The sequence below is a fragment of the Gordonibacter sp. RACS_AR68 genome (assembly GCF_030418485.1).
Taxonomy (GTDB): Bacteria; Actinomycetota; Coriobacteriia; order Coriobacteriales; family Eggerthellaceae; genus Gordonibacter; species Gordonibacter urolithinfaciens.
On record NZ_JAIPUP010000001.1, the window covers coordinates 1,031,140 to 1,083,967 of the forward strand.

Sequence of the window (52,828 nt, forward strand, 5' to 3'; positions counted from 1 at the left end):
AAGAGCTTGCGCGACGGCTCGCCGCATTGCCCACCCATCCGTTCGACAGTGCCTCGACCATGCGCGTGTCGTTGGGCGGGTACCAAGAAAAGCTCTGCGTCGTTGCATCTGAAGACCCCGAGGTTGTCGACGGTCGGATCGAGCGCCTGGAAGTAGCACTTCCTTTGCGGGGCGCTCCGACGACGCACATCCTCAAGCCCCAACCGCGCGACCGTCTTGAAGGCTTATGCGAGGGCGAGGCGTGGGCGATGGCTGCCGCTCGTTGCGCGACGGCGACGGCCGAGTCGGCGCTGTACTATGCAAGCGACGGTACGCCGGTCCTGATGGTGCGGCGCTACGACCGGGAACGCGTCGACGGCAAGATCGTCCGCATTCATCAGGAAGACGGGGCGCAAGCGCTGGGATTGGGGCCCGAGCAGAAGTACGCGGCCGAGCGCGCCCCGCAGAAAAGCGATCCAACGTTTCAAGGTTTGGCCTCCTTGCTGGCGACATATGCGCTGGATCCGCACGGTCAGATGCTGGTTCTCCTTCGCCAGTTGACGGTGAATCTCGTGCTGGGAAACACCGACGCCCATGCGAAGAACTACTCCCTGTTGCACGATGCTACGGGAGCCGTGTCGCTCAGCCCACTGTACGACGTGGTTCCCGCGCGCGAGATCACGCCGCAGGTGCTGACGCTGGGCATGCGCGTGCATGGGCGTATAAGGTTCGATCGGGTCGCTCGCCAACAGGTGGTGGGCGAAGCGATGTCTTGGGGGCTTTCGGCGCGAGCGGTCGAACGGGAGCTCGACGAAGCTTTGGACGACCTTGAGCGCGGCGTAGAAGCTGCTTCTGCGTTGTATCCCGCAGCGGGAAGCAGGCATGCTGCTGCGGCCCTTGCGCGACTTGCCGAGCTGCGCGAGAGTTGTTAGGCACCGGCACCGGGATCGGCGTCGGGCTCGTCCTCGGCGTAGCGCCGCGCAACGGCTTGCGCCTGCTCGCGCAGCCAGGCGCGCACATCAGCGGGTTCGAGCACTTCGAGCAGCTCGCCGAATGACAGCAGGTAGTAGCGCGTGCGCTCCCCGATGTCGCAGACGAGCGTCACCAGCCAGCTGCCGTCTGCCTCGCGCTCGATCGTCTCCGGAGCGAACTCCTCGCGCACCCGTGCTTCCGCTTCGGGGGCGAAGCGCATGACCAGCCGGTCGCTTCCCCTCATGTGGCCGCCCTCGTCGAACGCGGGCATCGGGCGCGCCTCGAACGTGTCGGGCGTGACGCTGATCGTCTCCCAATCGATGCGGAACAGCTTGAACGTGCGCCATGCCTCGCGTTCGCGGCACCAGGCGCGCAGGTACCACGACGATTCCTTGAACACGAGCTGCGCGGGCTCCACCGTGCGCTCGGTGCGGTTGCCGGCGGCGTCGAAGTACGCAAAAGACAGCGGGTGCCGGCCGATGGTGGCGCTGCGGATGGCATCGAACGCGGCGCGGTAGTTCGGCGGCGCGCCCCAGAACGAGAAGTCCATGTCGAGCCAGTCGACGTTCTCGCGCTGGAACAGCCGTCCGAGGCGCGCAGCCGTCTCGTCGCTCGCCTCGTCTGCCGCGCCGGTGCGGTTGAGCGCCGAGAGCGCCGCCATGATGTCGCTCTGCTCGCGCTCGCTCAGCACCGAGCGGTCCAGCACGTAGCCGTCCATGAGGTGCACGCCGCCGCCCTTGCCGCGCGTCATGTACACGGGCACGCCCGCCGCCGACAGCGCGTCCACGTCGCGACGCACCGTGCGTTCGGACACTTCCAGCTTGGCCGCCAGCTCCGCCGTGGTGGAGGTGCCGCGGTCCATCAGCAGGTAGACGATCTCGAACAGGCGCTGGGGCTGCATGGCGGTTTCCTAAGCGCGCTGACGCTGCGCGGCCGCGGCGTTCGCGCGGGCCAGCACGTCGTCCACGACGGCAGCGTCGCGGCACAGCAGGGCGGGGAAGGGGACGGGCGCCTCCGGTGCGGGGTCGAAGGCCGCCAGGGGCAGGAAGAGCCATGCCACGTCGCGCCAGGCGCCGCAGGTGTAGCCGGCGTTGCGCTGGATGCCCATGAGCTGGAAGCCGAACGCCTCGTGCAGGCGCTCGCTGGCCGCGTTCGGCAACGTGACGCGCGCGTAGGCGCATTTCATGCCCTGCAGGCGCACGAGCTCGATCAGGGCTCCGTAAAGCGCGCTTCCCTGCCCGGCGCCTTGGGCGCCGTGGGCCAGGTACACCGACAGCTCGGCGTTCCAGGCGTAGGCCGCCCGCTCGGCCTGGGCGTGCGCATAGGCAAAGCCCACCACGCGTCCGTCCTGTTCGGACACAAGGTACGGGTAGCCGGCGAGCACGCCTGCGACCCGCTTGCGGAACGCTTCGGCCGAGGGCGCCTCTTCCTCGAACGTGACGGGTGTGTCCAGGAAGGGCGCGTACACGGCGAGGATGGCGTCCGCGTCGTCGGCGGTCGCGAGGCGTATGCGGGTGGGAGCGGGTCTCACGTGACGTCTTTCCGGTCGGGGAGGGGCATTGTCCCGCCCATACTACCACGGAGCCGTCGCCGTCGCCCATGGCAGGGCGGTGCAGGCGTCGGCCAAGAGGGGCGCTCGCTCTCGGAAAACACCGTCCCCGAGGAACGAAAGCGCTGGTGATAACAAGCGTTCAATCCCCTTTCCCCCGCGGGGGGACCATGCGAACAGACCGTGGCGCTGTTGTGTTGTTCGGTTGCGTCGTCTTGTCGTTGCCCGGCTGTTACGGAATACTCGGTGGGGAAAAGGGCAGAACAGCCGCCCCGGAAAGCGCGGCGCGTTAGAAGCACGGCGCAGGGTTGCGGCAGGAAGGAAGCGAAACGGCGAAACCATGGGGAAGGGTTCGGGCATACGGCGGCTGCGCCGACGGATAAGGCACCTGCCGACGTGGTCGAAGGCGGCCGCGCTTGCGCTCGTGGGCGTCGTGGCCTTCTTCGGCGTGGCGATCGGGGCGGGGGCTGCCGCCGAGCGCCCCGAGGAGCCGGCCGTGTCGCTGGGTGCGGCCGACGCCGCTCCGGATATCCCTGTCGCCGTGGCGGACGAAGCGGTCATGCCGCCCGACACGGCGACGGCATCGGCACCCGCGGCGAGCGACGTGGAGCCGACGGTGCTCGACGCGGCATCTGGCACGGCCGACGTCAACCTCTTCGACGCCTCGGGGGCCCAGCGTCCCGTCGACCCGTCCGAGGTCCCCGACGTGGCTACGGCGCTCGAAGCGTTCCGCAGCGCTGGTTGCGACGCCGGCTTCGTCGTATACGATTTCGCCTCCCAGCGCGGCCTTGGCTGCAACGCCGATGCGGCCTTCTCCTCGGCGAGCACCATCAAGGCACCGTTCGTCACGTACGTGGCCCAGGCCCTGGTCGACGAGGGAAGGGCGGCGCTCGACGACGTGGTCTTCGAGGACACGGTCATGGAGGGCACGGGCATCATGGCCTCCGACGGCCAGAGCACCTACGACCTGGCCACGGTGCTCACGGACACCATCGTCTACTCCGACAACACCGGTTACGCGCTGCTCCGCAACCGCTACGGCGAAGGCTTCGAGGCGTGGACGGCGGCGGCCGGCGTGGACGCTGCGGCCTGGGGTGGCGAGTGGTACCCCTCCTACACGCCGCGCGACTTGGCGAAGCTCTGGCTTGGCGTGGGCGGGTACCTCGGGGGCGGGGGCGGCTTGGCCTCCTTCTGCGAAGGGCTGTTCGCGCAGACCGGCACCTCGTTCATCCGCGAGGTGCTCGGATCCGACCATCAGGTGCTCTCGAAGGCCGGCTACGAGATCGACACGCCCCTGTACGACATGGGCGCGCTCAACGACGCCGGCATCGTCGAGTCCGTCGCAGGCGACTACCTGGTGGCCGTCATGTCGGATGCCGACTACGATGACGCGTACTTCACCGACAACGAGCCGCTCATCCTTAACCTGATCGCCGCGCTCGACGAAGCGCACGACCGGCTGCTCGCAGCCTAAGGACTTCTTATGAACCCGAACGCGTACCCGGCCACGAACGTCCCGTCCGCCGAACCCGCCGGTCCGCAGCGCCGGCGCCCCGTTACTCCGTTTGCCGCACGCGCAGTGCTGGGCTGCCTGCTGGCGGCGCTTCTGGCCTGCGGGCTCGTTCCCTTCGCGCCGCGGGCGGCTGGGGCCGACGAGGTTGACGAGGCCGCCGTGGCCGAGGCCGAGCGCTCCGTGGAGGAGGCCCAGAGCGCGCTCGACGGCGCCGAGTCGAGCCGGCAGGGCATCGCCGCCGACCACGAGGCGCTCGTCCAGGAGGTCGCCGAGCTGCAGAAGCGCATCGACGAGACTACGGCCCAGGCTCTGGAGGCCCAGCAGGAGGTCATCGACGGGCGCGCAGCCCTGGCCAAGGCGGCGGTCTACGAGTACCGCGGGGGCTCGGCCCAGTCGCTCGTCATGCTGCTGCTGGAGGCGCAGAGCTTCGACGAGCTCGTGCGCAACCTGGTCTACCTCTCGAGTGTGGTGCAGTACCAGGTGGATGAGGTCGAGGCGCAGAAGGAGCGCTCGGCCCGCTTCGACGCGCTCATGGAAGATCTGAACGCGCAGAAGGACGAGCAGGAAGGGAAGCTGGCCGAGCTCGAGGAGAAGAAGGTTCAGGCCGAGCAGACGGTGTCCGACGCCTCGACGAGGCTGCAGGGGGCGCAGAGCGAATACTCCTCCATGTTGGAGGAGCTGCAGCGCAAGATCGAGGAGGCGGAGGCCCAGGGCTCCGCGCCTACCGAGCCGGTGGCCGTCGACGAGTCGAACACGAACACGTCGCGCCCGGGCGACCAGATGACGGACGTCGCGCCCGACCCGTCGCCCTCTCCGGCACCCGACGGCGGCTCGGGGTCCGATCCGGCGCCGGAACCCGCGCCCGATCCCGGCGTCGGCTGGTCCACGGGAGTCGCCTCGGCGTACGGCGGTTCCACCGACCCCTACACGCCCAATCCCGGCACCACGGCCACGGGCGCCGTCTGCGACGACTGGTCCATGGGCGTGGCCGTGCCGATGGCGTGGCCACGGTACTGGCAGTACTACGGGCGCACCGTCGAGATCTCCTACGGCGGCATGACGGTGCTCGCCACCGTGAACGACTGCGGCTACATGGGCGGCGGCAGCCGCTCCCTCGACCTGCAGCCCGGCGTGTGGAAGGCGTTCGGCTTCTCGTCGTGCAACGACTGGGGCCTGCGCACCGTGAGCTACCGCTTCCTGTAGGGGCGTGGCAAAAGCCCGGGGATGATTTCGCACGGAGACGATGTCGTGTTAGGGGGGGGGCGACGCCATGCTCCCCGACGCCAGGGTTCTGCGAGATTGCCGAGAATGCGACATCGTCTCCGGGGATGACGCAGCAGGATGACGCAGGACGGGGATAATGTCGTCAAATCCGATACCTCGGATTTGACGACATTATCCCCGTCCCCCTGTCTCGTTTGTGCTAAACTGCAACGTTACATGCGATGACGAAGACAGCGCCGTGCGGCGCGGTTGCCATCAGAGACGGGTGCCACCGGCTGAGAGCACCCGGGCGGCCAGTGCGGCGATTCCCTTCCGAGCAGCGCGTTTGAATGCGGATGCGGCCCGGCGGCAGCGGGGCGGCAAGACGTGCAGTAGGACGCGACGGGTGCTCCCGTTACCGAGCGCAAGAGCGGGCGGCTTTAAGCCGCACCCCGTGTCGCCGTAGGGCGGGCGGGTGTGCAGCGAAGGCACGCCAACCGAGGTGGTACCGCGAGAGCCTTCTCTCGTCCTTGGACCGGGGCCGTGCCCCACACGACAAGGACGAGAGAAGGCTCTTTTTCATTGCGCCGGCTGCGGCGGGCGCGGGGAGAGACGGAAAGGAAGCACGAGGACATGGGTATCGTGGACGAAGTGGCGGCGCTGCGCGAGCAGACGCTCGCCCGCATCGCGGAGGCGGCCGACACCGCCGCGCTCGAGCAGGTGCGCATCGGCGTGCTCGGCAAGGCCGGCACGCTGACGGGCTATCTGCGCAGCATGGGACAGGTGCCGAAAGAGGAGCGCGCGGCCGTCGGCAAGACGGTGAACGAGGTGCGCGAGGCGGTGGAGGAGGCGCTGGCCGCACGCAAGGCGGCCCTCGATGCCGCCGAGCTGGCCGCGGCCATCGACGCGGCGGCCGTGGACGTGACGCTGCCGGGCCGCGCCCAGCAGATGGGCACGCGCCACCTCATCAACCGCATCACCGACGAGATCTCCGAGATATTCCTCGGTCTGGGCTACACGGTGGCCGAGGGCCCCGAGGTGGAGACCGACTACTACAACTTCGAGGCGCTCAACGCCCCGGCCGACCATCCCAGCCGCAGCCTGGCCGACACGTTCTACGTGGTGGACCGCTCCGGCGACGAGGCCGCCGTGCGCGGTGAGTCCGACGTGCTGCTGCGCACGCAGACCTCGGGCGTGCAGGTGCACGCGATGGAGGACAACGAGCTGCCCATCTTCGTCATCGCGCCCGGCAAGGTGTACCGTCGCGATGTGGCCGACCCGTCCCACCTGCCCCAGTTCACGCAGATCGAGGGCTTGGTGGTGGACGAGGGCATCACGTTCGGCGACCTCAAGGGCACGCTCGACTACCTGTGCAAGCAGCTGTTCGGCGAAGAGCGCAGGACGCGGTTCCGCGCCCACTACTTCCCGTTCACGGAACCGTCGGCCGAGGTGGACGTGAGCTGCGGTATCTGCCACGGCGAAGGCTGCCGCTTCTGTAAGGGCACCGGCTGGCTGGAGATCCTCGGCTGCGGCATGGTGGATCCGAACGTGCTGTCCATGTCCGGCATCGACCCCGAGAAGTACTCCGGCTTCGCCTTCGGCATGGGGGTGGAGCGCATCGCCTGCCTGAAGTACAACGTGCCGGATCTGCGCATGCTGGTGGAAGGCGACATGCGCTTCCTTCGGCAGTTCTAGGGTTTCTGGCGGCGACGGCGGGGCGGCGCCCAGTCGCTCGAACAGTCCTCGCTGCGCTGCGGAACTCGCTTGGTGGGCGCCGCCCCGCCGTCGCCTTCACATGGTTGACGTTGTTGCGGCTCGCCTGATGACCGGTGTTCGGACTCGGGCCGAAGGGGGTCAGGCAGGCGTGGGCATGGTGAGAGGGGTTGACCTGCGCGTTTTGCTTTCTTGGGAGGCGCGAGGGGCGGGAGTGGTTCGGAATAGTATGCGCGACGCGCATAGACGATAGGAAGAACGATATGAAAGTATCTTTGAAGTGGCTGAGCGAATATGTGGACGTGCCTTCGGACACGAAGGCGTTCTGCGATCGGCTCGATCTGACGGGCACGGGCGTGGAGGCGGTGGAGAGGACCGGCGCGGCGCTCGACGGGGTGGTCGTGGGGCACGTGCTCACCTGCGAGCTGCACCCGGACAGCGACCACCTGCACGTCGTGACGGTTGACGTGGGCGCAGGCGAACCCGTGCAGATCGTGTGCGGCGCGCCGAACATCGCGGCGGGCATCAAGGTGCCGGTGGCCACCGTGGGCGCGGTGCTGCCGGGCGACCTCAAGATCAAGAAATCGAAGCTGCGCGGCGTTCCCAGCTGCGGCATGTGCTGCTCGCAGCGCGAGCTGGGGATGGGCGGCGATCATGCGGGCATCTGGATCCTGCCCGAGGACGCGCCCGTAGGCATGCCCATCGCCGATTTCGCGCAGCTCTCCGACACGGTGCTCGACCTGGAGATCACGCCGAACCGTCCCGACTGCCTTTCCATGGTGGGCATGGCGCGCGAGGTGGGCGCCATGTACCGCACCGACTACGAGAGCCCGCTCGGGCGCATGGCGGGCAAGCTCGTGCTGGACGCCTCCTCGGCGCCCGTCGACGAGACGGTGAGGATCACCATCGAGGACGCGGTGCGCTGCCCGCGTTACACCGCGCGCGTCATCCGCGGGGTCAAGGTCGGGCCGAGCCCCGACTGGATGGTCGAGCGCCTGGCGGCTATCGGCCAGCGCTCCATCAACAACATCGTGGACGTGACGAACTATATCCTGTTCCTGTTCGGCCAGCCGCTGCACGCCTTCGACCTGGACAAGCTCAAGAATGCGGACGGCGTGGCGCATATCGTGGTGCGCGCGGCCGCCGAAGGCGAGCGCCTGACTACGCTCGACGGCGAGGATCGCGCGCTCACGTCCGATATGACGGTCATCTCCACGCCGGAGCTCGGTGCCGTGGCGCTCGCGGGCGTCATGGGCGGCCTGGACACCGAGGTCACGGACGGGACGGTGGACATCCTGCTGGAGGCCGCCACGTTCGAGCCGGGCCGCACGAGCCGCACGAGCCGCAACCTGGGCCTGTTCAGCGAGAGTTCCATGCGCTACGAGCGCGGCGTGGACGACCACGGCATCGAGGAGCGTTCGGCCGCGGCCGCCGCGCTCATGGTGGAGGTGGCCGGGGGCTCGGTGAGCGCCGCCGTCCGCAACGGCGAGGGCATCGTGGACGAGTGGCCGGCGCCCTCGACGGCGCCCGATTTGCGCTTCCGCATCCCGCGCTTCTGCGCCATGATGGGGGCTGACATCCCGCGCGCCGACATCGAGGACATCCTGCGCCGTCTCGGCTGCGCGGTGGCCGACGATCCGGCGGGCAATGCCGACGTTCTGGCCGTGACGGCGCCCACGTTCCGCCCGGACCTCGAGCGCGAGATCGACCTGTACGAGGAGGTGCTGCGCCTGTGGGGCATGGACCGCATCCCTGCCACGCTGCCTGGCGGCCCCGGCCGCGTGGGCACGCGCTCGCAGATGGAGCACGTCATGGACACGGTGAACGCCGTCATGCGCGCGAGCGGCCTCAACGAGACGATGACCTACTCGTTCGCCGAGCCGGGCGACCTCGACCGCCTGCGCATGCCGCACGAGGGCCTGGGCGAGCCGGTCGAGCTCATCAACCCCCTGAACGCCGACCAGTCCGTCATGCGCCAGAGCATCGTGCCGGGCCTTCTGCGCAGCGTGGCCTACAACCAGAGCCGCGGCGTGAAGAACGTCCAGCTTTACGAGGCGGGCGCCGTGTTCTTCGCGGCCGAGGGGCGCAAGCAGCCCAAGGAGCGCCGACGCCTGGCGGGCGTGCTGGCGGGGGCCATGGGCGATACGGGCTGGAACGCCGCGCCGGCCCCGTTCGACTTCTTCGACGGCAAGGGCGTCGTCGAGAGCCTGGCGCGCGAGCTGGCGCTGCCGAAGCTGCGCTTCAAGCCGCTTTCCGCCGAGGAGGCCCCGCACCTGCAGCCCGGGCGGGCCGCCGCGGTGCTGTCGGGCGGAGCCGAACTCGGTTGGGTGGGCGAGCTGCACCCGCTGGCCGTGGAAGCCTTCGAGGCGGACGCGCCGGTGGTGGCGTTCGAGCTGGACGTGGAGGCGCTCGCGAAGGCGTCGCGCCCCGCGCGCGACTACCGCGACGTGCCCACGTTCCCTGCCGTGTCCATGGATGTGGCGTTCGTCGTGGACGAGAGCGTCGCGCACGAGAAGCTCGTGCAGTGCATGACCTCGGCGGGCGGCAAGCTGCTGGAGGACGCGCGCCTGTTCGATGTGTACCGCGATGAGGAGCGTTTGGGCGCGGGCAGGAAGTCGATGGCCTACGCGCTCACGTACCGCGCGGCCGACCGCACGCTCACGAGCGACGAGGTGGACAAGGCTCATGAGCGCTTGGTGAAGAAGGTGTGCACGGCCACCGGTGCCGAGGTGCGCGGCTAGCCGATCGGCCATAATGGTAGGGTAAGCAAGAAGGACGGGATTCGGGGCCGTCTGCATCGGGCGGCGGGGGAATCCCGTCGCCTGCTGTCTGGGAGGGCAACAGGTGGAAAAGAGCATCGCAGTCGCGACGGACACGAACAGCGGCATCATGCAGGAAGAAGCCGAGCAGCTGGGCGTGCACGTGGTACCCATGCCCTTCGTCGTGGACGGGGAGGAGTGCTTCGAAGGCGTGAACCTGGACGCCGAGCGCTTCTATGCGCGCCAGACCGCAGGCGCGGACATCGTCACGTCGCAACCGTCCATCGTCGATCTGGGCAAGCGCTGGGCCGAGCTGCTCGAAGCGTATGACGAAGTCATCTACATCCCCATGTCCAGCGGCCTGTCCGGCTCGTGCGAGACGGCGTGCCAGGTGGCCCGGCACTGCAACGGGCGCGTGCACGTGGTGGACAACCAGCGCATCTCGGTCACGCAGCGCGAGGCGGTGCTCGACGCGCTGCGTTGGATCGGCGAAGGTCGCACGGCGGCCGAGACGTGCGCGCTGCTGGAGCGCACGAAGCTCGACGCCAGCATCTACCTCATGGTGGATACGATGGCCTACCTGCAGAAGAGCGGGCGTATCACGCCGGCTGCCGCGGCCATCGGCTCCGTGCTCAAGATCAAGCCGGTGCTGCAGATCCAAGGCGAGAAGCTCGACGCCTTCTCGGTTGCCAAGTCTTCCAAGGCCGCGAAGCGCACCATGGTCAAGGCGCTCTCGCGCGACGTGCAGGATCGCTTCGGCGGCGCGGGCGGCGTGCACCTCTACGTGGCGCACACGAACCGCGACGAGGACGCCCAGGCGTTCGCCGACGAGGTGCGCGCCCACTTCGGCACGGACGACGTCTACGTCGACCGCCTCCCCCTGAGCATCGCCTGTCACGTGGGCCCCGGCGCCCTGGGCATCGGCTGCGCCAAGAAGCAGTTCGCGTAGGGCTGCAGGTTGCCGAGCTGCCCATCCTAGCGATTTTTCGGCATCGGCGCAGACGAGGATTCCTTTTCTACGGCCTGTCAGCTCGGTGAAGTGTCCATTTTGTCGAAGATGCCGATGGCTTCCAGCAGGCTCTGGTCCTAGGAGGCCAGCACGCCCTCGCGCGTGTAGACGGTGAGCGTGTAGGAGGTGAAGCTGTACGCGGCCGATTCCCCTTGCAATTGCTGGCTCGACACGCTCATGCGCCACAAGACGCCGGCGCTCCCTGCCGGGCAGCTCCCGATGCGGGTGACGGTGCGCCGGTCGAAGCGGTGATTCTCTTCCACGGTGCGGGAAAGCTCGTCTCCGAGGCCGGCCGCCTCCAACAGCGATGCGCATACGGCCTCCGCCTCATCCTCGCCGGCGAGCGGTGCCATGATGCCCATGCCCACGGCCTGCGGGCGCCTTCCCTCCAGCATGAGCTCGGGTGATGTCTCGCCCCCTCCGACGGCGAAGAAAAGGCGCGTCCTGGAGCCCGCGGGCGAGCACGGCGTTTCGGCGGAAATGCTTTCCCAGGCGCCTGTGGGGGCTCCCGTCTCGTATTCGAACCCGAGTCCCTCCAGCGTGGCAGGGATCCGGGCCGGGTTGAGCAAGAGGATAGCTTCAAGATCGTAGGCCGAGCAGACTGGGGCGGAGTTGGGAGAGGGCGCCGCCGCCGGTCCTCCGTCGCAGGCGTCCCCTGATGCGGGGAGGCCTTCTCCAGCATCGGGCTCCTGGTCGCGCGCTTCTTTGCCGAATGCATCGGCTGCGAATGGAACGCTCTCGTCGACGGGCCTTTGCGCAGGGGCGGCGCATCCGGCGATGGCTGCGCAGGCGAGAGCTATCGCCGCGCACCGGGCGATGGTGGTCGGGCGACGCTGGTTCGGCATGGGGCGTCCTTTCCGTTCGGCCTTTCGGCGCGCCATCGGGCGGATGGACGCCTACCCTCTATACACGATCCAGGCGGTCGAATTGTCGGGACTTTCCTTCCGCCCGCTGCCGCTCGCGGCGTTGCGCGGTACAATAGCCCGCGAGCGAAAGGAAACCGCATGTATGACGGAGTGGAGCAGCCCGGTCGCAACGACGTATGCTGGTGCGGCAGCGGGCGCAAGTACAAGAAATGCCACCTGGCCTTCGACGAACGTCTCGAGCAGCTGTACGAGCAGGGGTGCGAGCTGCCTGGGCGCGAGCTGCTGAAGTCGGCGGACGACCTCGAGGGCATCAAGCGCAGCGCGGCCATCAACGTCGGCGTGCTCGACTACGTGGCCGAGCGTATCGACGTGGGCACCACGACGGGCGAGATCGACCGTTGGGTGCACGACTACACGGTTGAGCATGGCGGCATCCCGGCCGATCTGGGCTTCGAGGGGTATCCGAAGAGCGTCTGCACGTCCGTGAACGACGAGGTCTGCCACGGTATCCCCTCCGACGACGTCGTGCTGCGCGAGGGCGACATCGTGAACGTGGACTGCTCGACCATACTGGACGGATACTACTCCGACTCATCGCGCATGTTCTGCCTAGGCGAGGTGTCCAAGGACCGTCGGCGCCTGGTGGAAGAGACGAAGAAGGCGCTGGAGGCGGGCCTGGACGCCGTGAGGCCGTGGGGCTTCCTGGGCGACGTGGGCGCAGCCGTGAACGCTCATGCGCAGTCGTGCGGCTTCTCGGTGGTGCGCGAGTTCGGCGGCCACGGTATCGGCCTCGATTTCCATGAGGATCCGTTCGTGAGCCATGTGGCCGAGGCAGGTACGGGCATGGTGCTGGTTCCGGGACTCGTGTTCACCATCGAGCCCATGGTGAACGCCGGCGGACCCGATATCGACATGGGCGATCCGAACGGCTGGACCGTGCGCACGGCCGATGGTTCCGACACGGCCCAGTGGGAGGTCCAGGTGGCCGTGACCGAGGACGGGTACGAAGTGCTGTCCTGGTAGGAACGGCAAGGGCTGCGTGCGGAATCGTTTTCCGTCCGTTGACGGGCGGCGACCTTTCGCGCTTTCCCGGGGCGCACAATCTGCCCCATGGAAAAGAACACTCCCAAGGACGCGGGACGACGGCGCATAGGGCGCGTTGTCGTAATCGCCGTGATCGCGCTGGCGGCGGCGTCCATCGCCTGGTGGCTGCTCGTGTACGGGCGCGACGTGCTCGCGCTGCTCACCGACGGGCGCCGGGTGCAGGAGCAGGCCGCGCGCCTCGGGCCGCTGGCCCCGGTGGCCCTGGCGGGGCTTGTGGCGGTGCAGCAGCTATCGGCCGTGCTGCCGGCCGAGCCGCTCGAGCTGGCCGCCGGGTACGCCTTCGGCTTCTGGAAGGGCGCGCTCGTCTGCTTCGCGGGCAGCCTCGTGGGCGCCGTAGCCATCATCGTGCTCGTACGCCTCGTGGGCGACCGGGCCCTCGCGCTCTTCCTCTCGCGCAAGCGGCTGGACGACCTGGAGCGCTTCGCGGCCTCGCCGCGCTTCGAGCTCATCCTGTTCGTGTACTTCCTCGTGCCCGGACTGCCTAAGGACCTCATGACGTACGCGGCCGCGCTTGCCCGCGTGAAGCCCCTGTGCATCCTTCTCATCACTTCGGTCGGCCGCGTGCCGTCCATCGCGGCGTCGGTGCTGGCCTCGTCGTTGGCCGCCGACGGGGATTGGCGAGCCGCAGGAGTCGTGCTGGCCGGCATCGTCGTCCTTGTGCTTGCGGGTGCAGCCGTGTATGCACGCGTCAGGATGCGCCATCGCTCCCGTTCGCAAAGTTCCTAGCATTTAAAACAAATGTTCGTAAAAATGTGCTATACTGCTAGCGAAACGAAGGAGCCAGTGCAAGCGCTGTTTCGTCCGCCACGGCAGAAGGCGGGCGCAGCCCATAGATGGCGGCGGTGTTCCGCGCCGCCCGTACCACGCTTGCAAGATCCTCCCAGCCCAGGAACCGAAGGGAAGCGAGGTGTCTTGCCATGTTCGCATGCGCGTCTACGGCAGGGTGCGCGAAGGCGGCCGCGAAAGCCCGCCATGATGACCATCCCTCGAAAGCGGGGCCGCATGTTGCCGTGACTGCATGTTTCGAGGGCAATGCTGGGCCGCGCCGTAGCGAGGGGAGGCTGCCATGAGCGGCGGGAGCCTGTGGGAGCGTGAGCACCTGCGTCCACGCGACCTGCCCAGCCTCCAGGAGGTGCTCGGCGCATGCGACCGGCCCCTTCTGCGGCGCGTGATCATTGAGGATTTCGCCGAAGTCCATGCCTACGCTGACAAGGCTCGTCGCAATGCGATGGCGCAGCGGCTCGATGGCTCGCTCGATGCCATGGCCTCCCTCGAGGTGCGGCGCGGGCCGACGAGAGGCTGGGTGCTGGCCCCGCGGGAGTCGTACGTGCTCGATGCCCGAGGCGGCACGCTGACATGGCGGCTCCACGCCGCGCTCGTCCCGTTGCTCGATGTGGCAGCAGCCGAGCGCCTCGTCCGCGTCGCCCAAATGCCCGCGACGACGTATGCCCAGGCGAGGAAAGTCGACAAGCGCCTGCGGTCCCTTGCGGTGCGCGCGGCGGACGAGAAGGGCGGCGCGGGCGACGTGGACGACTGGGGCGAGCGCTGCTACGCGCTCGCCCCCTGGGAGGAAACGCTCGGATGCAAGGTGTGGCTCGGCGGGGATTGGTGCTGCCGTGAGCGCTACCGCGTGCTCGCAAGCGCGTTCTGGGAACTCACGTTCTACGGATTCGAGTACGACATGGTTCGTGCGCGCACCGCCCGCGAGAAGGCTGCGCGGTTGACGGGCGGGTCCGATCCGGCAGGCGAGGAGGCCGGTGCTCGCATTACGGCGTCCTCCGGAGGCTTGGCGGCCGCTTGCGGCCTGCAGCCGCTCGACCGCTTTACCGGCGAGGCGCTCGGCCGCCTCGCCCAGCGCGTCGCCGTGCTGAACCACCGGGCCCACTGCGCTTTCTTCGAGCAGATGCTCGATTTGGCGCGCCGCATGGAGAGGGGGTGAGTAGCATGGACGTCCTGCAGCTGTCGCACACGGGGAGCGTGCGGACCCTCTGCCGGCTGATCCAGGGGATGGATCGGCCGGTCGTGGTCGCAGACGGGGCCGATGAGGTCATGGTCGTGTTGTCCCCGTCTGCTTTCGAGGGCGTGCTGCTGCGAAGCGGGCAGGGAGGACGGAGAGGCCGCACGTTTGGCGCCGGCTGCGACTTGGAGGGCCGCGAAGAGGACGCCTGCGGATGCGGAGCATGCCGTCTTGCAGAATGACGGGAGGCGCCCTCGGGCGCCTCCCGTGGTCGTTGCCATGTTGGAGGGCAGCGTTAGCCGGCGACCTCCACCAGCGTGATCTCGAAGTTCAGGTCCTTGCCCGCCAGCTCGTGGTTCATGTCGAACGTGACGATGCCGTCCTCGATGGCCTCCACGAACACGGGGAACGACTGGCCGGCCGGGCCGCGCATGTACACGGTCTGGCCCACGGGAAGCTGGTCGCCGTTGGGAATCTGGCTCACGGGCACCTTCTGCACCATTTCCTCACGGCGCTCGCCGTACGCCTCGGCGGCAGGGATGTGCACGGTCTTGGTCTCGCCCTGCTCCATGTCCTTCACCGCTGCGTCGAAGCCGGGGATCATCTGGCCGGCGGCGCAGGTGAACTCGATGGGCTCGCCGCGATCGACCGACGAGTCGAACTTCGTGCCGTCGTCCAGCGTGCCCGTGTAGTGGACCTTGACCTTCTTGCCTTCGTTGCTCATGAACGAGCTCCTCTCGATTTGAAACAAAGTAGACCCAGTCTACCCCACTGCAGAACGCGGCCCCTCCGCTGGACGCAAACCCTCTCCAAGTTGCCATAAGTCCGTAGAGCTTCCTGCTCCCCGGCCGTGATGACAGCGTGGCGCGCCCCGTGACTCCTTTTCGGAGATGCGGCGCAGGCAGCCTCAGCGGCTCGGAAGCTCGGCCACATCTAGCAGCGTCATCTCGAAGTTGAGCGCCTTCGCAATGGCCTCGTGGTTCAGGTCGAACACGGCCTTCTCGTCCGTGAGCTCCACGAGCCTGGCTGGGTAGGTCTGGCCCGTGGGGTCCTCCAGGTTCACCATCTCGCCCACCACGAGCTTCACCGAGGCGGGTATCTTCGCGCGCTCCACCTCCATCACGCGTTCTTCGGTGCGCTCCTCGTAGGCCTCGTTCGCGCCCACGTGCACCCGCCGCGTCTCGCCCACGGCCATGCCCCGCACGGTGTCGATGAACGCCGGCGGCATCCATCCGTCCAGGCAGGGGAACTCGATGGGCTGCTCCGTCTGGTCGATGAACACGGAGCCGTCGTCGAAGAACCCCTTGTACGCCACCTTCACCATCTTGCCCGTGTTGTCCACGTCGGGCCTCCTCTCCTCGTGTATTCCGCTCGCATGCTGGAAGGTCGTCCCTCCATCGCGCTGCTGCGGCTGTTGCGGCTTCGAGATGCGGACGCCGGTTTAACCCTTGCGCTCGGCCAGGTCGGCCAGCGTGACGCGCTGCGCTGCCAGCTGCGCGAGCGGCTCGAGGAAGCCCTGCTCGTCCGCCGCGAGGCCCCGCCGCGCCAGCGTCATCACCTTATCGACCAGCTCGGCCACGGGCCGACCGTACGCCTCGGCCTCGTAGCCCCTGGCCATAAGCGCATCCTTGGCCGCCTCCACGGCCGTGCCGTTCACGCCTTCGAACAACGCGTCGAGCGCGTCGAGGTTCTCCGCATGGTAGAACAGCCCTTTGATCAGCGCCGCGTACGCCACCACGTAGGGCACGGGCATCGCGTCGGCCGGCCTGATCTCGATATAGGTCTTCAGACGCACGTCGTTGAAGAACATGGACACGGCGTGCTCCACCTCGGCGCGCGTCATGGTGCGCTCGGCGTATATCTCGCCGAAGGTGCGCTCGGAGTAGCACCACTGCTCCTTACGGCACGGTATGAGGATAGCAGGCGTGTCCAAAAGGTACTCGGCATAGCGGCGCAGGTCGAAACCCGGGTCCATCACGCCGGGCACCAGGCCGCAGCGGTCGGGGTCGCAGAACCGCCAGATCTCGGTCCGCACCAGCTCGTGGGCGCGCGGCGCGCCCTCGAACACCGGCGAGTTGTCGCAGACGAGCGAGAACAGCGGCACGAGCGCGAACGCCAGCCGCAGCTTCCGCAGGCAGTCCGCCGTCGACCAGTAGTCTATCGACACCTGGGTCGACGCGCTGCCCCGCATCATGCGCGGCCCGAACGGCCCCTTCTCGCCCAGGTACAGGTTCATGAACTTGTAGCGCCGCTTGGGGATGAGCTCCAGGTCGAGCGCCTTGGCGGAGGGGTGGTAGCCCACCGTGAGCGCGCGCTCGCCGTGCGGCGCCAGCGCGTCGTCCAGCGTGCGCTCGAACCGCTCGAACGTCGCCCGCGCGTCCTCGAGGCTCGCGAACGGGCCCGCCGAGAGCTCAACCTGCGCCGCCGGCTCGATGGTCACGGCCTCGCCGGGCCGCGCCACGCCCAAGAGGTCGCCCTCCGGGTCGCGCGTCGTGCGGGGGAACTCGGCTTCCAGCTGGCCCAGCAGCCATTCCACGCCGTAGGGCCCGCTGTACGGCACGGGGCTCATGTCGTCGTGCACGAGGGTGTGCTCCAGCTCGATGCCCAGCTCGCCGGCTGCCCCGGCCGGCGTGATGCCGCTCTCGAAATAGGCTACGATGGCGTCGATGTTGCTTGTGCGTGCAGGCTGGTCGCTGGGGGTTTCCGGTTCCCCGGGGGCTGCGATGGCTGTGCCGGGAACGGCTGTTTTATTCATGTAGCAGGCTCCTGTAAAGCATTGGTCCGTGCAAGGTTACGTTACTTTGTATACAATACCCTTTTGGTTGCCGCGCTTGTCGGCAAAATGGCATCAATTCGCTTTTCCACTCGGGGACGAGGCTGCGCTTGGACGCTCATATCACAAAAAGAACAGCGGTCCTGCTGCTGCTCGACATCGTTGCGACGTACGCCGCCTACTGGCTCGCATCCTTGCTCACCGCCGTCGAGGACGAGGTCTTCGTAAACAACGAGATCTACTTCATGCTGGGCATCCTGGCGCTCATCAACGTGGCGGTGCTCGGCCTGTTCCGCCTCTACAACAACCTGTGGGAGTACGCGAGCGTCGACGAGGCCATCCAGATCATGCTCGCGGTGGTGCTGTCCACGCTCATCGGCGCCGTGTTCCTATGGATCATCGACGTGCGCCTGCCCATACGCGTGTTCTTCGTCTCGTGCTTTCTGCTCATATTCTTCATGGGGGGCATACGCTTGGTATTCCGCGTCATGCGTCAGAAGAAGCGCGTGCTGGGGTCGGCACAGCGCGCCTGTGACCGGCCGCGCACGCTCATCGTGGGCGCGGGGGAGACGGGCTCGCTCGCCATCGGCCGCATGGCCTCGAAGGATCCGCTCATGCCCGGCGTGGCCATCGTGGCCACCGACGACGACGTTTCGAAGCGCGGCAGCCGCATTCACGGCGTGAAGGTGGCCGGCACCACGGACGACATTGTGGAGCTGGTGGACCGCTACGACATCGAGCAGATCGTCGTGGCCATTCCCTCGGCCTCGCTCGAGGAGCGCAAGCGCATCTACGGCGAGTGCACGAAGACCGAATGCAAGCTGCGCACGCTGCCCAACATTCGCGAGCTGTCGCTCGACGAGATAGGCGACGTGCGGCTGCGCGATGTGGACGTGGCCGACCTTCTGGGGCGCGAGGAGATCATCCTGAACACCCGCGCCGTGTCCGGATACATCGCCGGCGAGTGCGTGCTGGTCACGGGCGGCGGCGGCTCCATCGGCAGCGAGCTCTGCCGGCAGCTGTGCCGCGTGGCGCCCGCGCGCATCGTCATCTTCGACATCTACGAGAACGACGCCTACATGCTGCGCAACGAGCTGCTGTCCGAGTACGACGACATCGAGATCGTCATCGAGATCGGCAGCGTGTGCGACGAGGCCCGCGTGGCCGAGGTGTTCGCGAAGTACCGTCCTGGCGCCGTGTTCCATGCCGCGGCGCATAAGCACGTGCCGCTCATGGAGGCGTGCCCGCGCGAGGCGCTGCACAACAACGTGTTCGGCACGCTCAACGTGGTGAAGGCGGCCGACGCGTTCGGCGCCGCGCGCTTCATCTTCATCTCCACCGACAAGGCCGTGAACCCCACGAGCGTCATGGGCGCCACGAAGCGCATGGGCGAGATGGTGATGCAGCTGTACGCGCGCACGTCCAAGACCGTGTTCTCCGCCGTGCGCTTCGGCAACGTGCTGGGCTCGAACGGCAGCGTCATCCCTGTGTTCCAGCGCCAGATTGCCGCCGGCGGCCCCGTCACGGTCACGCACCCCGAGATCGAGCGCTTCTTCATGACCATCCCCGAGGCATCGCGCCTGGTCATCCAGGCAGGCGGCATGGCGCATGGCGGCGAGATATTCATTCTCGACATGGGCGAGCCCGTGAAGATCGTCGAGCTGGCGAAGGGTCTCATCCAGCTGCAGGGCCTCGTGCCCGACGTGGACGTGAAGATCACGTTCACGGGCCTGCGCGACGGCGAGAAGATGTACGAGGAGCTGCTCATGGACGAGGAGAGCACGCTTCCCACCGACAACAAGTCCATCATGATATCCACCGGCCAGGAGATCAGCTACGACGAGGTGGCCGCCAAGCTCGGCGAGCTGGAAGCCGCCATCGGCAAATCGGACGAGGAAGCCGTCCACATCCTGGAATCCGCCGTCCCCACCTACCACCACACGAAGAACTGCGCGTAGGCCGCGCCGCCCGCGAAGCGGTGCGCCCAGTCGCAATAAAAGTGTAGCGCGGCTTCGCCGCTTCTTAAGCTTCCTAATAAAGAAGAACGAGAAAGGCGAGCTCCCAACTTTTCCGATGGCTAGGTCCCGCTTCGAACTCCCCGTCGATCGTTCGCTCCTTCTCAATATCAGCCGGCCGAGACTATGCGCGCAGAAAGAGCCATCCGGCGCACTCGGAAACACCCGAGGTTAATCGAGAGCTCCTCGAACTGTTCCCGCCCCCAGCCCCTCTCGCCTTTAGAAACCTGACCACCCGACTCTCCAATGTTGTCGCTGCGGATTCCCTTGCCGACCCTGCCCTCGGAACGGCCCGGACGGCTTCCGTTCGCGATAATTGCCCCATGCCGACCGGCCGTGCGCCTGCCGGCATCTCTTTTGGCGGCCGATGGCAAAGCGGCCCGGAGGGGGCTCGCTTTGACGGGAACGATGGGGTGAGCGATGGAGCGAGAAGGAATCGTGTACGGGTATGCGCGCGTGTCGGCGAAGGACCAGAAGCTCAGGCGGCAGATCGACGCCCTCACGGGCTTTCCCGTGGCGGAAGAGCGTATCTACGCCGACAAGGCGAGTAGCAAGGACTTCGAGCGGCCGGAGTACCGCAAGCTGGTCAAGCGCCTTCGGCCCGGCGACGTAATGGTGGTGAAGAGCATCGACCGGCTGGGGCGGAACTACGACGAGATCCTCGAGCAGTGGCGCATCCTCACGAAGGTGAAGCGGGCGTTCGTCGTGGTGCTCGACATGCCGCTTCTCGACACGCGCAACGACCAGCACGGCATCACCGGCGTGTTCCTGGCCGACGTGGTGCTGCAGCTGCTCAGCTATGTTGCGCAACTTGAGCGCGAGAACATTCGGCAGCGCCAGGCGGAGGGGATCGCGGCGGCTCGGGCGCGTGGCGTGAGGTTCGGCCGGCCGGCCATCGAGGTGCCGAGCGCTTATCGGCCGATCAAGGCCGCATACCTATCGGGCCAGATCACGCGCAAGGAAGCGGCGGAGCACCTCGGTGTTTGCCCCCGGACGTTCGACCGGTGGCTGAAGAGGGACGCCGAGGGGGAAGTTGCTTAGCGTTTATGGCGACCGGGGTGTTGAATAACCCGCTCGGCATGGTTTTCGTTGCCAAAACGTAGACTTTTTGTCTCACGTAAAACTTGCCCGCCCTCATGCAAGGGCGCCCATCCGATCTGCTGTTTCTCTTTCGAATGAGATTATCGGGCATCTCCGCCAAAAAGTCTACGTTCTTGCGGCCGTCGGTGCGGCAGCAACGTGCACCGACGGCCGCAGCATCCGATTATGCGAGCGAGCGTAGGAGAGGGCGTAATGGCAACGGAGGCACGGCAGCGCGAGGGTTTGCCGACGGGTTTCCTGTCCGAAGGGCCGTCGCGCGACGGCGACCTGCGCTGGTACGCCATTCATGTGCCCGAGGGTCGCGAGGACGCGGTGGCGGGCAAGTGCCGCCAGCTCCTCGGCTCCGACCTCGTGGAAGACTGCTTCGTTCCCAAGTACGAGCGGTACATGAAGCGCGAGGGCGCCTGGCGCATCGTCGTGCACCCCATGTTCAGCGAGTACGTGTTCGTTTCCACGCGCGACGTGCGCGCGCTTGCCAAGGCGCTCGGGCAGCTGTCGTTCCCGGCACCGCTCGTGGGCCGGAGGGGCCGCACCTACGCGCCGCTCTCGCCGAGCGTGCAGGCGTGGCTCGAGTCGGTCCTCGACGAGGCGCACGTGCTGCGTGCGAGCGAGGGCCGCATCGAGGGCGGCGTCCTGCAGGTGGAGCGGGGCCCGCTGCGCGGCTGCGAGGGCCGCGTGCGCAAGATCAACCGCCACAAGCGGATGGCCTACCTCCGCTTCGACGAAGGGGGCGAGGGCGACTGCGTGCTGCAGGCCGCCCTGAACGTCCCGGTGAAGAACTAGCACGACCCCGGTTTCCCGCCGGGAGCCCAAGGCGCAAGGCGTTGGGCTCCCGGCGGGAAACCGCGACGAACATATCCTGAGCAAGCGCAGGCGGTGCCATCGGCGGGCCAAGCGGAACCAGGGGAATGAATACTCTCGATGCCGCGGGCCGGAGGCCCGAATGGCGAAGCTATGTCCGCCTGAGCGAGGAGGCCCTCCATGTGGTATGTGATTCAGGTTCTTTCCGGGCAGGAGGACAAGGCGTGCGAGCTCATCAACCTGCATGCGGCGGGGCAGCGCTCGAAGGACGGCAGACCCGTTCTCAAAGAGTGCTTCGTGCCGCGCTACCAGGTGGAGCGCAAGTTCCACGGCCAGTACCGCACCCTCACGCGCAATCTGTTCCCCGGCTACGTGATAGCCGTCACCAATCGTGTGGACGAGCTGAACGACCGTCTGGTCAGGATCCCAACGTTCACCCGCATGCTCGGCAGCGAGAAATCATTCATCCCCCTCGATCGGTCCGAGAAGGCGTTCATCAACGCCTTCACTACCGAGAAGCACCGCACCATCAGCCTGTCGAAGGCCGTGTACGAAGGTGACAAGGTGGTGGTAACCGAAGGCCCCATGATCAATCGCGAAGGCTGGATCACCGAGGTCAACCGCCGCAAAGGAACCGCCCGCATCGAAGTGGACATGTTCGGAAGAACCATCAACGTAGAGATAGGACTAGCGATTGTCGGCCGCAGGCCTAAAAAGAAATAGCATCTCCCTGCTGCATTGCGGCAGGGATTCGTCGTTGCTTCCCCTGTCGAGCTAGACGAAGTAGCCGTGCTTTGCATGCACGAAACAGTCCGCCAAGCAAAGGCGGCCGCGTGACCATCGAAGAAAGTGCGATGGCGGTCGACGGGGAAGGAGCCCTCGAGGCGTCCGACGTGGCGTTCCTCGCGCCGGAGCTCGTTATCGAGGCCGAGGGGCCCGTGCTAGCCGCCCCGCGCGATGAGGGCCGGCTCGCGTACCGCTTCCTGAAGCGGGCGTTCGATATCGCGTTCTCCCTCTGCGTGATAGTCGTGCTGCTGGTCCCGTCGCTTCTGCTGTGTCTGGCCATTCGCATCGAGAGCCCCGGCAACCCCATCTACTCCCAGAAGCGCGTGGGCCGCATCGGCAAAAGCGGCGAGGTGGAGACGTTCGACATGTACAAGTTCAGGAGCATGCACAAGGACGCCGACGAGCGTCTGGCCGACCTCGAGGACCTGAACGAGGCCGACGGCCCGCTGTTCAAGATTAAGGACGACCCGCGCGTGACGCGAATAGGCAGGTTCATCCGCAGGCACTCCATCGACGAGCTCCCTCAGTTCCTGAACTGCCTGTTCGGCCAGCTCTCCTGCGTCGGGCCTCGCCCACCGCTCCCGAATGAGGTCGCCCAGTACGACGAGCGCGCGATGCGCCGCCTATCCGTCAAGCCCGGCCTCACAGGCTACTGGCAGGTGAGTGGCCGCAGCGACACGACCTTCGACGACATGGTCGACCTCGACCTCAAGTACATCGAGGAGTGCGGCGTTGCGACCGACCTCAAGGTGATCGCCCGCACCGTGGTTGTGATGTTCACTGGCAAGGGGGCGTGCTAGATGCCCTCCATGAAAGCTCGCTACGAGGCGCCGGAGCGCTACCCGATCCTCAACGCGTTCGTGAACGCGCTCTCCCTCGAGGAGACCGTCTCGGAGGTGGAGAAGATCGTCGCCGCAGGGGTCCCCACCCAGCACGTTGTGCTGAACGCCTCCAAAATCAACCTCATGCGCGAGGATCCGAGGCTAGCCGAGATCGTGAACGCCTGCCCCCTCGTCAACGCTGACGGAGCCTCCATCGTGTGGGCTGCGCGGCAGCTGAATGTCCCTTTGAAGGAGCGCGTCGCGGGGATAGACCTGTTTCTGCGCCTCGTCGAGGTTGCGGCTGAGAAGGGCTACGGAATCTATCTCTTGGGGGCGAAGGAGGAGTCGGTGCTCGGCGTGCGGGACGAGCTCAAGAGGAGGCATCCGGGGCTCGGCATCGTGGGCTACCGCAACGGCTACTTCGACGAATCGGACGTGCCCGGCATCGTTGCCGACATTGCGGCTTCGGGAGCGGACATGCTCTTTCTGGGCTTTTCGTCTCCGAAGAAGGAGTACTGGGCGCACGAGCACCTTGAGGCGCTGGGCGTCCCCTTCGTCATGGGCGTTGGCGGGAGCTTCGACGTCGTGGCCGGGGTGACCTCCCGGGCTCCCAAGTGGATGCAGGATCGCGGCCTTGAATGGCTCTACCGCTTCGTCCAGGAGCCCGGCCGCCTTTGGCGCAGGTACGTCGTGGGGAACGTCTCGTTCGTCCGATACGTATGCAAATGCAAGAATAAAAGCAAGAAGGAAGTTGTGCAGTGATCAACGTAATTGGCCTCGGTTACATAGGACTCCCCACGGCGCTCATGTTCGCGGCGCACGGGGTGGAGGTCGTCGGCACGGACTGCGACGCGGAGCTGGTGGCGCTCCATGTTCCGCGCCATCCGGCGCGTGATGGAGGAGCGTCCCGACGTCAAGGCGGTCTATCCCGTTCATATGAACCCTCTTGTGCACGAGGCCGCCCACGCGGAGCTCGACGGCTTCGACCGCCTGCGGATGATCGAGCCCTTGGAGGTTCTCGACTTCCACAACCTGCTCGCGCGCTGCCATCTCGTCCTGACCGACTCGGGCGGCATCCAGGAGGAGGCTCCCTCGCTCGGCAAGCCCGTGCTCGTCATGCGCGATACCACCGAGCGTCCCGAGGGCGTGGAGGCTGGGACTTTGAAGCTTGTAGGTACCCAAGAAGACGCAATTTGCCGCGAATTCGATCGCCTGCTTTCCGACGAGAGGGTTTATTTGGCCATGAGCCATGCGTCTAACCCATACGGAGATGGTCATGCCAGCGCGCGGATAGCGGACGTGCTCGAAGGAAGGCGCGTATGAGGCTCAAGAAACGCTTCATGCTATCCTTGAAGAACAGCCTCAGGTTCCTTCCCGACAGGCAGTACATCAAGATTTACTACTGTGCAAAGTTCGGCGGCTTACCGAATATCGACGAGCCGTCGACGTTCAATGAGAAACTGCAGTGGATGAAGCTCAACTGTCAAGATCCTCGCATGGTTTCTCTTGTGGACAAGTGCAAAGTGCGTGACTTCGTCGAAAAGCGGATCGGTTCGCAGTATTTGGTACCGCTTATTGGCGTCTATAATACTGTTGAAGAGTTCCTCGGTGCCGACTTGCCTAATGAATTTGTCGTCAAGTGTACACACGATTCCCAGAGCGCTCACATCTGCATAGACAAAGCGACCTTCGATTTCGGGGCGGCGGCTCGTGGATTAGAGACGGCGCTCAAGCGCAATTGGTACTGGCAAGGACGCGAATGGGCGTACAAGGGCGTGAAGCCTCGCATCATTGTCGAGGAGTATCTGAGAGATCGAGAACGAGCAACGCCTAATGATTATAAGTTTTATTGCTTTGATGGTGTCTGTAAGATGATCCAGTGCGACGCCGATCGTTTTGAAAACCACAAAGAGCAGTTCTTTTCACCTGCTTGGGAGTCTTACGGCGATTGGCATGTCAGCCATGTGCCAGAAGGCGAGCTGCTTGCTAAGCCGGACGGTTTTGAAGAAATGCTGACGCTGTCGCAAAGTTTATCCGAAAGCTTCCCTCACGTTCGTGTCGATTGGTACTGCATTGAAGGAAAGCCTTTCTTTGGTGAACTCACTTTTTACACAGGCGGGGGGTTTGATCCTTTCCATAGCAAGGAAGATAAGCTTCGCGATCCATTAGATAGATATCTTGGCGATTGCTTGGTACTGCCAGAACAAGTGCGGACTCTTTATGTATAAAATTTTAATGATAGGCCCAGATAGCTCCCGCGCGTCCGGCGGAATGGCGTCGGTTATTCGGTCATTGAGTAAAAGCGAAACCTTAGCTTCCCGCTTCACAATTTTAGAGTTTCCCTCTTGCAGGGACGGAAGTCTTGCATCTCGGCTTTTCTTCACCGGGGTGCAGTATATGCGCTTTATCATTAAGCCTTTGAAAGCTGACATATGCCATATACATATTGCATCATATTCGAGTACCTGGAGAAAACTTTTGTATGGGAAAGCCGCGAAACTCAAGGGATCTCGAGTTGTTTATCATGTACATGGTGCCGAATACAAAAAGTTTTTTGCGTCATTAAGCGAACGGGGGCAGAAACGCCTTCGGCATAGTTTTTCGCAAGCAGACGCGGTGATAGTTCTTTCAAATTCATGGAAATGTTTTTTTGAAAACACTCTCGATCTGAAAAACGTTGTTGTAATAAATAACTCGATAGACTGCGCGAAATCGAACTTTAAGCACGGATTTCCGGCAAGCATCGCTTTTGTAGGACGCCTTGGCGTTCGCAAAGGCGCGTACGACTTAATTAAGGCATTGGGCATGCTACAGAGTAAGGGGATGAGGTTCTTCTGCACGTTTGCGGGTGATGGAGAAATTGAAAAGCTGCAAGAAGCGGCCAAGGTTGCTGGTGTTTCGCAAAGTACGCAATTCACTGGATGGCTTGGCGAGGAAAAAGTCCAGGACATCCTCTCGTCATCCTCCATCATGGTTCTGCCCTCGTACGATGAAGGCTTTCCCGTCTCGATCATTGAGGCGATGGCTGCTGGCAATGCCGTGGTCAGTACCTGTGTTGGGGGTATACCCGAAGAAGTATGCCGTGCGGGTAGTGTGCTGATCGGGCCAGGTGATGTAAGCGCCTTGGCTTGTGCCCTCGAGGAACTGCTTGTTGATCAAGATCGAGCTTATCAGATGGCGGATGCAAACCAAGAGTATGTTTTAGGCAAACTTGACAACAAGGTTGTCCATACGCAGTTAGCTAATTTGTATTTGAGATTGCTGGATGACGATGCTGAGCAGAATACCTAACAAGTTTAAACATGACATGACTTGCATTGAGCTTTTAGCTCTGATTGCCTTTAACTTACTGCTATTCCAGCCGATCATCGAGATAATTCTGCCTCCTTTTTCTTATTATGATGAGATTTTGGCGGTATCCTCGCTCCTTTCTCTGTTCTTTTCCATGGCGATGCGCAAATCTCGTTTTACGAGGGAAATGAAGATCGCGCTGTGCCTGTTATTTGCGATCGTCGTTATTGGGCTTTTTGGAAACTTTCTTTCTGGCATAGTTTCCGATACTTTTTTTATTCTGGTCGATATATTAGCTTGCTCAAAGTTCTTTATCATTTACTTTGCCCTGAAATCTATTCTCGGAAACACTTCTTATTTCGTTAGCTATATGGCCAGAGAGAGCAAGGTCCTTTTAGTATTGATGCTTGCATGCTTGGCGATTAATCAATTCGTAGACATTGGAATGACATATGAGATGCGCTACGGCTTGAAGGCTTTCCAATTTGTATTTATTCATCCTACTCATATGGTCACCCTCTCTCTTGCTTGTATGGCGTTTATTTATTCGGATGCCAGTAACGGGTGGAAAAAATATATCGGTATCGCTTTGATTCTGATGGCGATGTCTCTACGAAGCAGGTGGGTAGCGCTTGCATTGGTGATCGTTCTGATTATTATATTTGTAAGAAAGGGGTCTACGCGCGCTCCCTTTGTCGTAATTGGTGTAGGATCGGTTTCTGCTTTCCTCGTCGGGCAAGCGCAGATGTCCGTGTATTACGGTAGCGCTTCCGAGTCTGCGCGAGGTCACCTGATGACAACTGCTCTTTCAGTGTTTCAAAACTTTTTCCCTTTGGGTGCTGGTTTCGCTTCTTTCGGGTCGGGAGTCACGAAGACAATTTATTCCCCACTTTACTATCAATACGGCTTGCAAAACGTCTACGGATTGGCTCCAAATAATCCTAGCTACTTAACAGATACATTTTGGCCTGTCGTGTTGGCTCAGTTTGGCTTTTTAGGACTGATCATTTGGCTTCTTCTGCTAATCATGCTCGTAGTCGACTTTTATCGTTTAGGGATTGCCTCGGGGATGCTGGTCCTATCGCTTACGATGATCGCGGCGATTCTCATCTCGACTACTGCTTCTGGGTCGATTTTTTCGATGCAGATGATCACATTGCTCGTTGCTTTTATGACCGCTATGAAAGCCAATATAGATAGAGAGGCTTGTGAACGTGCCTAAGCTTGGACTTTGCGCATGCTATAGCAACCATAATTTCGGGAGTATGCTCCAGGCTCTTGCCACATGCAAAGCCATTGATGCTCTGGAAGTTGAGTACGAGCTCATCAGGTACAAAAAGAAAATTTCCCCCCTAAGAGTTGTCCAGATCGCTCATAAGGTTATTACTGCAGATGCTTGGCTGGGCTTAACCGCAGAACTTAAGTGGAGAGCGTATTTAAGCAAACATAGCGCTCAGAAGGCGAAACAAGAACTGAGATCCGAATCCTTTGGAGAATACTGTGATCGTAGATTCACCAAACTAAGCCCCGTATACGAAGGGTACTCTGCCTTGCAAGATGGCTCAAAAAAGTATGATGCAGTCTTGGTTGGCAGCGATCAACTGTGGTTGCCTTCTGGGTATAGCTCTGGTTTTTACACTCTTGAATTCGCTTCTGAGGGGGTCAGGCGAATCTCATATGCGACCAGCTTCGGCATTTCCTCAATGCCGAAGTCTTCTGCCGCTAGGGCCGCGCGATTCATATCCAAAATCGATTATTTGAGTGTTCGGGAAAAAAGTGGGATTGAAATAGTGGCCAGCGTTACGGGCGGCGATGTCAAGCCAAAACTGGTCGTTGATCCCACTCTGCTGTTCGATCAGGCTGGATGGCTCAATATCATTCCCGAAAAAAGGATCGTCGAAGGGGATTATATCCTGTGCTATTTCTTGGGCATCAATCCTGAGTCAAGGCGTATGGCTGCTGAGCTCAAAAAGAGGACGGGACTTCCGGTGGTGATGCTGAAAGATTGGCGTTATCATCTTGACGAAGACGATCTTATCAATGACTTTGATTTTTACTCGGCCAATCCTGACGATTTTGTAAATCTGATACGGCATGCGAATTATGTTCTGACGGACTCTTTTCATGGAACAGTGTTTTCGCTTATTCATCATAAAAAGTTTGCGACCTTCTATCGTGATATCGATGGGGGTAATAGCAGAAACACACGAATAGACAGTCTGTTCTCTCAGCTAGATCTCCGCTGCTGCTTGATGGATCATGCGGATCCGGGGCGTCTTGAAAGCTTGGTGGTTGATTTTGCAACCGTTGATGAGAGTCTAGACAATTGGCGTTGCGATTCTTGGAATTTTTTGAAAGAAGCTGTCGATGGTCTGTAGGTCGAACGTTTCCATTATGGATGAATCAAGTTGCTCGGGGTGCGGGTTGTGCTCGTTCGTCTGTCCGATGCGCTGCGTTGAAATGAAAGAAAACGAAAGAGGCTTTATTCTTCCGGCTGTTGGAAATAATTGCATAGCTTGCGGCAAGTGTTTGGCTGATTGTCCATCAATCAACCCTCCGGTTTCAGATTATCTCGATATTGGGCTTGTTGCACAATCGGGCGTCAGTGAAAACTTGGTCGCATCAACCGGGGGCGGAATGCATCTCCATCTCGCGAATTCGATGATGGCGCTCGGTGGTGTTTCGTACGGCGCTGCTTTTTCTGACGAATGGGCTGTTGAACATATCGAGTGCCATACTGCTGAGGAAGTGATGAGGTGTCGTGGATCTAAGTATGTTCAAAGCAGCTTGACGAACAAGGTGTTCGCCAGTATTAAGAAAAACTTGGAACAAAATATCCCCGTTCTCTTCACCGGCTTGCCGTGCCAGACGGCCGCAGTAAAAACTGCCTTCGGCGACAATGCGAGCCTTTTTCTTGTTGACTTGGTTTGCCACGGGGTCGCTTCGCCTATGGCCTGGCGGCAATATTTGTCAGATATGCAATTTGGGCGAATCGAGTCAATAAGATTTCGCAACAAGACTTACGGGTATCATATGAGCACAATGAGAGTTGTCTATGAGAGCGGAGTTTATAGCAAAAGCGGAAGAATCGACCCGTATTTGCGAGCTTTCTTTTCTGGCATCGCTCACAGGAAATCTTGCAACGAATGTAAGTTCAAGGGAAGGCGACGCTATTCCGACATAACGCTCTTTGATTGCGGGCGGTATTGTGAGCTGACTGGAGACAACGATGATGATCTTGGCCATACAAGTGTTTTAGTTAATACGAAGAAGGGCGAGAAGCTGTTACTTGAGCTTGGAAAAGAAGAGGTCGTTTTTTCGGCAATTGATAGAGGGATGGGCGAGCAGTTAAATGGCAAGATGATAGAGGGCTGCACCCCGAAGCATCCGCGATCGGATTCCTTTTACTCTCAAATTCTTTCAAACTCTTTTTCTTCGGTGGTTCAGAGCTATCTGCCTATTAAGCTTTCGGACTATTGCATCGAAGCCGTCAAGGGGTTGGCATGCAAAACGGGCATCCTCACGTTTCTTCGAAAAGCAAAAGAAAGAAAACTGCTTGTCACCAAGCATTAAAAAGAACTTTGCCTTCAGCCTAGCGTATGAAGTGCTTGCTTTTGCAATTCCTCTAATCACGGCACCCTATCTTTCCCGTATTCTGGGTCCAGACGGAATTGGGGCCTATTCATATTCTTATAATGTTGCATATTACTTTGGAATGTTTGCGACGCTGGGAATGCTGCGCTATGGGACCAGGAGTATTGCCTCAGTCAGGGATCTGCAGGCTACGAAAGATCAGTTGTTTTGGGAGCTCTTTTTTACCCAGCTTCTTACGGCTGGGTTTGCACTCGCCTTGTATTTGGTCTATCTTTTCCTATTTGGTGATTCGCTTAGTGCAATATGGATACTTTACATTTTGTCAACCGCTTTGGATGTAACTTGGCTATTCAGGGGCGAAGAGGATTTCAAGATTACAGTTGTTCGCAATTCAGTAATAAAGTGCTTAACCGCTTTCTGCATCTTTGTATTCATTAAAGGTCGTGACGATGTTTGGTTATATGTCGCGATAATGTCGCTCGGATACTTTATTTCTCAGGTGGTGCTGTGGCCCTATGTGAAGAAGCATATCGCAAGTTTCCACATCCCAAAGTTTTGTAAGCTGATACGGCATTTAAAACCAAGTGTGATTTTGTTCGTTCCCCTGATTGCTACAAGCGTATATAGGGTGTTGGACAAGATTCTCATCGGCTTGCTTTCAAGCAGCGCCCAACTCGGTTTTTTCGATTGCGCGGACAAAATCATCATGGTTCCTCTAGGCGTGATTTCCGCGCTTGGGGCGGTGGTACTTCCGAGGATGTCGTATTTAATATCGACGGGCGAAGAACGAAAGGGGGTCAAGTTCATCCGCTCGACCATGTCCTTTTCGATGATTATTGCGATTTGTCTCATGTTCGGCTTGATTGCTACAGGCGATCTATTTGCAGTGGTCTATTTTGGCGACAATTATACAGAGACGGGATATCTGCTCGTTGTTATGAGCGTGACCGTGCCGATGATTGCTTGGGCCTCAGTGATCAGGGAACAATACTTAATTCCGAAAAGATTAGACAAACAGTATATTTCCTCGGTTGCGGTGGGCGCGGTCTTCAACATCATGCTAAATCTATGGGCGATTCCGAGGTGGAATGCGCGGGGCGCTGCATTGGTGACTATAGCAACAGAATTGCTCGTTTGCGTAATGCTTACTGCTTCAGCTAGAAAGTATTTGGATATAAAACAATATGTTTCCGATTCTCTCCCGTACCTTGGGATCGGGGTTTTGATGTGCATCTCGGTGAAGGTCTTAGCTCGGGTTCTGTCGATTGGCAAGGTGAGCCCCCCGCTTCTTTTAGTTCTTGAAATCATCTTTGGGCTGATAGTTTTTGGAGCGCTTCTCGCTGTATTAGCGAGGCATAGCACGAGCCATAGAGCGATTATAGGATCACTAATAAAAAAGTAGGCTTGCATGTTCTCAGTTTCTGCCCTCGTGCGTCTTTATCGGTATCCCATTATTGGGCATCTTGCTCAACGAATGGTATTGCGAAGAGGCGCCGATATTCCGCGCAGCGTTAAAATCGGCCATAGGGTTTCGTTCCCGCACAACGCTTTGGGGACCGTTTTGCATCCAGACACAACCCTCGAAGACTACGTCAAGGTCTATCAAAACGTGACTATTGGTAGAGGGAATATTTGGCTCGACTATCATGCTGAATCGCGCTTGCGCTTTACGGTTAAAATGGGAGCAATCTTGTGTGCTGGATGCAAGATTATTTGCAGCGAAGATGAACTCGTCGTTGGAAAAAACACGGTGATTGCCGCAAATGCCGTGCTAACCCGCTCAACAGGGGACAACGAGATATGGGCGGGAATCCCTGCAAGAAAAATTCGTGATCTGGGAGTTGGTTCTGAACAAACTACGATAATCAACTCGCCATCAGGCAAAACTTTTGAAATTGATTGATTCTTTGACAACCAAAACCCCTGTTCAAATCCAAATCTGGCACAACGATTTGCGCCTTTGACAAGGCAGTTTTTTGCAAGCATTATTTTCAGTGCCTTCGGGGCGCGTCTAGGCCATACGCATCAGCTTCCCTTGGCGCAGAAGCGCAGTTTTGCTCAAGAGCCTCACCTCCTGGTTTGCAAGGATGATTTGCTAGAGTCTTAGATCCTCGAACTTCACCCCGTTGAGCCTTATGCCGCGCTTGATGATGCGCATGTAGCCAAGCGAGAGCAGGCAGCACCTCCTCATGCGTTTGAAGGTCTTGATCCGTGGCTCATCCGCTTCATCGCCTTGATGGGGCTGTTGAGCCCCCCGGCGGTGACGTTGGTTTTGTTGAGCTTATAACTGTTCGGCACACCTTCGCGGTTGCGCTTCAGGGTCTTGGCTGCCGCTTCATCTCGAAGACGCCGCTTCTTTGGGCGAGGCTTATCCAATTGGCGAGCGAGTCGCGCTTGTCTGCGCACCACGGCATGTCCGGCCAGCCGCGGAACAGGTGCATGAGCTCATGGACGTTGAGGTCGGGGTCGGCTTCAAACAATCAACTCTCACAACCACGCTCCCGGTCTTCATGTAACTATTTCATTTCCCACCTTGTCAAACCGGTGGTTCTTTCTTACGATGATCCGTAATGATGTCGTGGCGCGTTTTTGTGCAGGTGCACGAAAGTAGCTTCGCGCCCGGCAGGTTGGACAACACGTCCGGCGCAACAAGCAAGCGAGGGATCGACATGGCCATCAAGACGGGTATCGTGGGTGCGGCGGGGTTTGCGGGCATCGAGCTGGTGCGCCTCGTGCTGCGCCATCCCGACCTCGAACTCGTGGTCGCCACGTCCAACGAGCTGGCCGGCACGCGCGTGACCGACGAGTACCCCGGCTTCGCCGGCGCCACCGACCTCGCCTTCGCCACGCACGACGACCCGGCGCTCGACTCATGCGAGCTCGTGTTCCTGGCCGTGCCGCACACGGCGGCGCTCGCCATGGCGCCGCGCCTCGTGGCAGGCGGCGCGACCGTCGTCGACCTCTCGGCCGACTTTCGCCTCAAGGACCCCGCCGTCTACGAGCAATGGTACAACACCCCGCACACGGCAACCGAGCTTCTGGCCCGCGCGGCATTCGGCCTGCCCGAGCTTTTCCCCGATGACTTGGCGCGCGCAGCCCGCGCCCGCGCCAACGGCGAGCCCGCGTTCGTCGCCTGCGCCGGCTGCTATCCCACGGCAACCTCGCTCGCGGCGGCGCCCGCAATCCGCGCCGGCCTCGCGGCTCCAGGCGGCACCATCGTCGTCGATGCCATCTCGGGCGTCACGGGCGCGGGCAAGAAGGCCACGGCGCGCACGCACTTCTGCTTCGCCGACGAGAACCTGGAGGCCTACGGCGTGGGCACGCACCGCCACACGCCCGAGATCGAGCAGATCCTCGGCATCGCAGGGCAGGGGCGCCTCGTGTTCACGCCGCACCTCGCCCCGCTGAACCGCGGGCTGCTCTCCACGGCGAACATCCCGCTCGCGCCCGACGCGCCCGATGACGCGGCCTTCTACATCGACCAGTACCGCGCCTTCTACCGCGAGAGCCCCTTCGTGCACGTGCTCGACGCCGGCTCCCTGCCGAAGACGTCCTCGGTCGCCGGCACGAACAACGCCCATATCGGCCTTGCCGTGAACGCGCCGGCGCGCATGCTCGTCGCCGTGTGCGCCATCGATAACCTGGGAAAAGGCGCGGCCGCTCAGGCCGTGCAGTGCGCGAACATCGTCTGCGGCCTGCCCGAGCGACGAGGCTTCGACGCCGTCGCCGTACCCGTCTGATCGAAGGAACCCGCTAGCGAACAGCCTAAGCAACGCAACCAGAAAGAAGCCGCCATGACCGACACGCATGCCGCATCCGCCCCGTCATCCACCAGCAGCGTAACGCCGCTGCGCGCGGAAACCGCCGCGCAGCTTCCCGACGCCCTCGCGGTTGTCGAGGGCGGCGGCGTCACCTCGGCGCGCGGATTCCGCGCGGCCGGCGTCCATGCAGGCTTCCGCAAAGATCCCAACCGCCTCGACCTTGCGCTCGTGGCCGCTGACAAGCCGTGCGCATGCGCGGCCGTGTTCACCCAGAACGTGTTCTGCGCGGCGCCCGTCGCGGTGTCCCGCGAGCATTTGGAGGACTGCGGCTACGGCATCGCGCAGGCCGTGGTCGTGAACTCCGGCAACGCGAACGCCGCCACGGGGGAGCGCGGGCTCGCGGCCGCCCGCGAAACCGCTGATATCGCTAGCGACGTCCTCGGCTGCGCGCCCGCCGAGGTGATGGTGGCCTCCACCGGCGTGATCGGCGAGCATCTGCCGCTCGAGCCGTTCGCCGCGGGCATCCCCCTCGCCGCCCTCGAGCTCTCGGTGGTCAGCGGCGGCGCCAACGCGGCGCGCGCCATCATGACCACCGACACACGCCCGAAGGAGGCGGCGGTCACGTTCTCGGGCGACGGCATCGGCTACGACGGCTGCACGTTCACGGTGGGCGGCATGGCGAAGGGCTCGGGCATGATCATGCCGAACATGGCCACCATGATAGCCGTGCTCACCACCGATGCGCCGGTGCGCCCCGACGCGCTGCACGCCGCCCTCTCCCGCGCGGTGGGCGTGAGCTTCAACAAGGTCACGGTCGATTCCGACACGTCCACGAACGACTCGTGCTTCCTGTTCTCCAATGGCGGCGCCACGTCGAGCACTGTTCCCTTCCACCCGGATTCCCCGGCGCTCGCCCGCTTCGAGCAGGCGCTCGACGCCGTGTGCCAGAACCTCGCGCGCCAGATGGCCGCCGACGGCGAGGGCGCCACGCGCCTCGTCACCGTGAACGTGACGGGCGCCGCCACGCCGGCCGACGCCGACGCCGCCGCGCGCGCCGTCGCGAACTCCCCGCTGGTCAAGACGGCCGTGTACGGCCATGACGCCAACTGGGGCCGCGTGGCCATGGCCATCGGCAAGTCGGGCGCCGCCTTCCGCCAAGAGGACGCCGCCATCGACATCATGGGCCTGCCCGTGTGCCGCGGCGGGCTCACTGTCCCCTTCGACGAGGATGAGGCGCTCCGCCGCTTCGAGAACCCCGAAATCGCAATCGACGTCGACCTCGGCGCCGGCGATGCCGCCACCACGGTTTGGACCTGCGATTTCAGTCACGATTACGTCACGATCAACGGAGATTACCGCTCATGAAGTACGCAAAGGACACGCGCCCGAAAGGCGTATCTCACAAAGCCGCGGAAGTGCTCGTCGAGGCCCTTCCCTGGATCAAGAACATCACCGGCAAGACCGTCGTCATCAAGTACGGCGGCTCCGCCATGGTCGACGCGCAGCTGCGCGCCGACGTCATGAACGACATCGTGCTGCTGAAGATCGTTGGCGTGAACCCCGTCATCGTGCACGGCGGCGGCAAGGCCATCACCGAGGCCATGGAGTTCGTGAACCTGCCCGTGGAGTTCAAGGACGGCCAGCGCGTCACCACGCCCGAGGCCATGGACCTCGTGCGCACCGTGCTCATGGGCAAGGTGAACCAGGAGCTCGTGGAGGCCCTGAACGAGCACGGCAACTTCGCCGTGGGCGTGTCCGGCGCCGACGCGGGCGTCATCGTGGCCGAGCAGGCCAGCCCCGACCTGGGCCGCGTGGGCCACATCACGCGCATCAACCGCCCGCTGCTCGACGACCTCGTGAACGCCGACTACATCCCCGTGGTCGCGTCGGTCGCGCTCGGCGAGGACGGCGGCTTCTACAACGTGAACGCCGACATGGTGGCGGGCCACATCGCGGCCGCCATCGGCGCGCACAAGGTGGTGTTCCTCACCGACGTGGACGGCCTTTACGAGAACTTCGAGAACAAGGACTCGCTCATCTCTAACCTCACGCTCTTCGAGGCCCAGTACATGATCGAGAACAACGTGGTGTCCACCGGCATGATACCCAAGCTGAAGTCGTGCGTCACCGCGCTCGACGCCGGCGTGTTCCGCGCGCACATCCTGAACGGCACCACGCCGCACTCGCTGCTGCTCGAGCTCCTGACCAGCACCGGCGTGGGCACCACCATGCACTCCACGGAGGAGGCGTGCAAGTTCGACTCCCACCCCCTGGGCAACTTTGCCTCCAAGCTGCTGGAGAACCGCGAGCAGGCGGCCGCGCAGGCAGCCGCTGCCGAGCGCTTCGCCGGCTGACCGCCCGCCATCGCCGACCGTCGAAGGGGTCGGCCCTTCCCCCTGCTTTGCGCGCGCGGGGGGGGGGGGGATTCTGCAGCAACCGAACGGAAGGACCGTCATGAGCCTCGAGGAACAGCAGGAACTGGAAGAGAGCTACGTCATGCACACGTTTGGGCGCAAGCCCGTCGAGTTCGTGCGCGGCAGCGGCATGGTGCTCGAGGACGACAAGGGCCGCGAGTACCTGGACTTCATCGCCGGCATCGGCGTCATTAGCCTGGGGCATTGCCATCCGGCCGTCGTCCGCGCGCTGCAGCAGCAGGCGGAAAAGCTCATCCATGTGAGCAACTACTACTACATCGAAGGCCGCGGGGAAGTGGCGCGCCGCCTTTCCGACCTGCTCAACTACGGCGCTCCTGCCGGTGCGGAGCCCTGGCAGAGCTTTTTCGCGAACTCGGGCGCCGAGGCTAACGAGTGCGCCATCAAGCTGGCGCGCCTGCATGCCCGCAAGCGCGCGGAGGCGCAGGCGCTCGCCGACGGGGCGGGGGAGGACGAGGCCCGCGCCGCCGCGTCCGCCGCGCCGCGCGTCATCGTCACGCTCGACCGCAGCTTCCACGGGCGCACCATGGCCACGCTGGCCGCCACGGCCCAGCCCGCCAAGCAGGAGGCCTTCCAGCCGCTGCCCGACGGCTTCGCCCATACGCCGCTGAACGACGTGGCCGCGCTCGAGGCCCTGTTCGCCGAGCGCGGCCACGAGATCTGCGCCGTCATGGTGGAATGCGTGCAGGGCGAGGGCGGCGTGCACCCGTGCACGCCCGAGTTCCTGCAGGCGGCGCGCCGCCTCACCGAGGAGCGCGGCACGCTGCTCATGTGCGACGAGGTGCAGACGGGCGTCTTCCGCTGCGGCACGCCGTTCGCGTTCCAGCGCTTCGGCATCGTGCCCGACGTCGTGACCATCGCCAAGGGCGTGGCCTCGGGCATGCCCGCGGGCATGTGCGCGGCCCGCGCCGACGTGGCCGCCTCGTTCGCTCCCGGCGACCACGGCTCCACGTTCGGCGGCAGCAACCTGGCAGTCGTCGCCGCCCAGGCCACGTTGTGCACGCTCGCGGACGAGGGCTTCGGCGAGCGCGTCGAGCGCGTAGGCGCCTACCTGCGCGTGCGCCTGGCCGAATTGACCCACGTCGTGGAGGTGCGCGGGCTGGGGCTCATGGTGGCTGCCGACCTGGCCGAGGGCGTCGATGCGAACGACGTCGTCCTGCGCGCACTGGGCGAGGGCCTCGTCATCAACGCCACCGGCCCGCATACGCTGCGCTTCCTGCCCCCGCTCGTCTGCGAGGAGCAGCACGTGGACCAACTCGTCGAGCGCCTGTCCCGTTTGCTGGGCGCATAGGCCGCGCGCGGCGGAGCGCACGGCCCGGGTGTGCCTGCTGGCTCCCAGCCCGTGTGCGTCCCGCCCGTACCGCCGTTCCACCGGCCAGCAACGACCGCTTCACCGAATTTTTCGTACTTTTGGAAATTCATACTTCGCAAACGCAGTGTCATGAGGTACTATTTACTGCATAAATTTTGCCGGTCTTGCGCTTTTCTGCATAACCGTGCGAATGGCTGTGAAACTGTATGTGATAGTGCTCCGCAAGGAGAGTCGAGGGCATGAGGAAACGTCAGCAACGGCATGACATCATCCGCGATATCATTCGCGAGCATAATGTCAAGACGCAGCGCGATCTCGCCGATCAGCTGCAAGCCGCAGGCTACGATTGCACCCAGGCCACCATCTCTCGGGACATCATGGACATGGGCCTGGTGAAGTCGCGCGAAGGCTATTACGTGCTGCCGGAGGAAATGCGCCTCCAGCGCATGGTTTCCGAACTGGTTGAAGAGGTACACGTGGCAGGCAATCTCATCGTGGTCAAGACGTTCTCCGGCGGAGCCGCCGGCGTCTCCGCTGCGCTCGATAAAGCGAGCTTGCGCGGCGCGCTCGGCACCGTTGCCGGCGACAACACGATCATGATCGCTGCCGAGAGCCCCGAGGCCGCTCTTGAAGTTGAGCGTGCCATCGACCGACTGCGACGACGTTAGTCGTCTACTTTAGCGCGAGGGACGCTTTTCTCCCTCCTTTCCCCCAAGGCTGCCCAGCAGCATGAAGTCGTGAGAGCCGCCCGGCGCTCACGCCACCGCGAAAAGCCGCGATGCACACGGGACCCCGTGTATCCGCACGCCGAGAACGGCAGGGCGGAGCCAAGGCCAACCCGTACCCGCATCGGAGACCCGGGCACGAACCAGCTAAAACAAAAAGAAAAAGCAAACGCAGGAAAGGGATTCATCATGGCAGATCAGAAGGAAAAAGCGGTACTGGCATACTCGGGTGGCCTCGACACGTCGTGCTGCATCAAGTGGCTCCAGGAGAACAAGGGCGTCGACGTCATCGCCGTCGTGGGCGACGTGGGACAGGAGCACGAGGGCCTCGAGAAGATCAAGCAGAAGGCGCTCAAATCCGGCGCGCTCGACTGCCTGGTGGTGGACATGCGGGAGACGTTCGCCAAGGAGTACCTGGCCAAGGCGCTCGCTGCCAACGCCATGTACGAGAACAAGTACCCGCTGGTCTCGGCGCTGTCGCGGCCGCTCATCTCCAAGCACCTCGTGGATGCCGCCCACAAGTTCGGCGCGAAGTACATCGCGCACGGCTGCACGGGTAAGGGCAACGACCAGGTGCGCTTCGAGTCGAGCATCACGATGCTGGACCCCGACATCGAGATCCTCGCCCCGGTGCGCGAGTGGGAGCTCAAGACCCGGCCCGAGGAGATGGAGTGGGCGCAGGCCCACGGCATCGAGGTGCCCACCACCAAGAAGTCGCCGTACTCCATCGACGACAACCTGTGGGGCCGGGCCATCGAGTGCGGCGTGCTGGAGGACCCGTGGACCGAGCCGCCGGCGGACATCTACACCATGACGAGCGATCCGATGCAGGCTCCCGACCAGCCCGAATACGTTGAGCTCACGTTCGCGCGCGGCCTGCCCTACATGATCAACGGCGACCAGAAGAGCTTCCTCGGCATCATCTACGCGCTGAACGAGATCGCCGGCAAGCACGGCTACGGCCGCATCGACATGATCGAGAACCGGCTCGTGGGCGTGAAGAGCCGCGAGTGCTACGAGGTGCCGGCGGGCCTCGCGCTCATCCAGGCGCACAAGGCGCTCGAGGACCTCGTGCTCGAGCGGGAAGTGCTGCATTACAAGCTGGGCATGGAGCAGGCTTGGGCCACCGCCGTGTACAACGGCCAGTGGTTCTCGCCGCTCAAGGAGGCCATCGACGCGTTCATGGCGTCCACCCAGCGCTGCCTGTCCGGCACGGTGAGGCTCAAGTTCTACAAGGGCTCCTGCACGGTGGTCGGCCGGAAGAGCGCCTACTCGCTCTACGACTACGCGCTGGCCACCTACGATAAGGACGACGCGTTCGACCATACGGCCGCCAAGGGCTTCATCAAGCTGCAGACGCTCTCCGGCAAGACGTGGGCCTCGAACCGTCGGCAGGAGGGCGCCCCGGCCGAGCTCTTCGATGCCGAGAAGCAGCAGGGCCCTCTCAAGAAGGGCAAGTACGAGGACGTCACCCCGCTCGGCCAGCAAGTGGTCGAAGAAGCAGAAGCCGTCTTGGCGTAAGCGAAAGGAAACCCATGGCACTCTGGTCAGGCAGGTTCACGGAGAACGTGAGCGAGTTCACGCAGCGCTTCGGCGCCTCGCTTCCGGTTGACAAGGCGCTCTATGCGCAGGACATCGCCGGCTCGAAGGCGCACGCGGCTATGTTGGCGAAGGCGGGCGTCATCGCGCAGGCCGACGCCGACGCCATCGCGGGCGGGCTCGGGCGCGTGCAGGAGCGCATCGAGGCGGGGGAGTTCGCCTTCGACGTCAACGACGAGGACATCCACATGTCGGTGGAGCGCGCGCTGATCGCGGACGTCGGCGACGCCGGCGCGCGCCTGCACACGGGCCGCAGCCGCAACGACCAGGTGGCCACCGACACGCGCCTGTTCGCCAAGCAGCGCTGCGAGGACCTCATGGCGGCCAACGTCGCTCTGCGCCAGGCGCTCGTCAAGCAGGCCGAGGCGCATCCGGACGTCATCATGCCGGGCTACACGCACCTGCAGCACGCCCAGCCCGTGCTGTTCGCGCACCACATGCTCGCCTACGTGTGGATGCTCGCGCGCGACTTCGAGCGCCTGGCCGCCGCCCATCGTGCCGCCGACGCGAGCCCGCTGGGAGCGGCGGCCCTCGCCGGCACCACGTACCCGCTCGATCGCCAGATGACGGCGGAGTCGCTCGGCTTCTCGCGCGTGATCCCCAACTCGCTCGATGCCGTGTCCGACCGCGACTTCCTGCTCGACCTGTCCTACGCGTGCAGCGTGTCGTGCATGCACCTGTCGCGTCTGTGCGAGGAGATCGTGCTGTGGTCCACGGCCGAGTTCGACTTCATCGAGCTCTCCGACGCGTTCTCCACGGGATCGTCCATCATGCCGCAGAAGAAGAACCCCGACTTCGCCGAGCTCATCCGCGGAAAGACCGGGCGTGTGGTGGGCGACCTCGTGGCGCTGCTCGTCACCATGAAGGCGCTGCCGCTCGCGTACAACAAGGACCTGCAGGAGGACAAGGAGGGAGCCATCGACGCCGCCAAGACGCTCGAGGACTGCCTCGTGTGCGCCGCCGGCATGATCGAGACGATGGCCGTGAAGCCCGAGAGCATGCGCGCCCAGGCGAAGAAGGGCTACCTGGCCGCCACCGACGTGGCCGACTACCTGGCGAAGAAGGGCATGCCGTTCCGCCGCGCCCACGAGGTGGTGGGGCACCTCGTGCTGTTGTGCGAGCAACGCGGCTGCGACCTGGACGACCTCGCGCTCGCGGACTTCCAGGCCGAGAGCAGCCTTTTCGAGGCCGACATCACCTCCGCACTCGACCTCGACGCCATCGTGGCCGCCCGCACCACCGAGGGCGGCACGGGCCATGCCGTCGTGGCCGAGCAGCTGGCGCTCGCGAAGCAGGTTCTCGCCGCCGATGAGGCCGCGCTCTAGCCAGCTAGGGCGTGACAGGGGGACGGGGATAATGTCACGCCCCCGTATCTGCCTGAAGGTTGTGAGAGCCCCGTGGGCGTGACATTATCCCCGTCCCCCTGTCACGCACCTTCAACCTCGCGTTCATGCCGCCGGATTATCCGGCGGCATTTTTATGCCTCTCATCGGCCCTTTTGCCTTGTGACCATTTTCCAACAAACTTGTGTTGATTCAAGAGGGCCTGTCCCCCGATGATACAATGGCGAAAGTTTTTTGGAGGTGTTCACGTGGCTTCACGTTCAATGAAGAACCGGCCCAGTGCCAAGAAGAAGCATCCCAAGATCGGGCTGCTCGTCGTCGTCAGCGTGCTGGCGGCCGTAATCGTCGCCGGCGGCGTGGGCGTCTACGCCCTCGGCATGTCCTGGATCGGCGATCTGACGGAGTACGATGTCTCGAATACGGACAATCTCAATACCTCGCTCCCGAGCGAGGCGTGGGACAGCACCAAGACCGTCCAGCTTGCCAAATTCCAGCTGGACAACCGCGAGCCGGTTGAGCTGAACCAGATCAGCCAGTATGTTCTCGACGGAACGGTGGCAACCGAGGACGAGCGCTTCTACGAGCACGGCGGCTTCGACCTGGCCGGCATCGCCCGTGCACTCGTGGTGAACATCACCGGATCGGGTCGCGAGGGTGCCTCGACCATCACGCAGCAGTTCGTGCGCAACACCATCCTCTCCGACGAGATGGATGAGATCTCCATCAAGCGCAAGGTGCGCGAGATGTACCTTTCCGTCAAGCTCGAGGAAGTGTACTCGAAAGACGAGATACTGCGCATGTACCTCAACACCATCAACTACGGCAATGCCACGTACGGCATCCAGGCCGCCTCGCAGCGCTACTTCTCGAAGGACGCGACCGACCTGACGCTGGCCGAGGCTGCCGCCCTCGTGGGCATTCCCCAGTCGCCGTCTTACAACAACCCGCTTGTCGACGGCGGCAAGAACTGCATAGAGCGACGCAATCTCGTGCTCGACCGGATGCTGTCGAATGGCTATATCACCCAGGAGGAGCACGACGCGGCGCAGCAGGCTCCCCTCGAGGTCAACGAGACCATCCCCACGAACGACGGCATCCTCGCCTACCCGTACTTCACCAGCTACATGCGCCAAGAGCTCAAGGAAGAGCTGGGAATGTCGGAGGCGGAGATACTCAAGGGCGGGTTCACCATCGTCACGACGCTCGACGTCACCGCCCAGGAGGCGGCGGAGCAGGCGGCGAGGGACAAGGCCGCCCAGGCAAATGGGACTGCCGGCCTTGACAACGTGTTCGAGTCTGCCATGGCGGCCGTCGACCCCGAGACGGGCCACATCAAGGCGCTCGTCGGGGGCAGGGATTACTCTGAGAGCCAGGTGAACCTCGCAACGGGCACCGGCGGGGCCGGCCGTCAGTCGGGTTCCTCGTTCAAGACGTTCACCCTGGTGGCGGCTATCAAGGCGGGTATCGATCCGCAGACCCTCATCAACTGCTCGGCCACGGCGAAGTTCCCCGGGTGGTCCGTCGAGAACATCAACAAGACGGAGTACGGCACCCGCAGCATCGCGCGTGCATTCGCCGTGTCCTCGAATACCGGTTTCGCGCGCCTCTGTCTGTCGCTCGGGCCCGACGCCGTGGCTTCGGTTGCGAAGGAGATGGGCATCCATTCCAATCTGTCGAGCACCGGTTCCATCACGTTGGGCGTCGATGCGGTGACGCCCCTCGAGATGGCCGAGGCCTACGCCACGCTTGCCAGCGGGGGCGTCCACCACAACACCACCCCCGTCCTGCAAGTTTACAATCGCGATGACGAGCTGGTCGTGGATAATACCACCACCGAGGGAGAGCGGGTGCTCGAGCCCGAGGTCGCCCATGCGGCCCTCAAGGTTATGGAGGGCGTCGTGCAGAGCTCCGAGGGCACCGGCACCGATGCCGCCTTGGCGAACGGGCAAGTTGTCGCAGGCAAGACGGGCACCTCGGACGATTACAAGGACAGTTGGTTCTGCGGCGTGACGCCCCAGATGTCGGTGGCTTTCTGGCTTGGCGACCGTCGCGATTACTTTGGAGACAACTCCTGCGAATCAATCCCGCCGTCGGTGACGGTGGCAAGCGCCTTTGCCAGCTTCATGAACGTGGTGCTCGAAGGGCAGCCTGCGGTCGATTTCGCCAATGCCGCCAATCCGCCGTATAAGGCCTATACCGATGCGAAGTACGGCATCGGGGGCACCGCCGGCTCTTCGGGCGAGGATACTTCGAAAGACTCGGACAAGAAGGACAAAGACACCGATTCCAACAGCGCGAACGGGACCAACAACGGCTCGAACTCGGGTGGCACTAACGGATCCAACACGCCGGGAGGGCCATCCGGCGGTGGGACCGACAAGCCCGATCCGGCTCCAACCCCGGACCCCGAGCCCACCCCGGACCCCGAGCCCACGCCCGATCCGGAACCGGAGCCGACCCCCGATCCTGAGCCCACGCCCGATCCGACGACCCCGTCTGCGGCAAGTTTCTCTCTGCCAACGATTTGGTCGCGCACACTTCAAATGCTCGCCGCATAACAGGTACACTGTTTGCAGGTTGTTTTCACGCGCCGCATCCAAGCGGCGCTTTACTCGAAAGGGAAGTAGGTTGTACATGAAACGTTCCATGCTCATCAAAGCCGTCGGCGTCATGTGCGCGGCCTTCGTGGCGGTTGCCGCGCTCGCCGGCTGCGCATCGCAGGAAAGCGCCGCGACGAAGCAGCAGTCCGAGAACCGACAGTACATGACGCAGGTCAACCAGACGATGGAAGATCTGCAGAGCCGGCTCGACGGCTTCACCGACGCCGTGTCGCGCGGCGACCTGGTAGGCATGCGGACACAGGCCGACAACGCCTACAAGGCGCTCGACGAGCTGGGCAAGCTGAACGTCCCCGACGATCTCAAGGACATCCAGCAGGAGTACGTCGACGGCACGAACAAGCTGAAGGACGCCCTGAACGCCTACATCGAGCTCTACACGGAAATCGACAGCGCCACCGAGGCGCAGCCTTTCGACTATTCGACGTACGACCAGCGTATAGCCGATATCAAGAGCCAGTACGACGAGGGCATCGGCAAGCTCCAGTCGGGCGACAACAAGGCCTCCGAGAAGAACTAGCGGCAGCCTGTTCTTCCAACCAAAACGCCCCCCTTCCTCAAGTTCGTGGAAGGGGGGCGTTTCTATGCAAGGGCAAAACGTCGAATCATCCCGTGCTGTCAGGCGGAGGGTCGGGGGTTGGGTCCGGGTCGGGAGGTGGATCCGGGTCGGGCGTCGGGGTAGGTGTAGGCGTGGGTGTTGGGTCAACCGGCTTCGGTCCCTTCGATACCACGAGCACGATCTTGCCGTTCTGCACGCTCTGGCTGATGACGATGCCCGCTGCGACGCTGCTCGAATACTCTTCGGTATAGGTGACGTCGTACCCGTTCAGCAGGGAGGCGGCATCGCTTAGGGAAAGCCCCACGGCACCCGCCGCCTTCGCGGCGAGCTCCTTGTCCTTCTCTTCCTGCGTTTGCTTCGCGTACTTCTCCTTCTGCTCCGTGTTGAAGGGGTTCTTGTACTCGGGATCCTTCGTCTCGGGGAATTGCACGATCTCCGTACCCGCGAGGGCCCTCGACATGAAGTCCCTCCACAGATAGTTGGCAGTGAGGTCCTCGTCGGTCTGTTCGTAATTGCGGCTGCCGATCCAAGCGGCGCACGAGAGTTGCGGCGAGTATCCTACGAGCCAGTGTCCGCGAAATTCCTGCACGGTGCCCGTCTTGCCCGCCACCGGTTGCCCGTTCGTCGGCATCATGCCGTAGGCGGTGCCGTCAGAAGATTCGAAAACCGTGCGAAGCACCTTGGTCACGGCACCCGCCACCTCTTCGGAGATCACACGCTCTCCCTCGTCGCTGGTCGGTGCCTCGTAGACCACGTTGCCGTTCTTGTCCACGATCTTCGTCACGGCTACCGCCTCGTGTCGCATCCCTCCGGTAGCAAAGGTGGCGTAGGCTTTCGCCATATCGAGGGGCGTGACGTTCTCCGTGCCCAGCGTGGCAATAGGCAGGTTCTGCGTTTCGAAGTTCGCCCCGAGGCGTTGCGCCATCTCGTTCATGGCGGCAGGGGTCACTTTTTCGGCAAGTCGGTAGTAGCCGGTATTCGACGACACGGTGGTGGCGCTTGCGATGCTGCGTATCCCGTAGTTGGTATTGCCGAAGTTCCAAAGCTCTTTGCCGCCCGTTATGGTCATCGGGTTCGTGCAGTCGATCATCGTTGCGGGATTGATGCCCTGCTCGATGGCTGCCGCCAAGGTGAACGGCTTGAACGACGATCCTGTCGGCTGGCCTCCCTGCGTGGCGACGTTCCATTGGTTAGAGAAATAGTCCTTGCCGCCCACGAGGGCTTTTATGTAGCCCGTACTTGGTTCGACGGCCACGATGGAGGACTCGAGATTATCGGCAATGACCTCGTTTTGGGCGGCGCAGGCCGCTTCAGCCTTCTCCTGCATGGCCGGGTCGAGCGACGTGTAGATGGTGTAGCCGCCCTCGAACAGGTCGGCATAGGAGAGGCCGAAGGGGTTGTTCTCGGCCGTCAGAAGGTCACGGACATAGCTGGTAAAGTAAGGATAGGCGTAGATTCCCTGGCTGGGCGGATCGCCGGCCAGGTTCAGATCCTCCTCCAGCGGCACCGCTTGGGCTGCATCGTGCTCCTCCTGCGTGATGTCGCCGGCCGTGAGCATGCGGTCGAGCACCACGTTGCGGCGCTCCTGGCAGGCCTCCGGGTTCTCCTTTGGGTTGAGGTACGTCGGCGACTGGGGGATGCCCACAAGGGCGGCAGCCTGCGACAGCGTCAAGTCGAGCGCCGACACCTGGAAGTAGTTCTGCGCCGCCGCCTCTATGCCGTAGCAGCCGTCGCCGTAGTTGATGGTGTTAAGGTACATGAGGAGTATCTCGTCTTTGGAGTACATCTTCTCCATGTCCACCGCCAGCTGCGCTTCGCGGATCTTGCGCTCGAACGAGATGTCGTTGGCCTCCTCGGACAGCACGGTGTTGCGCACGAGCTGCTGCGTGATGGTGGAGGCGCCCTCGAGCGCCCCGCCGCCCAGGTTGACGAGCACGGCGCGTGCGATGCCGGGAAGGTCCACGCCGGTATGCTCGTAGAAGCGCACGTCCTCGGTGTCCACCGTGCCCTTGAGCACGTAGGGGCTCACCTGGTCGGCCGAGGCGAGCGGGTCGCGCTTCTCAAGCTGGAACTCGGCCAAAAGCGTGCTCTGGTCGCCCGCGTACATCGTCGACTCCTGCGCGTAGTTGAACGCGTCGGTGCTCGACAGGCTGGGGAGGTCGCTCGTCCAATCGTCTATGACGTGAAGCACGCCCTGGACGCCTTGATACGCCACGAAGCAGAAAGCCGCTGCTGCGACAAGCAGGAGCCATTTCGCGGCATGGGTGCGCGTTTCGCGCTGTTTTCGCCGTATTTTCATGGTTCGACTATACTACCATACTGCCGTTGCCGAACCGTTACAACGCGGGCCGGCGCACAGAAAAGAGCATAAAGCGGCTGCTCGCACGCATAATGCACGTGCGGTCGCATGAGATACGCAGTTAGGAAGCAACTATGTCGAACCAGCAAGGCACGGCGCTGCCGTCCGTGGAACTGCTTGCCCCGGCGGGGGGCGCAGAGGCGCTGCACGCGGCGGTGGCAGGTGGGGCGGATGCCGTCTACCTGGGATTGGACGCGTTCAACGCACGGCGCAACGCCGACAACTTCACGCTTGAGACCCTTGGCGAGGCCTGCGACTACGCGCATCTGCGCGGCGTGCGCGTGTACGTGACGCTGAACACCGCCATCTTGCCCTCGGAGGTCGACCGCGCCCTGGAGTGCGCGCGGCAGGCGTACCGGGCCGGCGCCGATGCCTTCATCGTGCAGGACGTGGGCGTGGCCGCCGAGCTCGCCCGGTCGCTTCCCCAGGCGCGCCTGCATATCTCCACGCAGATGAACACCCACAACGCAGCCGGCATCGAGGCGGCCGCCAAGCTGGGCGCGCGCCGCGTGACGCTCGCGCGCGAGCTGTCCCTGGCAGAAGTTGAGCACCTGGCCGGCGTTGCGTCCGACTTCGGCCTGGAAGTCGAGGCGTTCGCCCACGGTGCCCTGTGCGTGTGCTATTCGGGCCAGTGCTTCATGTCCTCGATGATCGGCGGCCGCTCGGCGAACCGGGGCCTGTGCGCCCAGGCGTGCCGGCTTCCCTACGAGCTGCGCAACCGCGCACAGCGCAAGGAGCTGCCGTCGCCGGGCGAGCACCTGCTCTCGCCTCAGGACCTCTGCGCCATCGACCTCATGCCCGAGCTGGTGGCGGCCGGTGCCGCCTCGCTCAAGATAGAGGGGCGCATGAAGTCCGCCGACTACGTGTTCGCGGTGACGTCCGCCTACCGGGCGGTGCTCGACCGCGTGCTGGCCGCGTGCGCGATGGGCGCGATAGGGGAGGATGCCCCCGTGCGCGCCACCGGCGACGAGCGCCGCGCGCTCGAGGAGGCATTCTCGCGCGGCTTCACCACCGCGTACCTCACGGGCCAGCGCGGCAACGACATCATGAGCTACGGGCGCCCCAACAACCGCGGCGTCTTCGTAGGCCGCGTGGCCTACGCGCGCGACGGGGTGGCGGCTATCGCCGCCGAGGAGGAGCTGCACGAGGGTGACGTGCTGGAATTCTGGACGAACAAGGGTCACTTCGCCCACACGCTCGGCCCCCTCGAGGCCGACAAGGCGGGCAACGTGCGCACGGCTCCGCAGCGGGCGGTGGGCAAGGGCGACCGTGTGTTCCGCGTGCGCAACGCCGCCACCGGCTTCGCCGACGACCCGTTGGCGCCGAGCATGCGCGTGGTCGGTTCGGCGCGGCTGCGCATCGGCGAGCCGCTGCGCATCGAGTTTCGGCTCGCCGGCGCGGAGGCCGATGCCGCCGGCGCCATCGGCGTGGCGGAGGGCGACGTCGTGGAGGCAGCGCGTACGAAGGCCGTGGCCGCGACGGACGTCCGGGCGCATATCGACCGGCTCGGGCAGACGCCGTTCCAGCTCGATGCGCTCGATATCGACCTCGACGAGAACGTGGGCATCGGCTTCTCCCAGCTGCACCGCGTGCGTGCCGACGCGCTCGACAACCTAAGCGCGAGCCTGTTGGCCCCCTATCGCAACCGCGCCCTGCCGCGCGTGCAGGAGCGGCCCCGCCGGGTTCCGGCCGAGCGCCGGGGCTGCACGGTTGCCGCATGGGTGACGAACCCCGCCTGCGCGCGCGCCGCCAAGCGCGCCGGCGCCGATACGGTCTACGTTCCGGCCCTCAACTACAAGCGCGGCGAGGCGGTCATCGCCGGCCAGCGCACGGGCACGGCAGAGCAGGCCGGCTACCCGAAGCAGTGCGTCACGGCGCTGCCCGTGGTCGACCATGACCCGGTGGCCGGCACCCGCGAGGATCTGCTCGGCTTCGACCCCTGGCGCTACGTGAAGCCCGGGAAGCCCGTGCTCGCAGAGAGCCTGGGCGCGGTGCAGCGCGCCGCCGAGCTGGGCGCCGTCGTGGAGGCGGGCCCGCATCTGCCGCTTGTGAACCGCCTCTCGCTCGAAACGATGGCCGACTGGGGGGTCGAGCGCGTGTGGCTCTCGCCCGAGCTCACGCTCGGCCAGGTGGCCGACCTAGCCGAGAACGCGCCCGTCGCGCTCGGCCTGACCATCATGGGGGCGCAGGAGCTCATGGTGTGCGAGCACTGCCTGCTCATGAGCCAGGGACCGTGCAACGAGCGATGCGACGAGTGCGCGCGCCGCAAGAGCCCGCACTACCTCAAGGACCGCAAGGACTACGAGTTCCCCGTCGTCACCGATGCGCTGGGACGCAGCCACGTGTACAACGGCGTGGTGCTCGACGTGGCCCAGGTGGTCCCCGACCTCATTGCAACCGGCCTCTCGGGGCTCATGGTGGATGCCACGCTCATGAACGTCGAGGAGACGGCCGCCGCCGTGGCCCGCGCCGTCCGCGCCCGCGACGTGGCCCAGCGCGACGGCAATGCGCTCGCCAAGACTCCCGGCACCACCAGCGGCCACCTCTACCGAGGGGTTTCGTAAGGGGGAAGCACCACGATCAGGGGGTGACAGAGGGACGGGGATAATGTCACCCCCGCAAGCCGGCCCCGCAATCCCGGGCATGTGAAACGCCCCTTGTCGACCACCGATGTGCTAGAATCTCCAACACTATATATGGTAAGGAGAGAGATCGATGCTATCCGCTGAAGAACAACTGCACACCATCGCCTCCGGCGCGGCGCAGATCGTGCCGGAAAGCGCGCTGCTCGAGAAGCTCAAGCGCGGCAAGCCCCTCAACATCAAGCTGGGCGTGGACCCCACGGCACCCGACATCCACCTCGGGCATGCCGTGCCACTGCGGAAGCTCCGCCAGTTCCAGGATCTCGGCCATGGCGTCACGCTCATCATCGGCGACGGCACCGCGCTCATCGGCGACCCGTCGGGCCGTAACTCCACGCGCCCGCAGCTCACGTCAGAGCAGATCAAGGCCAACGCTCAAACCTATGTGGACCAAGCCTTCAAGATCCTCGATCCCGAGAAGACCACGCTGCGCTACAACTCCGAGTGGCTGCTGTCCCTCAACATGGAGGGCCTCTTGAAGCTGGCCAGCAACTTCACGGTGGCCCGCATCCTCGAGCGCGACGACTTCCACAACCGCTACACGTCGAACCAGTCCATCAGCCTGCACGAGTTCCTTTACCCGCTCATGCAGGCCTACGACTCGGTGGTCATCGAGGCCGACGTGGAGCTCGGCGGCACCGACCAGCTGTTCAACCTGCTGGCCGGCCGCGAGCTCATGGAGAAGATGGGCATGGAGCCGCAGGTGTGCCTGACGCTGCCCCTGCTCGAAGGCACCGACGGCGTACAGAAGATGTCCAAGAGCTACGGCAACTACATCGGCCTCACCGACGAGCCGGCCGACATGTTCGGCAAGGTCATGTCCATCCCCGACGAGCTCATGGTGAAGTACTACCGCCTGGCCTCCGCGCTGCCGGTGGGCGAGATCGACGAGATCGAGCGCGGCCTGGCAGCCGACGAGCTGCATCCCAACAAGGTGAAGCGCGCGCTGGCGCGCAACATCGTGGCGGCCTACTACGACGAGGCCGCGGCGCAGGCGGCCGAGGAGCAGTTCGACCTCGTGTTCAAGCAGCACGCCGTGCCCGACGACATCCCCGAGTTCGCGGCCGACCTCGCCCCCAACGACGAGGGCACCGTCTACCTGGCCAAGCTCCTCGCCGATGCGGGCCTGGCCGCCAGCGCCGGCGAGGCCCGGCGCCTCATCGACGGCGGCGGCGTGAAGGTGAACGGCGAGCCCGTTCCCGCCAAGTCCTACAACGTGGACCCGGCGATGCTGGCGGGTGCCACGCTCCAGGTAGGCAAGCGCAAGTTCGTGCGCCTGGTCTAGGAAATCTGCCGACGAAGGCCCGTTCCGCCCTTGGCGGGGCGGGCTTTTTCGCATCAAGGGAAAGAATTTGGAAAACGTTGCAAGGATTCGCCTCGCCCGCTCGTGTTAGCGGTGAAGGAAGAAGCGAACCGAACCAACCAGGAGGACCGAAGCATGAAGAAGAGAACCGTCGCCATCGCCCTTGTCGCGTTGCTGGCAGTTGCCGCCGTGCCCACCATCGCCTTCGCCAGCGCCCAGGGCGGCGCCACGACGACGGAGCCTGTCGTCGTGCGGGGGATTGCCGATTCGGCGCCGGCGGCGCAGAAGGCCGTCGAGGCGGCATCGACCGCCGCGCCCGCGTGTCCGGGCTATGTCGATGCCGATAACGATGGCGTTTGCGACAACTACGCAGCCGGCACGTGCGCGCAGGGCGGACACCATCGCGGCTATGTCGACGCCGACAACGACGGTGTCTGCGACAACTACGCCAGCGGCGCGTGCGCCGGTCAAGGCAACGGCTGTGGCCAGGGTGCCGGCTACGTCGATGCGGACGGCAACGGCACGTGCGACAACTACGAGGCAGGCACCTGCCCGGGCAACGGCGCCGGCCACGGTCACGGCCAGGGGGCCGGCGCGGGCCGCGGCCATCACGGCCGCGGCTGCTAGCGCCGTCGTCGCACCGGGCAGGGCATGAGGCCGCACGAGGACATAGAGCAGGCGATGGACGCTCACGGCTCCACGGTGTGGCGTGTGTGCGTCCTCTACTTTCGTGCTTCGGCCGATGCCCAGGATGCGTTCCAGGACACCATGGTCAAATACGCCCTTGCCGACACCGTCTCGTTCAACGACGACGAGCATCGCAAGGCCTGGCTCATTCGCGTGGCTGCCAACACCTGCAAGGACATGCTCAAGGCATCCAGCCGCGCGAACGTTCCCCTTGACGAAGGCGCCTGCGGCGACAAGCTCGTGTCCTGCGACGAGGCGATGCAGCCCGCATCGTTTTCGAGCGAGGTCGTGGACGCCCTGCGCGGACTGACCGACCCGCCGCGCACGCCCCTCTACCTTTCTCTCTATGAAGGCTACACCGCCCCGGAAATCGCGACGATGGTCGACGCGCCCGTCAACACCGTGTACTCGTGGATTGCACGTGGCAAGATGCTTCTGAAGGAGGCCCTCTCATGAACGATTTGGAGCAACGCGTTCGCGAGGCCTTCGATGAGGTGTCGCTTCCTCCCGAAGTGAGGGCGCGCACGCTTGCCGCCATCGACGATCTGGTACAGCCCAGGGAAGCTTTGCCTTCGAAGCCCCCTGCGCCGCGCATTGTGAAGTGGCGCCGTGCCGCCATCGCCCTTGCAGCGTGCTTGGCGCTGACGGCCGTGGGCCTCATAGGCTCCCGCCTGTACTTCGAGGAGACGGCATTCGTGGGCATCGATGTGAATCCGTCTATCGAGCTTGGCATCAACCGCTTTGACATCGTTGTCTCGGCGAAGGCCTACAACGAGGACGGCGAGGCTCTGCTCCGTGACGTATCGGTTACGGGAAAGCCCTACGACAGCGCCGTGGCAACGCTCACCTCGAGCACCGCCTTCGCGCCTTACCTGGAAAGCGATGCCTACATTGCGATAAGCGTGGCTTCCAACGATGCAGGCCAGTCCGACACGCTGCGCACGCAAAGCGACGCCTGCCTGCGCAGCCTGCCTTGCGAGGGCTCCTGTCATACGGTTGACGCGGAGACGCGCGCGGCCGCTTCGGCTGCCGGCATGGGTGCAGGCCGCTATCAGGCGGCACTCCGCCTGCTGGAGCTGGACAGCAGCTTGACGCTCGAAGACTGTGCCTCCATGAGCATGCATGAGCTGCGCAGCCGTATCGCCGCCCTCGAAGGCGGCGAGCCAGAGGGGGAGGGCGGCCAGCAAGGCGGCGCAGGCTGGGGATCCGGTCACGACGGCCCCTCTGGCAACGGCCACGGGCAGGGGGTAGGCCAGGGAAAGGGCGCTTCGGGCAAGGGTCACCACGCCGAATAAGCGCAAGTTTGAAGGATATGTGGCGCCATCCACGATAAGCTTGAAGCTTAATAGTGCTTCATCAGGCGTTTTACCAAAAGGTGTCGAAAAGTTTTCAAAAACTTGCATTTTCCCATTGCGTTGGTAATAGCTTACCGGTATTATACAAAACCCGCGCTTGAGGAGAGCGTGGGTCGTTCCTTCTGAAGAGAGCTTTTAGGAGCACGAAGATTGCGAGTCCGTTTCAACGGCATCTCGAAAATCTTCGAAAGTTCTTGAAAAAAGTTCTTGACAGGATGGCAACGGGAAGGTAAAGTATCTCCTTGCGCCGCTCGCCCGGAAGGGAGGCGGCGAGGCCCCCCGGAAGGGGAGGCGGGAACCTTGAAAACCGGATATTGCGAGATGAAT

The 52,828-nt window shown here is 63.5% G+C and carries 46 protein-coding genes (1 of these 46 cut by a window edge); 38 read left to right on the forward strand and 8 right to left on the reverse strand.

Annotation, left to right across the window (positions count from 1 at the left end; translation table 11 throughout):
* Positions 1–911: the 3' portion of a HipA domain-containing protein gene (locus tag K9U15_RS04470; protein ID WP_123674560.1), read on the forward strand. Its footprint begins 382 nt before the window's first position; only the last 911 of its 1,293 coding nucleotides appear in the window; the start codon falls outside the window, past its left edge; it ends in the stop codon at positions 909–911.
* On the opposite strand, the gene K9U15_RS04475 is transcribed toward K9U15_RS04470, so the two are convergent.
* Together K9U15_RS04475 and K9U15_RS04480 are read right to left on the reverse strand one after the other, a co-directional pair.
* Complete coding sequence (locus K9U15_RS04475) at positions 908–1,852, reverse strand: YafY family protein (protein WP_301155659.1); 945 nt, start codon at positions 1,850–1,852, stop codon at positions 908–910. The genes K9U15_RS04470 and K9U15_RS04475 overlap by 4 nt on opposite strands.
* 9 nt (positions 1,853–1,861) lie before the next feature.
* Complete coding sequence (locus K9U15_RS04480; protein WP_197702172.1) at positions 1,862–2,482, reverse strand: GNAT family N-acetyltransferase; 621 nt, start codon at positions 2,480–2,482, stop codon at positions 1,862–1,864.
* A 358-nt stretch (positions 2,483–2,840) separates the two neighbouring features.
* Between K9U15_RS04480 and K9U15_RS04485 the strand changes: the two genes are divergently transcribed.
* From K9U15_RS04485 to K9U15_RS04505, 5 genes are all read left to right on the forward strand, one after another.
* Positions 2,841–3,974 carry a serine hydrolase gene (locus K9U15_RS04485; protein ID WP_096227149.1) on the forward strand — a complete coding sequence of 378 codons (1,134 nt, stop codon included), beginning with the start codon at positions 2,841–2,843 and terminating at the stop codon, positions 3,972–3,974.
* A 9-nt stretch (positions 3,975–3,983) separates the two neighbouring features.
* Positions 3,984–5,216 carry a hypothetical protein gene (locus K9U15_RS04490; protein WP_096227148.1) on the forward strand — a complete coding sequence of 411 codons (1,233 nt, stop codon included), beginning with the start codon at positions 3,984–3,986 and terminating at the stop codon, positions 5,214–5,216.
* Between the two features lie 633 nt (positions 5,217–5,849).
* Positions 5,850–6,911 carry a phenylalanine--tRNA ligase subunit alpha gene (gene pheS, locus K9U15_RS04495; protein ID WP_096227147.1) on the forward strand — a complete coding sequence of 354 codons (1,062 nt, stop codon included), beginning with the start codon at positions 5,850–5,852 and terminating at the stop codon, positions 6,909–6,911.
* A gap of 281 nt (positions 6,912–7,192) precedes the next feature.
* The gene (gene pheT / locus K9U15_RS04500; RefSeq protein ID WP_301155660.1) at positions 7,193–9,670 is read left to right on the forward strand and encodes a phenylalanine--tRNA ligase subunit beta; all 2,478 of its coding nucleotides are present in this window, start codon (positions 7,193–7,195) and stop codon (positions 9,668–9,670) included.
* Between the two features lie 103 nt (positions 9,671–9,773).
* Positions 9,774–10,637, forward strand: a complete 864-nt coding sequence (locus K9U15_RS04505; RefSeq protein ID WP_278806721.1) for a DegV family protein — start codon at positions 9,774–9,776, stop codon at positions 10,635–10,637.
* 137 nt (positions 10,638–10,774) lie between these two features.
* Here the strand turns inward: K9U15_RS04505 and K9U15_RS04510 are convergent, their stop codons facing one another.
* Positions 10,775–11,542: a hypothetical protein gene (locus K9U15_RS04510; RefSeq protein ID WP_301155661.1), complete on the reverse strand. Its 768-nt coding sequence runs from the start codon at positions 11,540–11,542 to the stop codon at positions 10,775–10,777.
* A gap of 159 nt (positions 11,543–11,701) precedes the next feature.
* Here K9U15_RS04510 and map point away from each other — a divergent pair, with 159 nt between their 5' ends.
* From map to K9U15_RS04530, 4 genes are all read left to right on the forward strand, one after another.
* Positions 11,702–12,586, forward strand: coding sequence for a type I methionyl aminopeptidase (gene map / locus K9U15_RS04515; protein WP_301155662.1), 885 nt, complete (start codon positions 11,702–11,704; stop codon positions 12,584–12,586).
* Between the two features lie 87 nt (positions 12,587–12,673).
* On the forward strand, positions 12,674–13,393 hold the full coding sequence (locus K9U15_RS04520) for a TVP38/TMEM64 family protein (protein ID WP_301155663.1): 720 nt from the start codon (positions 12,674–12,676) through the stop codon (positions 13,391–13,393).
* A 340-nt stretch (positions 13,394–13,733) separates the two neighbouring features.
* Positions 13,734–14,606: a hypothetical protein gene (locus K9U15_RS04525; protein ID WP_278806715.1), complete on the forward strand. Its 873-nt coding sequence runs from the start codon at positions 13,734–13,736 to the stop codon at positions 14,604–14,606.
* 5 nt (positions 14,607–14,611) lie between these two features.
* Positions 14,612–14,866, forward strand: a complete 255-nt coding sequence (locus K9U15_RS04530; protein WP_148077414.1) for a hypothetical protein — start codon at positions 14,612–14,614, stop codon at positions 14,864–14,866.
* 53 nt (positions 14,867–14,919) lie between these two features.
* On the opposite strand, the gene K9U15_RS04535 is transcribed toward K9U15_RS04530, so the two are convergent.
* From K9U15_RS04535 to K9U15_RS04545, 3 genes are all read right to left on the reverse strand, one after another.
* On the reverse strand, positions 14,920–15,348 hold the full coding sequence (locus K9U15_RS04535) for a peptidylprolyl isomerase (protein WP_015538641.1): 429 nt from the start codon (positions 15,346–15,348) through the stop codon (positions 14,920–14,922).
* 183 nt (positions 15,349–15,531) lie between these two features.
* Positions 15,532–15,966, reverse strand: coding sequence for an FKBP-type peptidyl-prolyl cis-trans isomerase (locus K9U15_RS04540; RefSeq protein ID WP_123674376.1), 435 nt, complete (start codon positions 15,964–15,966; stop codon positions 15,532–15,534).
* Positions 15,967–16,065: 99 nt separating this feature from the next.
* On the reverse strand, positions 16,066–17,379 hold the full coding sequence (locus K9U15_RS04545) for a glutamate-cysteine ligase family protein (RefSeq protein WP_301155664.1): 1,314 nt from the start codon (positions 17,377–17,379) through the stop codon (positions 16,066–16,068).
* A gap of 128 nt (positions 17,380–17,507) precedes the next feature.
* Between K9U15_RS04545 and K9U15_RS04550 the strand changes: the two genes are divergently transcribed.
* The 14 genes from K9U15_RS04550 to K9U15_RS04615 all read left to right on the forward strand — a co-directional run bounded on the left by K9U15_RS04550 (position 17,508) and on the right by K9U15_RS04615 (position 31,709).
* Positions 17,508–19,355 carry a nucleoside-diphosphate sugar epimerase/dehydratase gene (locus K9U15_RS04550; RefSeq protein WP_096227139.1) on the forward strand — a complete coding sequence of 616 codons (1,848 nt, stop codon included), beginning with the start codon at positions 17,508–17,510 and terminating at the stop codon, positions 19,353–19,355.
* Positions 19,356–19,832: 477 nt separating this feature from the next.
* Complete coding sequence (locus K9U15_RS04555; protein WP_301155665.1) at positions 19,833–20,453, forward strand: recombinase family protein; 621 nt, start codon at positions 19,833–19,835, stop codon at positions 20,451–20,453.
* A 252-nt stretch (positions 20,454–20,705) separates the two neighbouring features.
* Positions 20,706–21,296 (forward strand): transcription termination/antitermination NusG family protein, encoded by a 591-nt coding sequence (locus K9U15_RS04560; protein ID WP_157780543.1) that lies wholly within the window; start codon positions 20,706–20,708, stop codon positions 21,294–21,296.
* A 198-nt stretch (positions 21,297–21,494) separates the two neighbouring features.
* On the forward strand, positions 21,495–22,037 hold the full coding sequence (gene loaP, locus K9U15_RS04565) for an antiterminator LoaP (protein WP_114569479.1): 543 nt from the start codon (positions 21,495–21,497) through the stop codon (positions 22,035–22,037).
* A 110-nt stretch (positions 22,038–22,147) separates the two neighbouring features.
* On the forward strand, positions 22,148–22,900 hold the full coding sequence (locus K9U15_RS04570; protein WP_301155666.1) for a sugar transferase: 753 nt from the start codon (positions 22,148–22,150) through the stop codon (positions 22,898–22,900).
* Positions 22,901–23,683 carry a WecB/TagA/CpsF family glycosyltransferase gene (locus K9U15_RS04575; protein WP_301155667.1) on the forward strand — a complete coding sequence of 261 codons (783 nt, stop codon included), beginning with the start codon at positions 22,901–22,903 and terminating at the stop codon, positions 23,681–23,683. It abuts the gene before it with no gap.
* 108 nt (positions 23,684–23,791) lie between these two features.
* Positions 23,792–24,244, forward strand: a complete 453-nt coding sequence (locus K9U15_RS04580) for a UDP-N-acetylglucosamine 2-epimerase (protein ID WP_301155668.1) — start codon at positions 23,792–23,794, stop codon at positions 24,242–24,244.
* Complete coding sequence (locus K9U15_RS04585) at positions 24,241–25,149, forward strand: ATP-grasp fold amidoligase family protein (protein WP_096227136.1); 909 nt, start codon at positions 24,241–24,243, stop codon at positions 25,147–25,149. Before K9U15_RS04580 ends, K9U15_RS04585 begins: the two co-directional genes overlap by 4 nt.
* A gap of 43 nt (positions 25,150–25,192) precedes the next feature.
* Positions 25,193–26,212: a glycosyltransferase family 4 protein gene (locus tag K9U15_RS04590; RefSeq protein ID WP_227115053.1), complete on the forward strand. Its 1,020-nt coding sequence runs from the start codon at positions 25,193–25,195 to the stop codon at positions 26,210–26,212.
* Positions 26,213–26,228: 16 nt separating this feature from the next.
* Complete coding sequence (locus tag K9U15_RS04595; protein ID WP_096227133.1) at positions 26,229–27,434, forward strand: hypothetical protein; 1,206 nt, start codon at positions 26,229–26,231, stop codon at positions 27,432–27,434.
* Positions 27,421–28,590 (forward strand): polysaccharide pyruvyl transferase family protein, encoded by a 1,170-nt coding sequence (locus K9U15_RS04600; RefSeq protein WP_301155669.1) that lies wholly within the window; start codon positions 27,421–27,423, stop codon positions 28,588–28,590. Before K9U15_RS04595 ends, K9U15_RS04600 begins: the two co-directional genes overlap by 14 nt.
* A gap of 16 nt (positions 28,591–28,606) precedes the next feature.
* A complete protein-coding gene (locus K9U15_RS04605) occupies positions 28,607–29,785 on the forward strand; it encodes a Coenzyme F420 hydrogenase/dehydrogenase, beta subunit C-terminal domain (protein WP_161959450.1) in 1,179 nt (392 codons plus the stop codon).
* Complete coding sequence (locus tag K9U15_RS04610; RefSeq protein ID WP_096227130.1) at positions 29,769–31,208, forward strand: oligosaccharide flippase family protein; 1,440 nt, start codon at positions 29,769–29,771, stop codon at positions 31,206–31,208. The genes K9U15_RS04605 and K9U15_RS04610 overlap by 17 nt, the downstream gene beginning before the upstream one ends.
* Positions 31,209–31,214: 6 nt before the next feature.
* A complete protein-coding gene (locus tag K9U15_RS04615; RefSeq protein WP_123649880.1) occupies positions 31,215–31,709 on the forward strand; it encodes a hypothetical protein in 495 nt (164 codons plus the stop codon).
* Positions 31,710–31,993: 284 nt separating this feature from the next.
* Here K9U15_RS04615 and K9U15_RS14510 read toward each other — a convergent pair whose 3' ends face one another.
* Positions 31,994–32,215: a transposase gene (locus K9U15_RS14510; protein WP_157780541.1), complete on the reverse strand. Its 222-nt coding sequence runs from the start codon at positions 32,213–32,215 to the stop codon at positions 31,994–31,996.
* Between the two features lie 260 nt (positions 32,216–32,475).
* On the opposite strand from K9U15_RS14510, the gene argC reads away from it, so the two are divergent.
* The 9 genes from argC to K9U15_RS04660 all read left to right on the forward strand — a co-directional run bounded on the left by argC (position 32,476) and on the right by K9U15_RS04660 (position 44,116).
* A complete protein-coding gene (argC, locus tag K9U15_RS04620) occupies positions 32,476–33,546 on the forward strand; it encodes an N-acetyl-gamma-glutamyl-phosphate reductase (protein WP_096227129.1) in 1,071 nt (356 codons plus the stop codon).
* 54 nt (positions 33,547–33,600) lie between these two features.
* Positions 33,601–34,932, forward strand: coding sequence for a bifunctional glutamate N-acetyltransferase/amino-acid acetyltransferase ArgJ (gene argJ, locus K9U15_RS04625; RefSeq protein WP_301155670.1), 1,332 nt, complete (start codon positions 33,601–33,603; stop codon positions 34,930–34,932).
* Positions 34,929–35,921 carry an acetylglutamate kinase gene (gene argB / locus K9U15_RS04630; RefSeq protein WP_154248320.1) on the forward strand — a complete coding sequence of 331 codons (993 nt, stop codon included), beginning with the start codon at positions 34,929–34,931 and terminating at the stop codon, positions 35,919–35,921. The genes argJ and argB overlap by 4 nt, the downstream gene beginning before the upstream one ends.
* A gap of 100 nt (positions 35,922–36,021) precedes the next feature.
* Complete coding sequence (locus K9U15_RS04635; protein ID WP_301155671.1) at positions 36,022–37,290, forward strand: aspartate aminotransferase family protein; 1,269 nt, start codon at positions 36,022–36,024, stop codon at positions 37,288–37,290.
* Between the two features lie 260 nt (positions 37,291–37,550).
* A complete protein-coding gene (locus K9U15_RS04640; RefSeq protein ID WP_015538624.1) occupies positions 37,551–37,979 on the forward strand; it encodes an arginine repressor in 429 nt (142 codons plus the stop codon).
* A 246-nt stretch (positions 37,980–38,225) separates the two neighbouring features.
* Positions 38,226–39,557, forward strand: a complete 1,332-nt coding sequence (locus K9U15_RS04645) for an argininosuccinate synthase (protein WP_154248318.1) — start codon at positions 38,226–38,228, stop codon at positions 39,555–39,557.
* A 14-nt stretch (positions 39,558–39,571) separates the two neighbouring features.
* Positions 39,572–40,960: an argininosuccinate lyase gene (gene argH / locus K9U15_RS04650; RefSeq protein ID WP_096227126.1), complete on the forward strand. Its 1,389-nt coding sequence runs from the start codon at positions 39,572–39,574 to the stop codon at positions 40,958–40,960.
* Between the two features lie 266 nt (positions 40,961–41,226).
* Positions 41,227–43,536 carry a transglycosylase domain-containing protein gene (locus tag K9U15_RS04655; protein WP_301155672.1) on the forward strand — a complete coding sequence of 770 codons (2,310 nt, stop codon included), beginning with the start codon at positions 41,227–41,229 and terminating at the stop codon, positions 43,534–43,536.
* A 76-nt stretch (positions 43,537–43,612) separates the two neighbouring features.
* Positions 43,613–44,116 carry a hypothetical protein gene (locus tag K9U15_RS04660; protein WP_087192071.1) on the forward strand — a complete coding sequence of 168 codons (504 nt, stop codon included), beginning with the start codon at positions 43,613–43,615 and terminating at the stop codon, positions 44,114–44,116.
* Positions 44,117–44,201: 85 nt separating this feature from the next.
* Here K9U15_RS04660 and K9U15_RS04665 read toward each other — a convergent pair whose 3' ends face one another.
* Complete coding sequence (locus K9U15_RS04665) at positions 44,202–46,346, reverse strand: transglycosylase domain-containing protein (RefSeq protein ID WP_367316864.1); 2,145 nt, start codon at positions 46,344–46,346, stop codon at positions 44,202–44,204.
* 242 nt (positions 46,347–46,588) lie between these two features.
* Between K9U15_RS04665 and K9U15_RS04670 the strand changes: the two genes are divergently transcribed.
* From K9U15_RS04670 to K9U15_RS04690, 5 genes are all read left to right on the forward strand, one after another.
* Positions 46,589–49,078 carry a U32 family peptidase gene (locus K9U15_RS04670; protein WP_301155674.1) on the forward strand — a complete coding sequence of 830 codons (2,490 nt, stop codon included), beginning with the start codon at positions 46,589–46,591 and terminating at the stop codon, positions 49,076–49,078.
* Between the two features lie 151 nt (positions 49,079–49,229).
* Entirely contained in the window at positions 49,230–50,441 is a 1,212-nt protein-coding gene (gene tyrS, locus K9U15_RS04675; RefSeq protein ID WP_096227122.1) for a tyrosine--tRNA ligase, read from the forward strand.
* Between the two features lie 153 nt (positions 50,442–50,594).
* Positions 50,595–51,086: a hypothetical protein gene (locus K9U15_RS04680; RefSeq protein ID WP_096227121.1), complete on the forward strand. Its 492-nt coding sequence runs from the start codon at positions 50,595–50,597 to the stop codon at positions 51,084–51,086.
* A gap of 24 nt (positions 51,087–51,110) precedes the next feature.
* Positions 51,111–51,602, forward strand: coding sequence for an RNA polymerase sigma factor (locus K9U15_RS04685; protein WP_015538618.1), 492 nt, complete (start codon positions 51,111–51,113; stop codon positions 51,600–51,602).
* Positions 51,599–52,441 (forward strand): hypothetical protein, encoded by an 843-nt coding sequence (locus tag K9U15_RS04690; RefSeq protein ID WP_096227120.1) that lies wholly within the window; start codon positions 51,599–51,601, stop codon positions 52,439–52,441. The genes K9U15_RS04685 and K9U15_RS04690 overlap by 4 nt, the downstream gene beginning before the upstream one ends.
* Positions 52,442–52,828: the final 387 nt, after the last annotated feature.

Excerpts from the sequence above, each read along its gene's own strand:
- K9U15_RS04585 (WP_096227136.1), top strand. The coding sequence starts at position 24,241 with ATGAGGCTCAAGAAACGCTTCATGCTATCCTTGAAGAACAGCCTCAGG.
- argH (WP_096227126.1), top strand. The coding sequence starts at position 39,572 with ATGGCACTCTGGTCAGGCAGGTTCACGGAGAACGTGAGCGAGTTCACG.
- K9U15_RS04560 (WP_157780543.1), top strand. The coding sequence starts at position 20,706 with ATGGCAACGGAGGCACGGCAGCGCGAGGGTTTGCCGACGGGTTTCCTG.
- argJ (WP_301155670.1), top strand. The coding sequence starts at position 33,601 with ATGACCGACACGCATGCCGCATCCGCCCCGTCATCCACCAGCAGCGTA.
- K9U15_RS04670 (WP_301155674.1), top strand. The coding sequence starts at position 46,589 with ATGTCGAACCAGCAAGGCACGGCGCTGCCGTCCGTGGAACTGCTTGCC.
- K9U15_RS04590 (WP_227115053.1), top strand. The coding sequence starts at position 25,193 with ATGGCGTCGGTTATTCGGTCATTGAGTAAAAGCGAAACCTTAGCTTCC.
- map (WP_301155662.1), top strand. The coding sequence starts at position 11,702 with ATGTATGACGGAGTGGAGCAGCCCGGTCGCAACGACGTATGCTGGTGC.
- K9U15_RS04690 (WP_096227120.1), top strand. The coding sequence starts at position 51,599 with ATGAACGATTTGGAGCAACGCGTTCGCGAGGCCTTCGATGAGGTGTCG.
- K9U15_RS04645 (WP_154248318.1), top strand. The coding sequence starts at position 38,226 with ATGGCAGATCAGAAGGAAAAAGCGGTACTGGCATACTCGGGTGGCCTC.
- pheT (WP_301155660.1), top strand. The coding sequence starts at position 7,193 with ATGAAAGTATCTTTGAAGTGGCTGAGCGAATATGTGGACGTGCCTTCG.
- K9U15_RS04640 (WP_015538624.1), top strand. The coding sequence starts at position 37,551 with ATGAGGAAACGTCAGCAACGGCATGACATCATCCGCGATATCATTCGC.
- K9U15_RS04525 (WP_278806715.1), top strand. The coding sequence starts at position 13,734 with ATGAGCGGCGGGAGCCTGTGGGAGCGTGAGCACCTGCGTCCACGCGAC.
- K9U15_RS04490 (WP_096227148.1), top strand. The coding sequence starts at position 3,984 with ATGAACCCGAACGCGTACCCGGCCACGAACGTCCCGTCCGCCGAACCC.
- K9U15_RS04485 (WP_096227149.1), top strand. The coding sequence starts at position 2,841 with ATGGGGAAGGGTTCGGGCATACGGCGGCTGCGCCGACGGATAAGGCAC.
- K9U15_RS04580 (WP_301155668.1), top strand. The coding sequence starts at position 23,792 with ATGTTCCGCGCCATCCGGCGCGTGATGGAGGAGCGTCCCGACGTCAAG.
- argB (WP_154248320.1), top strand. The coding sequence starts at position 34,929 with ATGAAGTACGCAAAGGACACGCGCCCGAAAGGCGTATCTCACAAAGCC.
- pheS (WP_096227147.1), top strand. The coding sequence starts at position 5,850 with ATGGGTATCGTGGACGAAGTGGCGGCGCTGCGCGAGCAGACGCTCGCC.
- K9U15_RS04545 (WP_301155664.1), bottom strand. The coding sequence starts at position 17,379 with ATGAATAAAACAGCCGTTCCCGGCACAGCCATCGCAGCCCCCGGGGAA.
- loaP (WP_114569479.1), top strand. The coding sequence starts at position 21,495 with ATGTGGTATGTGATTCAGGTTCTTTCCGGGCAGGAGGACAAGGCGTGC.
- K9U15_RS04635 (WP_301155671.1), top strand. The coding sequence starts at position 36,022 with ATGAGCCTCGAGGAACAGCAGGAACTGGAAGAGAGCTACGTCATGCAC.
- K9U15_RS04510 (WP_301155661.1), bottom strand. The coding sequence starts at position 11,542 with ATGCCGAACCAGCGTCGCCCGACCACCATCGCCCGGTGCGCGGCGATA.
- tyrS (WP_096227122.1), top strand. The coding sequence starts at position 49,230 with ATGCTATCCGCTGAAGAACAACTGCACACCATCGCCTCCGGCGCGGCG.
- K9U15_RS04555 (WP_301155665.1), top strand. The coding sequence starts at position 19,833 with ATGGAGCGAGAAGGAATCGTGTACGGGTATGCGCGCGTGTCGGCGAAG.
- K9U15_RS04520 (WP_301155663.1), top strand. The coding sequence starts at position 12,674 with ATGGAAAAGAACACTCCCAAGGACGCGGGACGACGGCGCATAGGGCGC.
- K9U15_RS04530 (WP_148077414.1), top strand. The coding sequence starts at position 14,612 with ATGGACGTCCTGCAGCTGTCGCACACGGGGAGCGTGCGGACCCTCTGC.
- K9U15_RS04535 (WP_015538641.1), bottom strand. The coding sequence starts at position 15,348 with ATGAGCAACGAAGGCAAGAAGGTCAAGGTCCACTACACGGGCACGCTG.
- K9U15_RS04475 (WP_301155659.1), bottom strand. The coding sequence starts at position 1,852 with ATGCAGCCCCAGCGCCTGTTCGAGATCGTCTACCTGCTGATGGACCGC.
- K9U15_RS04615 (WP_123649880.1), top strand. The coding sequence starts at position 31,215 with ATGTTCTCAGTTTCTGCCCTCGTGCGTCTTTATCGGTATCCCATTATT.
- K9U15_RS04680 (WP_096227121.1), top strand. The coding sequence starts at position 50,595 with ATGAAGAAGAGAACCGTCGCCATCGCCCTTGTCGCGTTGCTGGCAGTT.
- K9U15_RS04595 (WP_096227133.1), top strand. The coding sequence starts at position 26,229 with ATGACTTGCATTGAGCTTTTAGCTCTGATTGCCTTTAACTTACTGCTA.
- argC (WP_096227129.1), top strand. The coding sequence starts at position 32,476 with ATGGCCATCAAGACGGGTATCGTGGGTGCGGCGGGGTTTGCGGGCATC.
- K9U15_RS04660 (WP_087192071.1), top strand. The coding sequence starts at position 43,613 with ATGAAACGTTCCATGCTCATCAAAGCCGTCGGCGTCATGTGCGCGGCC.
- K9U15_RS04605 (WP_161959450.1), top strand. The coding sequence starts at position 28,607 with ATGGATGAATCAAGTTGCTCGGGGTGCGGGTTGTGCTCGTTCGTCTGT.
- K9U15_RS04685 (WP_015538618.1), top strand. The coding sequence starts at position 51,111 with ATGAGGCCGCACGAGGACATAGAGCAGGCGATGGACGCTCACGGCTCC.
- K9U15_RS04575 (WP_301155667.1), top strand. The coding sequence starts at position 22,901 with ATGCCCTCCATGAAAGCTCGCTACGAGGCGCCGGAGCGCTACCCGATC.